The 55,165-nt window shown below is 55.8% G+C and carries 45 protein-coding genes; 4 read left to right on the plus strand and 41 right to left on the minus strand.

Features of this window, described 5'->3' with window-relative positions; all coding sequences use genetic code 11:
• Nucleotides 1–365: 365 nt before the first annotated feature.
• From IDH44_RS11335 to IDH44_RS11345, 3 genes are all read right to left on the minus strand, one after another.
• Nucleotides 366–566, minus strand: coding sequence for a cold-shock protein (locus tag IDH44_RS11335; RefSeq protein WP_190917722.1), 201 nt, complete (start codon nucleotides 564–566; stop codon nucleotides 366–368).
• 597 nt (nucleotides 567–1,163) lie between these two features.
• Entirely contained in the window at nucleotides 1,164–3,002 is a 1,839-nt protein-coding gene (locus IDH44_RS11340; RefSeq protein ID WP_190917723.1) for an ABC transporter ATP-binding protein, read from the minus strand.
• A complete protein-coding gene (locus IDH44_RS11345) occupies nucleotides 2,995–4,740 on the minus strand; it encodes an ABC transporter ATP-binding protein (protein ID WP_223869596.1) in 1,746 nt (581 codons plus the stop codon). Before IDH44_RS11345 ends, IDH44_RS11340 begins: the two co-directional genes overlap by 8 nt.
• A 183-nt stretch (nucleotides 4,741–4,923) precedes the next feature.
• On the opposite strand from IDH44_RS11345, the gene IDH44_RS11350 reads away from it, so the two are divergent.
• Nucleotides 4,924–5,952 (plus strand): copper amine oxidase N-terminal domain-containing protein, encoded by a 1,029-nt coding sequence (locus IDH44_RS11350; RefSeq protein WP_190917725.1) that lies wholly within the window; start codon nucleotides 4,924–4,926, stop codon nucleotides 5,950–5,952.
• Nucleotides 5,953–5,962: 10 nt separating this feature from the next.
• Here the strand turns inward: IDH44_RS11350 and IDH44_RS11355 are convergent, their stop codons facing one another.
• The 9 genes from IDH44_RS11355 to IDH44_RS11395 form a co-directional block, all read right to left on the minus strand.
• Entirely contained in the window at nucleotides 5,963–8,338 is a 2,376-nt protein-coding gene (locus tag IDH44_RS11355) for a glycoside hydrolase family 3 N-terminal domain-containing protein (protein ID WP_190917727.1), read from the minus strand.
• A gap of 31 nt (nucleotides 8,339–8,369) precedes the next feature.
• Nucleotides 8,370–9,947 carry a response regulator gene (locus IDH44_RS11360; RefSeq protein ID WP_223869597.1) on the minus strand — a complete coding sequence of 526 codons (1,578 nt, stop codon included), beginning with the start codon at nucleotides 9,945–9,947 and terminating at the stop codon, nucleotides 8,370–8,372.
• On the minus strand, nucleotides 9,940–11,730 hold the full coding sequence (locus IDH44_RS11365; RefSeq protein ID WP_190917730.1) for a cache domain-containing sensor histidine kinase: 1,791 nt from the start codon (nucleotides 11,728–11,730) through the stop codon (nucleotides 9,940–9,942). Before IDH44_RS11365 ends, IDH44_RS11360 begins: the two co-directional genes overlap by 8 nt.
• A 43-nt stretch (nucleotides 11,731–11,773) precedes the next feature.
• On the minus strand, nucleotides 11,774–12,604 hold the full coding sequence (locus tag IDH44_RS11370; protein WP_190917732.1) for a carbohydrate ABC transporter permease: 831 nt from the start codon (nucleotides 12,602–12,604) through the stop codon (nucleotides 11,774–11,776).
• A 19-nt stretch (nucleotides 12,605–12,623) separates the two neighbouring features.
• Complete coding sequence (locus IDH44_RS11375; protein WP_190917734.1) at nucleotides 12,624–13,499, minus strand: carbohydrate ABC transporter permease; 876 nt, start codon at nucleotides 13,497–13,499, stop codon at nucleotides 12,624–12,626.
• Nucleotides 13,500–13,642: 143 nt separating this feature from the next.
• Entirely contained in the window at nucleotides 13,643–14,962 is a 1,320-nt protein-coding gene (locus IDH44_RS11380) for an extracellular solute-binding protein (protein WP_223869598.1), read from the minus strand.
• Between the two features lie 262 nt (nucleotides 14,963–15,224).
• Complete coding sequence (locus IDH44_RS11385; RefSeq protein WP_190917799.1) at nucleotides 15,225–16,241, minus strand: glycoside hydrolase family 130 protein; 1,017 nt, start codon at nucleotides 16,239–16,241, stop codon at nucleotides 15,225–15,227.
• A 12-nt stretch (nucleotides 16,242–16,253) separates the two neighbouring features.
• Nucleotides 16,254–17,873 carry an N-acyl-D-amino-acid deacylase family protein gene (locus IDH44_RS11390; RefSeq protein WP_190917736.1) on the minus strand — a complete coding sequence of 540 codons (1,620 nt, stop codon included), beginning with the start codon at nucleotides 17,871–17,873 and terminating at the stop codon, nucleotides 16,254–16,256.
• A 22-nt stretch (nucleotides 17,874–17,895) separates the two neighbouring features.
• Nucleotides 17,896–19,005 carry an alanine racemase gene (locus IDH44_RS11395; protein ID WP_190917738.1) on the minus strand — a complete coding sequence of 370 codons (1,110 nt, stop codon included), beginning with the start codon at nucleotides 19,003–19,005 and terminating at the stop codon, nucleotides 17,896–17,898.
• 366 nt (nucleotides 19,006–19,371) lie between these two features.
• Here IDH44_RS11395 and IDH44_RS11400 point away from each other — a divergent pair, with 366 nt between their 5' ends.
• The 3 genes from IDH44_RS11400 (at nucleotide 19,372) to IDH44_RS11410 (ending at nucleotide 24,083) form a co-directional block, all read left to right on the plus strand.
• Nucleotides 19,372–20,568, plus strand: a complete 1,197-nt coding sequence (locus tag IDH44_RS11400; protein WP_190917740.1) for a metallophosphoesterase — start codon at nucleotides 19,372–19,374, stop codon at nucleotides 20,566–20,568.
• A gap of 259 nt (nucleotides 20,569–20,827) precedes the next feature.
• Nucleotides 20,828–23,137 carry an MMPL family transporter gene (locus IDH44_RS11405; protein ID WP_397326764.1) on the plus strand — a complete coding sequence of 770 codons (2,310 nt, stop codon included), beginning with the start codon at nucleotides 20,828–20,830 and terminating at the stop codon, nucleotides 23,135–23,137.
• A gap of 274 nt (nucleotides 23,138–23,411) precedes the next feature.
• Nucleotides 23,412–24,083: a transcriptional regulator gene (locus tag IDH44_RS11410; RefSeq protein ID WP_190917743.1), complete on the plus strand. Its 672-nt coding sequence runs from the start codon at nucleotides 23,412–23,414 to the stop codon at nucleotides 24,081–24,083.
• A 513-nt stretch (nucleotides 24,084–24,596) separates the two neighbouring features.
• On the opposite strand, the gene argH is transcribed toward IDH44_RS11410, so the two are convergent.
• The 29 genes from argH to IDH44_RS11555 all read right to left on the minus strand — a co-directional run bounded on the left by argH (nucleotide 24,597) and on the right by IDH44_RS11555 (nucleotide 55,156).
• Complete coding sequence (gene argH, locus IDH44_RS11415; RefSeq protein WP_190917745.1) at nucleotides 24,597–26,009, minus strand: argininosuccinate lyase; 1,413 nt, start codon at nucleotides 26,007–26,009, stop codon at nucleotides 24,597–24,599.
• 511 nt (nucleotides 26,010–26,520) lie between these two features.
• Nucleotides 26,521–27,762 carry an argininosuccinate synthase gene (locus IDH44_RS11420; protein ID WP_190917747.1) on the minus strand — a complete coding sequence of 414 codons (1,242 nt, stop codon included), beginning with the start codon at nucleotides 27,760–27,762 and terminating at the stop codon, nucleotides 26,521–26,523.
• 75 nt (nucleotides 27,763–27,837) lie between these two features.
• Nucleotides 27,838–28,794: an ornithine carbamoyltransferase gene (gene argF, locus IDH44_RS11425; protein WP_190917749.1), complete on the minus strand. Its 957-nt coding sequence runs from the start codon at nucleotides 28,792–28,794 to the stop codon at nucleotides 27,838–27,840.
• Nucleotides 28,795–28,858: 64 nt separating this feature from the next.
• On the minus strand, nucleotides 28,859–30,064 hold the full coding sequence (locus tag IDH44_RS11430; protein ID WP_190917751.1) for an acetylornithine transaminase: 1,206 nt from the start codon (nucleotides 30,062–30,064) through the stop codon (nucleotides 28,859–28,861).
• A gap of 20 nt (nucleotides 30,065–30,084) precedes the next feature.
• Nucleotides 30,085–30,879, minus strand: a complete 795-nt coding sequence (argB, locus tag IDH44_RS11435; RefSeq protein WP_190917753.1) for an acetylglutamate kinase — start codon at nucleotides 30,877–30,879, stop codon at nucleotides 30,085–30,087.
• Nucleotides 30,880–30,916: 37 nt separating this feature from the next.
• Nucleotides 30,917–32,155, minus strand: a complete 1,239-nt coding sequence (gene argJ, locus IDH44_RS11440; RefSeq protein ID WP_190917755.1) for a bifunctional ornithine acetyltransferase/N-acetylglutamate synthase — start codon at nucleotides 32,153–32,155, stop codon at nucleotides 30,917–30,919.
• Nucleotides 32,156–32,187: 32 nt separating this feature from the next.
• On the minus strand, nucleotides 32,188–33,237 hold the full coding sequence (gene argC, locus IDH44_RS11445) for an N-acetyl-gamma-glutamyl-phosphate reductase (RefSeq protein WP_190917756.1): 1,050 nt from the start codon (nucleotides 33,235–33,237) through the stop codon (nucleotides 32,188–32,190).
• Nucleotides 33,238–33,445: 208 nt separating this feature from the next.
• A complete protein-coding gene (locus tag IDH44_RS11450; protein WP_317890162.1) occupies nucleotides 33,446–34,276 on the minus strand; it encodes a YitT family protein in 831 nt (276 codons plus the stop codon).
• Nucleotides 34,277–34,906: 630 nt separating this feature from the next.
• On the minus strand, nucleotides 34,907–35,278 hold the full coding sequence (locus IDH44_RS11455; protein ID WP_190917758.1) for a hypothetical protein: 372 nt from the start codon (nucleotides 35,276–35,278) through the stop codon (nucleotides 34,907–34,909).
• Nucleotides 35,279–35,503: 225 nt separating this feature from the next.
• Nucleotides 35,504–36,614 (minus strand): peptide chain release factor 2 gene (gene prfB / locus IDH44_RS11460; RefSeq protein WP_190917760.1). Its coding sequence is split into 2 segments (ribosomal slippage): nucleotides 35,504–36,541 and nucleotides 36,543–36,614, totalling 1,110 coding nucleotides; the frame shifts between segments, so codons are not numbered across the junction.
• A gap of 39 nt (nucleotides 36,615–36,653) precedes the next feature.
• The gene (secA, locus tag IDH44_RS11465) at nucleotides 36,654–39,158 is read right to left on the minus strand and encodes a preprotein translocase subunit SecA (protein WP_190917761.1); all 2,505 of its coding nucleotides are present in this window, start codon (nucleotides 39,156–39,158) and stop codon (nucleotides 36,654–36,656) included.
• 189 nt (nucleotides 39,159–39,347) lie between these two features.
• Nucleotides 39,348–39,902, minus strand: a complete 555-nt coding sequence (gene hpf, locus IDH44_RS11470) for a ribosome hibernation-promoting factor, HPF/YfiA family (RefSeq protein ID WP_190917763.1) — start codon at nucleotides 39,900–39,902, stop codon at nucleotides 39,348–39,350.
• A 250-nt stretch (nucleotides 39,903–40,152) separates the two neighbouring features.
• Complete coding sequence (locus IDH44_RS11475; RefSeq protein ID WP_190917765.1) at nucleotides 40,153–40,350, minus strand: cold-shock protein; 198 nt, start codon at nucleotides 40,348–40,350, stop codon at nucleotides 40,153–40,155.
• A 186-nt stretch (nucleotides 40,351–40,536) separates the two neighbouring features.
• Nucleotides 40,537–40,866 carry a DUF2920 family protein gene (locus tag IDH44_RS26515; protein WP_223869599.1) on the minus strand — a complete coding sequence of 110 codons (330 nt, stop codon included), beginning with the start codon at nucleotides 40,864–40,866 and terminating at the stop codon, nucleotides 40,537–40,539.
• 231 nt (nucleotides 40,867–41,097) lie between these two features.
• Nucleotides 41,098–42,285 carry a UDP-4-amino-4,6-dideoxy-N-acetyl-beta-L-altrosamine transaminase gene (gene pseC / locus IDH44_RS11485; RefSeq protein ID WP_190917767.1) on the minus strand — a complete coding sequence of 396 codons (1,188 nt, stop codon included), beginning with the start codon at nucleotides 42,283–42,285 and terminating at the stop codon, nucleotides 41,098–41,100.
• A 36-nt stretch (nucleotides 42,286–42,321) separates the two neighbouring features.
• Nucleotides 42,322–43,269, minus strand: coding sequence for a dTDP-glucose 4,6-dehydratase (locus IDH44_RS11490; RefSeq protein WP_190917769.1), 948 nt, complete (start codon nucleotides 43,267–43,269; stop codon nucleotides 42,322–42,324).
• A 21-nt stretch (nucleotides 43,270–43,290) separates the two neighbouring features.
• The gene (pseI, locus tag IDH44_RS11495) at nucleotides 43,291–44,337 is read right to left on the minus strand and encodes a pseudaminic acid synthase (protein ID WP_190917771.1); all 1,047 of its coding nucleotides are present in this window, start codon (nucleotides 44,335–44,337) and stop codon (nucleotides 43,291–43,293) included.
• 81 nt (nucleotides 44,338–44,418) lie between these two features.
• Nucleotides 44,419–45,372, minus strand: a complete 954-nt coding sequence (locus tag IDH44_RS11500) for a hypothetical protein (RefSeq protein ID WP_190917773.1) — start codon at nucleotides 45,370–45,372, stop codon at nucleotides 44,419–44,421.
• A gap of 62 nt (nucleotides 45,373–45,434) precedes the next feature.
• A complete protein-coding gene (locus tag IDH44_RS11505; RefSeq protein WP_190917775.1) occupies nucleotides 45,435–46,121 on the minus strand; it encodes a class I SAM-dependent methyltransferase in 687 nt (228 codons plus the stop codon).
• Nucleotides 46,084–47,289: an ATP-grasp domain-containing protein gene (locus tag IDH44_RS11510; protein WP_190917776.1), complete on the minus strand. Its 1,206-nt coding sequence runs from the start codon at nucleotides 47,287–47,289 to the stop codon at nucleotides 46,084–46,086. Before IDH44_RS11510 ends, IDH44_RS11505 begins: the two co-directional genes overlap by 38 nt.
• A 12-nt stretch (nucleotides 47,290–47,301) precedes the next feature.
• Nucleotides 47,302–48,015, minus strand: a complete 714-nt coding sequence (locus tag IDH44_RS11515) for a cytidylyltransferase domain-containing protein (RefSeq protein WP_190917778.1) — start codon at nucleotides 48,013–48,015, stop codon at nucleotides 47,302–47,304.
• A gap of 39 nt (nucleotides 48,016–48,054) precedes the next feature.
• On the minus strand, nucleotides 48,055–49,101 hold the full coding sequence (locus IDH44_RS11520; protein WP_190917780.1) for a UDP-N-acetylglucosamine 4,6-dehydratase family protein: 1,047 nt from the start codon (nucleotides 49,099–49,101) through the stop codon (nucleotides 48,055–48,057).
• Between the two features lie 44 nt (nucleotides 49,102–49,145).
• On the minus strand, nucleotides 49,146–51,380 hold the full coding sequence (locus IDH44_RS11525) for a motility associated factor glycosyltransferase family protein (RefSeq protein WP_190917782.1): 2,235 nt from the start codon (nucleotides 51,378–51,380) through the stop codon (nucleotides 49,146–49,148).
• 66 nt (nucleotides 51,381–51,446) lie between these two features.
• Nucleotides 51,447–51,782: a hypothetical protein gene (locus tag IDH44_RS11530; protein ID WP_190917784.1), complete on the minus strand. Its 336-nt coding sequence runs from the start codon at nucleotides 51,780–51,782 to the stop codon at nucleotides 51,447–51,449.
• Nucleotides 51,775–52,170, minus strand: a complete 396-nt coding sequence (fliS, locus tag IDH44_RS11535; RefSeq protein ID WP_190917786.1) for a flagellar export chaperone FliS — start codon at nucleotides 52,168–52,170, stop codon at nucleotides 51,775–51,777. Before fliS ends, IDH44_RS11530 begins: the two co-directional genes overlap by 8 nt.
• 16 nt (nucleotides 52,171–52,186) lie before the next feature.
• Complete coding sequence (gene fliD, locus IDH44_RS11540) at nucleotides 52,187–53,683, minus strand: flagellar filament capping protein FliD (RefSeq protein ID WP_190917788.1); 1,497 nt, start codon at nucleotides 53,681–53,683, stop codon at nucleotides 52,187–52,189.
• Between the two features lie 20 nt (nucleotides 53,684–53,703).
• Nucleotides 53,704–54,078, minus strand: coding sequence for a flagellar protein FlaG (locus IDH44_RS11545; protein WP_190917789.1), 375 nt, complete (start codon nucleotides 54,076–54,078; stop codon nucleotides 53,704–53,706).
• Between the two features lie 130 nt (nucleotides 54,079–54,208).
• Nucleotides 54,209–54,976 (minus strand): flagellin N-terminal helical domain-containing protein, encoded by a 768-nt coding sequence (locus IDH44_RS11550; protein WP_190917791.1) that lies wholly within the window; start codon nucleotides 54,974–54,976, stop codon nucleotides 54,209–54,211.
• A 66-nt stretch (nucleotides 54,977–55,042) separates the two neighbouring features.
• Nucleotides 55,043–55,156, minus strand: coding sequence for a flagellin (locus IDH44_RS11555; protein ID WP_397326765.1), 114 nt, complete (start codon nucleotides 55,154–55,156; stop codon nucleotides 55,043–55,045).
• Between the last annotated feature and the right edge of the window lie 9 nt (nucleotides 55,157–55,165).

The raw sequence follows: 55,165 nt of genomic DNA on the forward strand, positions 1-55,165 counted from the left end.
TCCGCTGAGTAGCCTCACATTTTACGCTTATTTCCGCCGCCGGAGCGGATTCCGCTGAGTAGCCTCACATTTTGCGCTTATTTCCGCCGCCGAAGCGGATTCCGCTGAGTAGCCTCACATTTTGCGCTTATTTCCGCCGCCGGAGCGGATTCCGCTGGGTAGCCTCACATTTTGCGCTTATTTCCGCCGCCGGAGCGGATTCCGCTGAGTAGCCTCACATTTTACGCTTATTTCCGCCGCCGGAGCGGATTCCGCTGAGTAGCCTCACATTTTGCGCTTATTTCTGCCGCCGGAGCGGATTTCTCTTTTACGCATAATTAAAAAACGGCCCGGCCAAATGGCCGAGCCGTTTTCATTGTGTTGTCTTACAGTTTTACGACGTTTTCAGCTTGCGGTCCGCGGTTGCCTTGAACAACGTTGAACTCAACTTGCTGACCTTCGTCAAGCGTTTTGAAGCCTTCGCCAGTGATTGCGGAGTAGTGAACGAATACGTCGCTGCCGCCTTCAACTTCGATGAAGCCAAAGCCTTTTTCCGCATTGAACCACTTAACAGTACCTTGTTGCATGTGTTCTAACCTCCAAATGGGTGTAAATTAACATGTTCATTTTTTGCTTGAGAACAAAAATTCACATATTGAAAAAGGTGTCATTGTAAAATGCTAACCCTTTTCAATATGCGAATTGGTTACCCTTTTGACAACGTGCACTGATCATATCACAGACATTCGCAGAATGCAAACGGTTTTTTTAGGTGCAAAGGAGGCATCTCCTTTGCACCCAGACCGCACTCAGACGGGTATTCAAGCCGTATTGAGGCTGTGTTCAAGACAGTATTCAGACGATAATCAGCGTCCACGACCGACTAGAGATTGTTTTCCTGAAAAAACCATTTGCGGCCGGCTGTCCCCATCTTTTGGGGCAGCCGCTCGGGCATCCATGGCGGTTGCTCGGCTGCACTGGGCCGGTTGCTCGGCTGCACTGGGCCGGTTGCTCGGCTGCACTGGGCCGGTCGCTCAGCTGCACTGGGCCGGCCGCTCAGCTGCACTTGGTCGGCCGCTCGGCTGCACTGGGCAGTTGCTCGGCTGCACTGGGCGGCCGCTCAAGTGCCCTGGCGGTTGCTCGGCTGCACCTGGGCGGCCGCCCACGCCCGGGTCGTTCGCCTGTTATCCGCCGACGCCCTCGTACGCCGACCTGCCGTGGAAGGCATGATGGTACAGATCGGCATAGTAGCCGCCGAGCTCAAGCAAATGCTCGTGCGGGCCTTCTTCCTCGATCCGGCCGTTGCGCATAACGATGATCCGGTCGGCGTGCTTGACCGTGGACAGCCGATGCGCGATGACGAGCGTCGTACGGCCCTCCGCGACCACATTCAAGGCCTGTTGAATCAAGCGCTCGGTATGCGAATCGAGATTGGCGGTCGCCTCGTCGAGGATCAGAATCTTGGGCTGGTAGACGAGGATCCGCGCAAAAGATATGAGCTGCCGCTCCCCCGCCGACAGGCCGCTGCCACGCTCGGACAGCCGGGTCTCATAGCCGTGCGGCAACCGCTCGATCATCGGCTGGGCCCCGACCAGGCGGCAAGCCTCGATCACCGCGTCGCGCGTGACGCTCTCGTCGAACAGCCGCACGTTGTCGATAATCGTGCCCGAGTACAGGTAGGGCTCCTGCTGCACGAGCCCGACAATGCGATGCAGCTCCTTTTGCGGCAAGCGCCGGATATCCATCCCGTCGATCTCCACGCTGCCGCGCTTGACGTCGTAGAAGCGGGTCAGCAGATTGACGAGCGAACTCTTGCCCGCGCCGGTCGTGCCGACGATGCCGATGAATTCCCCCGGCTCGATATGCAGCTCCAGATCCCGCAGCACGTCTGTCTTGTCCGTGTAGGAGAAGCGAATGCGATTGAAGTCGACCTTGCCCTTGACCCGCTTCAACGCGCCGCGCTGCGCCGTCTCGGGATCGGGATCCCGCACATCCGGCTGCTCGGAGAAGATACGCCACAGCCGGTCGACGGAGACGAGCGTCGACTGCAAGGTGTTCCATTGCTGAGTGATCTGGTTGATTGGCTGGAAGAACTGGCGAATATAGCTGATAAAGGCGTATAGTACTCCGAATTCGATCTGCTGGTCGAACACGGCGATGCCGCCGATCCATACGACCACCGCGACGGAGACGTTGCCCAGAATGTCAAACGAACGGTTGAAGATGACCGTCGCTCTCACCTCGCGCAAGCTTTCCTTCAAATAACGTTCGTTGCGCCTGGAGAAGCGGCTGACCTGCTCCTTCTCCTGATGAAACGACTGAATCAGGCTCATGCCCGACAAATTCTCCGCCAAAAACGCAATCAGCCGCGACAGCTGCGTGCGCGCGCGCTGGTAGGCGCTGCGCAGCATCGTCCGAAACGCGATCGCAATGATGGCGATCAGCGGCAGCAAAATCATGCAGTACAAGGCCAATTGTACGTCCAGAAAAAACATGAAGCCGATAATCATAATCAGCGACAAGCCATCGCGTACAAGGCTAAGCAGCACTTGGGTAAAAAATTGGTTGATCGTCTCGGTGTCGCTCGATTCGTTGGTGACGAGACTGCCAATCGGATGGCGGTCGAAAAACGACATCGACTGTCGCGAGATATGATTGAACAGGTCCTTGCGCAAGGCCGCGACGATGCTTTGTCCGGCCTTTTGCAGCAGGTTGGCCTGCAGATAGGTAAAGATCATGCTGACGACAGCCAGTACGAAATAAATGCTGCCCAGCAAAAACAGCTGCCCGATGCCGTGCGCGCCGAATAGCACATTCTCGTCGATGGCGATCTTGACGAGCAACGGCTGCATCAGATCGGCCGAAATGGCGAAGATCGCGCAAAAGAAGACGGCGGCAAAGAGCAACCGGTGCGGCCTCGCATACGCCAACATGGCGCGAAACGCCTGGCGCCGCTGCTCCTTGGTCACCTCATAATTCGGATTAATGTCCGCCTCGCCCGTACTGTCACCGCCCTTAGCCATGCGAGCGTCCCTCCTCTTGAATCTCATGCAGCGAGGCGTAATAGCCCTGCTTGCGCAGCAGCTCCTCGTGCGTGCCGCGCTCGATGATGCGGCCTTCCTCCAGCACGACGATCTCGTCGGCATGCTTGACCGCACTGATGCGGTGCGCGATGATCAGGGTCGTCTTGTCCTGCCGCACCTGACGCAGATTGCGCAAAATATTGGTCTCCGTCACTGCGTCGACCGCGCTGACGCTATCGTCCAAAATGAGAATCGGCGCGTCCTTGATCAGCCCCCGCGCGAGCGAGGTCCGCTGGCGCTGTCCGCCCGAGAGCGTCAGCCCGCGTTCGCCCAGCTTGGTCTCGAAGCGGTCCTCGAAGCCGGCCACATTGTCGTATACCTCCGCCAGCTTGGCTGCCCGCTCGACGTTGGACTGGCCGGCGCTGCGGTCATAGAAGGCGATATTGTCGCGAATCGTCGTGCTGAACAGGAAGCCGTCCTGCGGCACATACGCAATCTGCGTGCGCAGACTCTCCAGCGTCAGCTCGCGGATGTCGGTCCCGCCGATCTGTACGGTGCCCGAGGGCGGATCGTAGATGCGCAGCAGCAGCTTGACGAGCGTCGACTTGCCGCTGCCGGTCCGGCCGACGATGCCCAGGGTCCGGCCTCTGGGGACATGCAGGCTGATCTCCTCCAGCGCCAGACGCGAGGCGTCCGGGTAGGCGAAGGAGAGTCCGCGGAGCGTCAGATCGCCCGCACCGGCGATCATCGGCGTCGCTTGCTCCGATTCGAGGATGTCCGCCTTGACGTCGAGCAGCCGGTTCAGCCGGTCGAGCGAGGCCCGCGCGCGCTGCATCGTATTGATGACGTTGCCGATCTGCTGGAGCGGGTTCATGATCATGCGCAGATAGAGCGTCAGGGCGACGAATTCGCCCAGCGTCAGCGCGTCGTGAATCGTCAGATACCCGCCGTACAGGATCGCGATGACGAGCGAGGCCGCGCCGGTGAACGGAATGATCGCCTGAAACATCGCCGTCATGCGCACCAGCTTGAGCTGATTGTCCTTGATGTGATCGACGGTCTCGCCGAAGCGCCGCTGTGCAATCGACTCGATTGCGAACGTTTTGGTGACGCGGATCCCGCCGAATTGCTCCTCCGCCGACTCGGTCATTTCGCCCAGCGCCTCCTGCACCCGCCGCGAGCGCTCGCGGATGCGCGGCCCGAAGAAGACGACGAGGAACGGAATGCACAGCAGGGGAAGCACGCACACCAAAATAAGCTGCAGCGGGATATCGCCGAGCACCAGCATGACGACGACCGAGACGAGCAGCACGCTCGCGTTGGTCAGCTGATTGGTGCTGTTGGCAATCGATTCCCGGACGACCGTCACATCGTTCATGACGTAGCTCAGCAGCTTGCCGATCCCGTTTTTGGAGTAATACTGCTCGCTCAGACGCGTGAAATGGTTGAACAGCTTTTGCCTGGAATTGAATTCGAATCTTCGCCCCAGCCGGTGATTCAAATATTGCCCGAGTCCGAACAACACCCCGTACCCGACGCCGATGGCCAGCAGGATGAGACTGTACCCGCTAATGGCGTCGCGCGTCAGTCCGTTGCGCTCCAGCTCATCGGTGAATTGCCCGAGCACCTTGGGAAAAAAAGCATAAATGACGTTGGCCGAAGCCATGAGTGAAAAAGCGCATACATAGAACCAAGCGTACCGTTTGAAATGCTGAATAAGTAATCTTGTGCCGCTCAACTGAGCCACCACATCCTCTTCTTAAGATTTTGTAAACCGTTAAACATGAACAACTGTATGGTAATCGAATTGTCTGAAAGTTTCAACGGCGCGGCGGTTCGTATTCGCCGGTTTCAGCGCTATTGCAGGCGGTTTAAATGATATATAGGGTGTTTTTCTACGTTTTTCGAAGGAGGGATTGAATTGCTCAAGCAACGAAGCAGCCGAAGACGCAGCGCAGCGGCCTCGATTCTCGGCCTGACCGTATTGCTGGCGGCGCCGGCCGCAGTCGCGGCCGAGGAGCCGCCCGGCATGCGGCAATCGGTGCGCGAGGTCAAGCTGGCCGTTGACGGGCTGATCTATACATCGGCGTCCGGCGAGCCCGGACCCTATCTGAACGCGGACGGTCGCACTATGGTGCCCGCCTCGCTGCTGGCGCGGGCGATGGGCGTGCCGGAGGGCGGCATCTCCTGGGACAACCAGGCCAAGCAGGCCGTCATCTCGGATGCGGCGCATACCGTCGTCATCAGGCTGAACGAGGCCATGCTCCAGGTGGACGGCGAGACGGTGCAGATGGATACGACAGCGACGCTGCGCAGCGGGCGGATCTTCCTGCCGGCCCGGTACATTGCCGAAGGGCTGGGCGGCAGCGCCGCGTGGGACGCCTACAATGGCATCGTATACATTCATACGGCCGGCAACCGCGACGCGGCGATGGCGCCGGACGAGGCGGAGCATGAGCTCGACGGGCTGGAAGCGAAGGTGCTGGCGGCGCTGGCGGATGAAGAGATGCAGACGCTGGCGAAATATGTGCATCCGGAGAAGGGCGTCCGCTTCACGCCCTACAGCTACATCGACGCGACGGCTGATGTCCGCCTGATGCCTGCGGAGCTGGAGGATGCGCTCGGTGATCCGCAGTCGCGCGTCTGGGGCGCCTTCGACGGCTCGGGCGAGCCGATTGCGATGGACTTCGGGGCATATTATGAGCGCTTCGTCTACCCGCTCGACTACCGCGAAGCCGATCAGACCAGCTACAACAAGCAGTTGTTCAGCGGCAATGCGCTGAACAATGTGCGTACGGTGTATCCCGGGGCGATTGTCGTCGAGTATCACTTCGACGGCCAGAACGCGCAGTATGGCGGTCTGGACTGGCATAGCCTGCGGCTCGTATTCGAGTCGTACGAGGGCGAATGGAAGCTGGTCGGCCTCATCAACGACGAGTGGACGATTTAGAAGCCCTCGCTCAGACGAGTCGCAGCTCGGCCTCGGCGGCCGCGGTCGCCGCGTCGGGGCCGACGATCAGCCGCACGCGGCAAGGCTCGACGGCAAAGGTCATGTCGCGGTTCCAGATCGCCAGCTCTTCCTTGGCCAGCGAAAAACGCACTTGCGTGCGTTCGCCGGGCGCGAGCTCGACCTTGCGGAACGCCTTGAGCTCCAGCCGGCGCCGGGTGATGCCCGATTCGCTGGCCTGGATGTACAGCTGAACCGTCTCCGCACCGGCCGTCTCGCCGGCATTGCTCACCTCGACGGCCACCTCGACCGCTGCGCCGGCCTCAATGTCGGCGGCCGGGCAGACGAGCGCCGACTGGTCCGCTGCGGCGGCACCGCTCTGCGCTCTCGGTCCGGCAGCGGCGTCCTGCTGACGATAAACGGCGGCTGCGCCGTAGGCGAAGCGCGTATAGCTCAGCCCGTAGCCGAACGGATAGAGCGGCGATTCGGGCAGATCGGTATACGGGCGCGGACGGCCGACGTTCTTCTGATTGTAATAGACCGGCAGTTGTCCTGCGCTGCGCGGCAGCGATACCGGCAGCTTGCCGCTCGGATTGACGCGGCCGTACACAATCTCGGCCAGTGCGGTGCCGCCCTCGGGACCGGGGTACCAGCCGACCAGCATCGCCTGGCAATAAGGCGCGATGCCGCTCAGCACGTGCGGGCGACCCTGGATGAGCACGGCGACGATCGGCGTGCCGGTGCGATGAATCGCCTCCACCAGTTGCTCCTGCACGCCCCCCAGCCGCAGCTCGGCCAGATCGACGCCTTCGCCGCAATCCATATCCGGCGGCGCGCCCTCGAAGATGATCGCCTCCCCGTTGCTGTCGAACGTCGCATCGAAGTTGCGCGCGCTGCTGCCGCCCAATACCAGCACGGCGACCTCGGCCTGCTCCGCGGCGGCGACCGCCTCGGGGATGCCGGTCGCATCCATACTGCGCACGCCGCAGCCTGCCGCATAGACAATCTCCGTGCCGGCCGGGGCCTGGCGCCGCATGCCCTCCAGCACAGTCGTGCCGCTGCCCGGCGCCTGCACGCTCGTGTAGTCGCCGAGCTGGTGGTACAGCTTGTCCGCATTCGGCCCGATGACGGCAATTCGCCGCGGCTGCTCCCCGAGCGGCAGCAGCCCCGCTTCGTTGCGCAGCAGGACCGCCGACTCACGGGCCAACTGCAGATTGATCGCCTTGAGCTGCGGCGTGCCGATCTGCTGCATGACGCGCGCCTCGTCGGCATAAGGCCGGTCGAACAAGCCGAGCTCGAACTTGAGCGTCAAGACGCGACGCACGGCCCCGTCCAGCACATGCTCGCTCACCCGGCGCGCCCGGACCGCCTCCTCCAGCGTCGTGAACGCCTTGTCCCACAGGCTGATATCGACGCCCGCGGACAGCGCCAGCGCCGCCGCGCCCGGCTCGTCGCCGGCCAGCGCCAGCAGGCGATCGATGGCCGTGCCGTCGGCCATCACGATGCCGTCGAAGCCCCACTCCCCGCGCAGCACGCCGCGCAGCAGCATGCTGCTCGCGTGGCACGGGACGCCGTCGATCTCATTGTAAGCGGCCATATAGCCGGCCGCGCCGGCCCGGTGCCCGGCCAGGGCGCCCGGCAGATGAATCTCGCGCAGCTCGCGCTCGCCGATCGGCACCGGCCCGGCATTGTGCCCGCCTTGACACGCCCCTTGGGCGGCTAGATGCTTCAGGATGACGGCCGTCTTGTCCGCGTCCGCGAGCTGCCCGGGCTGCGCGCCCTGCATGCCAGTGACGACCGCGGCGGTGAAGCGGGCCGCCAGATGCGGATCCTCGCTGTAGCATTCCTCGGTGCGGCCCCAGCGCGGCTCATGCGCGATATCGAGGGCCGAGACGAGCGCCAGATGCGCGCCGCGCGCGCGGATCTCCGCCGCCGCGCCGGCGTAGGCGCGCCCGGCCAGCTCGGGATTCCAGGTCGCGCCGACGGCCAGATTGACCGGCAGCAGCGTCCCGTCCAGCGCCTGATGGCCATGCGGACATTCCTCCGACAGCAGCACGGGGATGCCGAGCCGCGTATGCTCCATGACGTAGCGCTGCAGCCGGTTGACGAAGCGGGCGCTGTCCGCCGTCGGGATCCCGGTGGCATAGGTGACCCCAGACCACGGATCGGCGCGGAATAGCCCGTACAGCGCCCCCATCCCGCCGCCCCACTCGACATGCCGCTTGAACGCCTCGCTCAGCTCAGGCTCTCCTTCCGAACTCCGCGTATAGGCGTCCCAGCCGTACATATGCTGATTGACTTGACCGACCTTCTCCCGCAGCGTCATACGGCCGATCAGATCCTCGACACGAGCACGGATGGACTGGCCGGCGTCTTGATAGATGGTCATTCGATTCTCCCCTTCTCCCTGCCGCTACGGGTTAGCGCCCCGCCATGCGGGTCCGATATTCCTTTGGCGTCATGCCGGTCACCGACTTGAATACCGAGACGAAATACTTGTATTCCCGATAGCCGACCCGGTCGGCAATTTCGAATACTTTGTCCGGCGTCGTCGCCAGCAGCTCCTTGGCCTGATTGATGCGCAGCTCGTTCATATATTCGGTGAAGCTGCGGCCGGTGCCTTGCTTGAACAAAAAGCTGAAATAGCTCGGCGTGATTTTCAGCCACGCCGCCACCTCCGACGCTTTGAGGTCGCTGGTCGAGCGCTCGCGCATGTATTTGACGGCCTTCTCCACAACCCAATACGACTTGTCCAATCCGCTCGACTCGACGAGCTCCATCAGCTGCAGCGCCTCGCTCACGGCGAGCTCGCGCACGCTGTCGTAGCTATTGTGCAGCAGCAGATCGATGACGGGCCGCTGCGCCCGCTCGACCTCCTCCAGCCCGCTGCGCCGCAAGCGCCGCCGCAGCACGACCATCAGCTCGATATAGACCGACACCGCCTCGTGCAGCAGCAGCCTGCGCCCCTCCAACGAGGCGAACAACCCGTCCAGCTCGGTGCGCACCGCCTCTGCGTCCTGCTGGTACAGAGCGGCCACCATGCGCTGTACCCAATCCTGCTCGTCCAGCGGCTCGCCTTGCTCCTCGCGCTGCGGCGCCGGCTCGGAGGGCAGCAGCACCGGACGTCGCTCGAGCGCATAATACTGCAGCAGCAGCCGCGCGTGATCGGCGGCCGCAGCGGTGTCCTCGAGCCGCTCGAACGCCTCCGAGAGCGCGCAGTAGAGCGGCTCAGCACCCGGCCAGCTGGCCGCGACCGCCTCCAGCAGCTCCTGCCACCAGGCGTCGTCCTGCCTGCGGTCGATGATGATGAGCGTGAACATCAGATTGGGGTGATCGAAGACCGACAGCGCGCGCAGCCCCCGCTCGACCAAGGTCCCCCGCACGGCCGCTTCCCAGCGCTCGTGCAGCGCCTCGTTGTCGTCCGCCGACAGCTTCGCATAGCTGTCGGCGAACGAAGCGAGCTGACTGCCGACGATGCGAAAGGCCGCGCCGTGCCAATGACTCCGTCCGGGCGGCGCGGCCTTGGAGGGCGCGCCGCGGACGATGCCGGCCAACCAGAGCAGATCCTCCTCCCGCACGCCGCCCAGCGCCTCCTTGCGAATGTCCGCGACCACGCGGCGCACGACATCGCTCAGCTCGTCGATATCGACGGGCTTGAGCAGGTAGTCCTCGACCCCGAGCCGCACCGCCTGGCGCGCATACTCGAAGTCCTCGTACCCGCTCAGCATGACGATCCGCGTGTCCGGGCTGACCTGCCGGAGCCGCTCCGCCAGCTGCAGACCGTCGATACCGTCCATGCGAATATCGCTGAGCACCAGCTCCGCCCGCTCGCGCTGCGCGAGCTCAAGGGCGTGCTCGCCGTCGTAGGCTTCGCCGACCACGGCGACGCCCAGGCTGGCCCAATCGATCGTCATCCGCAGCCCCTCGCAGATGACCGGCTCGTCATCGACGATCAACAGCCGGATCGGCCGTTCCTGCTCCGCATACAAGTTACTCAAGTCGCTCTCCCTCCCATTGATTCGAATCGGGAATGGTCAATCGGACCAGCGTGCCGCCCCCCGGCTCGCTGGCGACGAGCTGCAGCCCGCAGCCGCTGCCAAAGTAAATCGACAAGCGCTCGTGTATGTTGCGCAGCGCGCCCGAGCGGCCGCCCGGCTCGTCCTGCTGCGCGAGCGCGGCCCGCAGCCGCTCCAGCTGGTCCGGCGCGATGCCCTGGCCATTGTCCTCGACGTCGATATGAATGGCCGTGCCGGACTTGTAACAGCGCACCGCGATGAAATTATCCTTATCCTTGCGGTTGAGTCCGTGCTTGATGAAGTTCTCCACGAGCGGCTGAATCGTCGTCTTGAGCAGAGCCGCGTCGGCAATCTGGTGCTCGGTATAAAGCGCGTAGCGAAACCGGCTGCCGAGCCGCCGCTGCTGCAGGTACAAATAGGCTTCGACGAATTCCAGCTCTTGACGAATCGTCGTCGTATACTGGCCGTTGCTGAGCGCCGAACGAAAAAAACGGGACAGCGTCTCGATCAGCTGGCTCGTCCGCCCGGCCTTCTCCAGCCGCGCCGTCCAGCGAATCATGTCGAGCGTATTGTACAGGAAATGGGGGTCCATCTGGCTCTGCAGCAGCTTGAGCTCGGACTCCCGCTCGCGGATTTCCAGCTTGTACTTGTGATCGATGAGCTGCTGAATGGTCAGCACCATCTCGTTGAATTTGCGGTTCAGATCGGAGATTTCATCCTTGGACTCGACCGGCACGCGCGCGCTGAAGTCTCCCAGCTTGACCCGGTTCGTCTCGTTCTTGAGCCGCAGGATCGGCCGAATGATCGTATAATGGAAGCCCACCAGCGCCAGCACCGCCAGCAGCAGGATCGCCAGCAGGACGGCGCCCATAATCAAGCGCACATTGACCGACTGCGCGTTGACCGTCGATTCGGGAATCGCGGTCAGGATCGTCCAGCCCGTATTGGGCATCTGCCGCGAGAAGGTCATGTAGGACTGGCCGCCCGCCTCGTAGGTCTGGTAGCGCACACGCCGTTCGTTCAGGCTGGCCAGCGCATCCTGCGGCACGAGATCTTCCTGCAGCTCGCCGCTCGTCGTCACGACCCGCTCCCCGGCGGGTCCGAGCACGTACACCTTGCCCAGCCCTTGATACAGCTGATTCTCCAGCAGGCGGATGATGCTGCTCTCGTCCAATCGAATGGTGAGATTGCCGCGCGGATTGCTCACATTGCGGTATTCATTGAGCACGCGAAACAGCGAGACGACGCGCACCTCGCCGTTCCAGGCACTGCGCGCCGTATAGCCCTCGCTCCAGACGACTCGTCCCTGCCGGGCCGCCGCTTCTTCGAGCCAGCGCGTCTCGTCGCTGGTGACCGGCTCGCCGATCTCGATTCGGCCGCCGTTGTACCCTTCGATGGCCAGCGAGCGGATATAGGTTTTGGACATCAAGTGAAAGGTCAAAAAGCCCTCCACCGTTTCTTTCCACGATTGTCGCTGCTCGTTATAGTCCGACGTGTCGGCGCCAAGATACGCATTGAGGGCCGGATCGAAGATCAGGTAATTGGCAATATCCTCGATCATCGACGTTTGCTCCTCCAACTGATTGGCGACCGCGTCGAGGTTGCGTATCGTCGAGTCGACGAACTGCTCGTGCAGAATCTGACCATACTTGTACTGCACCACGACGCCGACGCCGAGCGTCGGCACGATAACGAGCAGCAGAAAGATCACGAGCGCCTTGCGCTTGAGTCCAAAGCTTTGAAACAGCCGAAATTTGCTTCGCATCCCCTACGCCCTCCCCGGGGCGGGCAGGCGGTCTTCGGGCCGTTTAGCCTTTGACCGCACCCGCCGTCATGCCGTTGACCAGCTGCTTTTGGAGCAGCAGGTAAAAAATCAAAATCGGGATTAGGGCTATTGTAAGGGCAGCCATCTGCAGCGTCAAATTCGCGGTCTCGATGCCGACGAAGCTGGCAATGCCGAGCGGCAGCGTTTTGACGGCTTCCTTGCTGATCAGCACCAGCGCAAACAGGTATTCATTCCAGTTGTAGATGAAGTTGAGAATGACCACTGTCGCCAGCGCCGGCCGGGTAATCGGGAAGATGATCGACCAGAAAATCCGGTATACGCCCGCCCCGTCCATGACCGCCGATTCCTCCAGGTCGCGCGGCAGTCCGCGCATGAAGCCTTCGAGAATAAAAATGGTCAGCGACAGGTGAAAGGCCGTATACGGCAAAATCAGCGAGAAATAGGTGTCGAGCAGGCCGATGTTTTTCATGAGCATGAAAATCGGAATCAAGGTCGCATGGATCGGCACCAGCATGCCGAGCAAAAACAACGCGTACGTAAAGCCGCGCAGCTTGAACTTGAACCGCGACAGGAAAAACGCAGCCAATGCGCCCAGCACGACGGTCACGATCAGCGAGCCGAAGGTGACGATAATGCTGTTCATGAAGTAGGTGCTCATGTTGGCAATCTCCCAGGCGCGCGAGTAATTGGAGAATTGCAGCACCTCGGGCAGGGAAAACGGGCTGTTGGCATACTCGGACTCCGTCTTGAAGGAGCCGACGACCATGTAAAACAACGGGATGATATTAAACGCGGCGAACAAAAGCAAAAAGACGTAAGCCGCAATGCGCATAATCGGGGATGTTCGTTCCATCGGTTACACTCCTCCTTGATCAGACGTCCTTCTCGCGTCCAAAGCGGTTGATCGTGCTGATAATAATCAGACTGAACAGCAATATCAAAATCGACACCGCGCTGCCAAAGCCGAACTCGCGGCTGAGGAAGGCCGAGTTGTACATGTAAATGGTCATAACCTCGGTCTGATGCGCCGGTCCGCCGCCGGTCAGAATCTGCACCAGGTCGAAGACGCGGAACGAATTGCTGATGCTGTATACGACGGAGACGAGAATGGTGGCGCGAATCATCGGAATCGTGATGCTCAGCACGCGTCGCAGGCCGGTCGCGCCGTCGAGCTCGGCCGCCTCGTTGACCTCCTGCGGAATGCTCTGCAGCGCCGCCAGGAAAATGACCATGTACAGGCCGCAGTTCTGCCAAATGTAGGCGACGCTGATCGAAGCCATCGACCAGGCCGGGTCGCCGAGCCAGTTGCGCGTCCACGACTCCAGGCCGATGACGCTGAGGAAGCTGTTGAGAAATCCGTACTCCGTGTTGTAAATCATGCCCCAGATGAGCGATACCATAACGGAGGAGATGACGACCGGCAAAAAACCGGCGGTCCGGAAAAAGCTGGTGCCGCGCAAGCTGCGATTAAGCAGCAGGGCCAGCAGAAGGCCGATCGGGATTTGCCCGACGAGACCGGTCAGCATGATGATAACGTTATTTTTGACCGACAGCCAAAAAATATCGTCCTGAAGCATTTCTGTAAAATTCCCGAGCCCGACGAATTCCTTCGCTGTGATGCCGTCCCAATCAAAAAAGGAGTAATACAAGGACATGGCAATCGGAACGACGGCTATGCCGATATAGATGATCAGCGAGGGCAGCAGCCCGGCAAAAATGGCAAGCTTCGTTCGTTTCAGGGTGTGCACTAGGCTCCCTCCTTCGAAGTGGAGAAATAAAAGGGCCGCCGCGCCCATCGTCATCGCGCTGACTAAAAGCGCGGTCGGCGCATTCCGGGTTCGGCGGCCCATGGTTCACATGGTCTAGCTTGCGCAGCGACAGCCGCGCTTATTTAGTTGCCCAGTTCGTCTTGCGTGCTGGCTGCGACTTCTTCAGGCGTGCTGCGGCCGATTGTAATTGCCTGCAGGCCGTTTTCCAGCTCTTTGGCCGCTGCGGTCGGGACGACCGCGTCGAATACCGGCGTCGAGCCTTTGCTGGTCAGCTCCATCATCTCTTGCAGGTACGGATTGATATCCGAGTTTGGCTCGATGTCCGCCGGCACCAGGATGCCTGCCGCGGTCAAATCCTGATACAGATCCTCGCTTACGAAGAATTCCAGGAACTTCAGTGCCGCTTCTTGCTTGGCTTCGTCAAGCTGGCTGCTAATGGCAATCCCGAACTGCGAGACGCCTGCAGCGATGCCGGCTTCGCCCTTGCCGCCTTCGACCGACGGGAACAGCGCGATGCCGAATTTGTCGCCTTCTTCGTTGTTCGTACGGATCCGCGCGTCGACCGTCGCCGAGGAGATGTGCATCGCCGCTTTGCCTTGAATCAGGTAATCCTGCGCTTGCACCGAATCCATGTTGTTGGCGTCGACGTTAAAGGCTTCCAGCTTGGTCAGCTCGTCGATGACGCCCACGGCGCTCACGAATTCCGGATCCGTGAATTTGGCTTCGCCGGCGACGACCTTCTCCAGGAAGTCCGCGCCGCCGAAGCGTTGGGCCAGCACGGAGATATACGACGATTGCAGCGGCCATTTTTCCTTGTTGCCCAGGGAGATCGGCGTGATGCCCGCTTCTTTCAGTTTTTTCACCATATCAATAAAGTCGGCATACGTTTCAGGAAAAGTGTCATAACCGACTTGCGCAAGCAGTTCTTTGTTGTAATACACGATATCGACATAGTTTTGCTTCGTCGGAATGGCAAATTGGTTGCCGTCGACATTGTAGCCGGTCAGCGAGCCTTCGCGTACGAGGCCGTCCCAATTGTCCATGTAGTCGTTGAGCGGCAGCAGCAGATCGCCGCTTGTGAGCGGATCGAGGTCCGCGCCCGGCCATACGACGTTGATGTCGGCCAGGTTGTTGGCCGTCGCCAGGGTGAACAGCTTGGTTTTGTATTGGGCCGCCGCAACGGCGTCTTGTTCGATCTTAATGTTCGGGTTGGCTTCTTCGAACGCCGCGATCCGCGCCTTGTACACATCGTTATCCGGGTTCGGCGACGTCCACGGATGCGACAGCGTCAAGGTCACTTGCTCCTCGCCGCCTGCTCCGCCGCTGTTGCCGCCATTGGTGCCGCCCCCGTTGTTGTTGCCTCCGCAAGCCGCGACGACGATCATCGTCAGCACGAGCAAGCTCGCCATTAGCGTGGTGCGCGTTGCATGTCTGTTTTTCATTCGAAACCCTCTTTCGTCTGTAATGGTCTATGATAACTTCGCGGGAGAATTACTGCCACCAAATTATCATGCTTGTATTATATCGTGCTGATATCGTTTGCTATATCCCAGGAATCTATGATTATGTCCGACTTTTTTAAGTAAGTTGGCGACAAGTTGCGACGATTTTATGGGAACCCATTTTTGCAATCGTTTGCAATGGCGCAAGAAGGGGGATCCGCCCGTCCAGACGCATTTCCAGACAGGGCGGATCGCGCGCGGATTATTTCGGCTCGTTCAAAACGTAGTCGACGATCTCGTCGAGCGGCACCGTGGCGAGCGCGATGGCCGTGTCGGTGACGCCGTAGTAAATGTAGAGCAGGCCGTCCTTGACGACGTTGCCGGTCGGGAAAATAACGTTCGGCACCTGGAAGCCGAATTTCTCGTAATACGGCTCCGGCTCCATGATGAAGTTGTCCGTGCGCGCAATGATTTTTTCCGGGTTGTCCAGATCGAGCAGCAGCGCGCCGACCCGGTAGATGGAATTGAAATCGACGCCATGGTACAGCACCAGCCAGCCCTTATCGGTCTTGACAGGAGGTGTCGAGCCGCCAATTTTCTTTTGCTCCCACTCGCCTTCTCCGGCCTTGGCCAGCAGCTTGGGCTCGTCCCACGTCATCAGATCGTCGGAATAGGTGATCCACATCGCCGCGCGCTCGGTGCCGTACTGCTCGCCGACGTACTCCTCCGGACGACGCAGCAGCACGTATCTGCCGTTGATCTTCTCGGGGAACAGAATATTGTCGCGGTCGTTGATCTCCAGCGGCGTCGTGTCGCACAGGTACTCCCAGTTCACCAGATCCTTGGAGGTCATGATGCCCGAACGCGTCAGCCAGTGCCCCTCTTGCTCGCCCCAGCCGTCCGGATACGTCGGAATCGAACGCTCGGGCAGGCCGTAGCCGTTGGGGTAATAGTTCATGGCGCACGGGCGCAAGGCGTAATTCAGGTAGAACGTATCGTCGATCTTGACGACGCGCGGATCCTGCACGCTGCCGTACGGGAAGCCGAGCTGATCCGGCGTTACGACCGGCTCGTCCTTGACGTGGGTGAAATTGACGCCGTCGTCGCTGACGAGCAGGCCCAGGTAGTTTTTGCACGGGGTCAGTGATCCGGCCGTGCGCTCGATCATGTAGAATTTGCCGTCCTCGATAATGACGGCCGGATTAAATACGGTGGACTTGCGCCACTCATACTTGCCCGGCACGACGATCGGATTCTGCGGATGTCTGGTGATGTTCAGCATAATAGCCTCCTAAGAATGAGTGTGGGTACAGCCGACATGGTGGCAGGCGGCGATGAAGCGGCCGGCCATCTGACCGGTCGGGCGGTCGCCTTCGAAGGTCGGGCGCCCGCCGACGATCGTGCCGCCGATGCCGTCGGGATAGCGGGCCGGGTCCTGGTAGTCGGCGCGGTCGCGGATCCCCTCCGCATCGAACAGGGTCAGGTCGGCCGCATAGCCCGGCAGCAGCAGCCCGCGCTTGCCGAGCTTGAAGCGCGCCGCCGGGAACGAGGTGACCTTGCGCACCGCCTGCTCCAGGGACAGCGCCTTGTCCTCGCGCACGTACTTCGCGAACAGCCGCGGGAAGGTGCCGTACGAGCGTGGATGCGGCTTGCCGGTGACGCAGCCGAGGCTGTCGGAGGCGATCAGCGCCTTGTCGTAGCGCACGACGCGCCCGACGTCCTGCTCGGCCATATGGAAGTAGACGATCGACAGCGCGCCCCGCTCCTGCACTAGCAGCTCCATCATCGCGTCCTCCGGCTCCAGGCCGAGCCGCGCGCTCACATCGAGCATGTGCATGCCCTCCAGCGCCCGTCCGGCCTCGGTCGAGGCCGAAGAAATATAGACGCTCTGCCAGCCGGTCGACGCGATCAGGTTGTCCCAATCCCGCTGCTCTTCGCGCAGCTCTTGCTTGATGCGCTGCCGCACGGCGCGATCCTGCAGCCGCAGCAGCGTCGCTTCGATGCCGCCCTCCAGCGTCCACGGCGGCAGGATCGTCGTCATCATCGTCGAGCCTGCATTGTACGGGTAGACGTCGCAGGTGACGTCCATGCCGCGGGCGCGCGCCGCCTCGATGCGGTCGATGGCGTGCTCGATCATGCCCCAGTTGGCCGCGCCTGCCGCCTTGAGATGGCTGATGTGAAGCGCGACGCCGCTCTGCTCGGCGATCCAGATGACCTCCTCGACCGAGGGCAGCAGGTTGTTGCCCTCGCCGCGAATATGGGTCGCCAGCAGGCCGTCATGCCGAGCCACGACCTGGCATAGCTCGGCCAGCTCCTCGCGGCCGGTGTAGCTGCCGGGCGCATACAGCAGGCCGATCGAGAGCCCGATCGCGCCGGCCCGCATCCCTTCCTCGAGCAGCTGCTTCATCTGCTCCAGCTCCGGCGCGGTCGCCGGGCGATTGGCGAAGCCCATCACCGAGATGCGCAGCGCGCCGTGCGCGACATAGGTCGCGACATTCTCCGCCGCGCTGGCCCGGTCGAGCTCGGCGATGTACTCCCCGATTGTGGACCAGGGCCACTCCCAGTCGGTAGTGCCGATGACCGGACCGACATATTGCTTGAGCAGCTCGGCGGATTGCTTGAGATAGGGCGCCGGCGCGAGGCCGCAGTTGCCGACGACCTCGGTCGTCACGCCCTGACGCAGCTTGAATGCGCCGAGCGGCTGGTCGAGTACGAGCAGATCGGAGTGGCAGTGGCCGTCGATGAAGCCGGGCGAGACGATCTGTCCGCCTGCGTCGATGACCTGCGCCGCCTCCTGCTCGAAGCGGCCGACCTTGACAATCGTCCCGTCCTTGATGCCGACATTGCCGAGGAACCACGGGTTGCCCGTGCCGTCGACGACTTTCCCATTGGTAATGAGTAGATCCAGCATAGTGGTCTTGTGCCTCCTTCGGTCAGCTCAGCATGCCGCGCGCGGCCACCGCGATCCGGCGGTCGCCGCCCGGCTCGCGCAGCCATACGGCATTGTGCAGATTCACTGTCGAACAGATATGATTCGGCACGATATCCAGCGTATCGCCGACGCTCCAGCCGTGCGGCGCGGCGCTGCGAATCATGCCGTGCTCTTCGTTCATCTTCTCCAGCACCGCATCCGGATGCCCGAGGATGGCCCCGAAGCCTTCCAGATTCAGCGGCGGATTACCGGGCTGTACATCGGTGGCGAACGTCTTGCTGCCGCCGTCGACGACCGCCCGATTCGGGGCCGGCACGCTGACGACGGTCACGCGCACCCGCGCCGCCCAGTCGTCCGCGCTGCATACGCCCATCCGCTCGAGCATGCGGTCGTTGAAAATATACGTGCCCGGACGGACCTCGGTCACGCCGGGCACCGCGGCGGCCGCAGCCGCCGTCGGCGTCGAACCGACGCTGACGTGCCGGATGCCGACGCCTGCGGCGCGCAGCCGCTCGGCGGCCTGCACCATCAACTCGCCTTCTTCCTTGCCGGCCGCGGCGACATCCAGCGTCGCCTGCTGGCGCAGCACCGCGCCCTTGAAGGTGAAGATGCCGCTGAGCTCCAGGCCCGGCATGAGCGCAATGGTGCGGCCCAGCTCGACGGCCTCGTGCAGTTGCGCGCCGGTGCGGCGCAGCCCGGTATCCAGCTCCAGCCGCACCTGCAGCGTCATGCCGGCCGCGGCAGCGCGCTTGGACAGCAGCGCCGCTCCGGCGGCGCTGTCGACGCCGACCGCGAGCTCGATGTTGCGCGCAAGCGCGAGCACCCGGTCGATCTTGGACGGCACGACGACGGGATAGGCGATGAAAATATCGCGAATGCCCGCCTCCGCCATCACCTCGGCCTCCGCCGGCTTGGCGACCGTGATGCCGACTGCGCCCGCCTGCAGCTGCTCCAGCGCAAAGGCCGGAATTTTATGCGTCTTGATGTGCGGCCGCAGCGTCACGCCGCGCGCGCGCGCGAGCTCGGCCATGCGGGCGATGTTGGCGCGCATGACCGTTGCATCTATGGAAATATAAGGCGTTTCATGCGTGATCTCCTGCGCTTCGTTCATGACTATCATCCCTTCGTTTCACGCCGATAAAACCGATACACCGCCATTATAGCGCTGCCCGCCCGGCGGTTGTATCCCACAAACTTTCGATATTATCCGAAGAATGCCGACCAGTTGGCGATTGGTAGCCGGTCGGTGGCCAATCCGTAGCCAGTCGGTGGCAGGCCGGCGTCCATTCAGCAGGCGACCGACGAGCGACAGTTGACCGCTTGAATGCTTAACGGCGCGAACCATTGGCAAGGTTAACCATTAACGCCGCTTGACTTGGCCGCACCCAGTTTGGCTTGCTTGCCTGCCTGCATGCTGTCGTGTACGATACGATTAGCCGATGTCTCGTCATCTCGCCAAAGGAGCTGATCCTGCCATATGTCCCGTCGTGCTCTTATGCTTATTTTGCTGTTTACGCTAGTGTTTGCCGCGCTCCATTTTTATATCGGTCTGCACGGGTGGTGGTTCCTCGAAGCGCTGCAAGCGGGCCTGCCGCAGGGCGTCTATTGGCCGCTGCTGGCACTCGTGGCGCTGGCGTACGTGCTGGCCAGGGTACTCGAGCGGTACCTCCCTTATCCGGTATTCTATATGCTCAAGGTCGTCGGCTCGTATTGGCTCGGTCTGCTGATGTACGCCGTCTTGCTGCTGCCGCTCGCCGATCTGGCTGCGCTCGCGCTCAGGCTGGCCGGAGTGCCCGCATCGACGTCTGTGCCGCTGCTCGGCTGGATTGTGGTCGGCGCGCTGCTCGCCGTTCTGATCCTGGGCTCGCTCGCGGCGTGGCGCCCGGTCGTGCGCCGCTACGAAGCATCGATTGCCAAGCCTGCGGGGAAATTGCGCTCGCTCCGCGTCGTCGTCGCTTCGGACCTGCATCTGGGGACGATCATGCGCAATCGGCAGCTGCGCCGCTTCGTCGAGCGGGTCAATGCGCTGCAGCCGGAGCTGATCCTGCTGCCCGGGGACATCCTCGACGACGATCTGCGCCCATTCGTGGAACAACAAATGGCCGCGACGATGCGCGGCCTGAAGGCGAAGTACGGGGTGTACGCGGTTCTCGGCAATCATGAATATATCGGCGGCCAGCCGGACGAATTTGCCCGGCTCATGCAGGAAGAAGCCGGCGTGGAGATGCTGCTCGATCGCACCGTGCGCGTCGCAGAAGGCGTCTACATCTCCGGGCGCAAGGATCGCAGCGCCGACGCGCCGCGCTTCGGCGGCGGCCGTCTGCCGCTCGAGCGCCTGCTAGCCGACGTCGATCCCCGCGCGCCGATCATCTTGCTCGACCACCAGCCGTACCACCTGGATCAAGCGGCGGCGGCCGGCGTCGATGTGATGCTGTCCGGGCACACGCACCGCGGCCAGCTCGCGCCCAATCATCTCATCACGCGGCGGCTGTTCGAGCTCGACTGGGGTTATCTGCGCAAAGGCTCGCTCCATGCCATCGTCTCCTCCGGCTACGGATTCTGGGGCCCGCCGCTGCGAATCGGCAGCCGTGCCGAGCTAATCGAGCTGACGCTGCGCTTTGCCCATGAGGAGCAGGCGGACGAGGATGCGGACGTGCGCGGTGTTACGGAGTGAGCGAGGCGGTCGCGGCCTAGCACGGATATGGGCCAGCGCTGCCTGGGCGCGGATTTAGACGTGTGCGGGCTGGGCGCACGGTCTAGCACGGACTCCCCAAGCAGACGTTTAAGTCGGTTAAAGGTTCCCTGGATTAACGATTAACAAAACGAACAGTACGTTCATTGCCTGACGCTGCACTTTCGTATACGATAACAGATAAGACCCATCACATGACAGCGCGGCTGCAACTGCACGCTGACATGCGAATTATTGGAGCGTGCTCGTATTGAAAAGCTGGCTGGATGCATTGGGAAAAGGCTGCACTCGCTATTGTAAAACGGTCATCGCCCTCTGGCTGATCCTCGTGCTGGCACTGGCCTACTACGCCGTACAGCTGCCGTCCGTCTTGAAGGGCAACGGCTTCGTCATGGACGGCTCTTATGCGCAGGTCAATGAAATTCTGGAAGCGAAATTCGGCGTATACGCCTCCACGCTGCTGCTCGTCCTGGACGGCGCGCCGCACGGCGACGAAGCGCAGCTGCGCGAGGACGTGGCGAAGACCGCGCAGCGCGTCATGGCGCTCGAACTCGAAGGGCTGCGCGACGCCGCCGGGCCTTATCCCGCGGGAGGGCTGCGCCTCGATCCAACGATGGCCAAAAACGGCGTCGCGTATTTGGCGCTTGGCTTTGCGGTGCCTTCCCGCGATATGGGGCCCGCGATCAGCGCGGTGCGCGGCGCGGTAACCGGGCTGGCGGCAGAAGGCGTGCCGGTGGCGCTGACGGGCGCCCCGGTCATCGAGCAAGATCTCAACACCGCTTCGCAGGAGGATCTGGCGCGAGCGGAAATGATCGGCCTGCCGGTCGCGATGCTCGTCCTGCTGCTGGCCTTCGGCGGACTGGTCGCCGCCGCGCTGCCGCTCTTCGTAGGCGTCGTCAGCGTGGCGGTCACGATGGGGCTGCTGTATTTTCTCGGTATGCAGATCCAATTATCGATCTTTTTGCTCAATGTCGTCGTCATGCTCGGACTGGCGCTGGGAATCGATTTTGCGCTGCTCTTCGTCAATCGCTTTCGCCAGGAATTGGCGCGCGGCAGCACGGAAGCCGCCGTGCGCAAGACCGTTCGGACCGCAGGCGAATCGATTCTGTTCTCGGGACTGTGCGTGTTTGTCGGCCTTGCCGCAATGGCCGTAATTCGAGTGGACATCTTCCAGGTCATCGCCATCGGCGGCATGACGGTCGTATTCCTCTCGATGCTTGCGGCGCTCACGCTGCTGCCGGCCCTGCTTGCCCTCCTCGGCGATCGCGTCAACCGGCTAATGGTGCGTCGGGCGAGACGGCCACAGCGGCTTGACATTGGCTCCGACGACCCGGCAGCTACGATTCACCATGCGTCCGCCGGGCGCGAGAGCGGCTGGATTCGCTTCTCCCGGATGGTCATGCGCCGGCCGCTGCTGATGGCGATCTGCGCCTTCGCTCTGCTGCTCATCTGTCTCGTCCCTGTCCGCAATATGGTCCTGTCGGTGCCGGATACGGACGCCCTGCCGCCGCACTATGACTCCCGCACCGCGTACGAGCGCTACGAGCAGATTTTCTTGGAGCCGGACGCGGCGCATGTGTTGATGCTTGCTCGCTTGGACGGGCAGGGTGGCGCGGACATGCGCCAGAGTAAGCAGTCGCTTACGACGCTGCCGGATCAGGGAGCGTTGTCGCGTCTCTACCGCCTTCACACGCAGCTGACAGAGGACAACCAGGTGGCCAAGGTGCAATCGGTGCTCACCTCGCCCTCCGGCACGCCCTTCACTCCCGAGCAGTGGCTGGCGCTTGCCGGCAGCCCGGAGTCCGCCCATCAGCTCGCGCCTGCGCTCGAGAGACTGATGCGCGACAATCTGGCGCTGCTGCGCATCGAGCTGACGAGCGGGCCTAACGATGCGGAGACGAAGGCGTGGGTGCGCACGCATGACGACAGGATGGCGGACATCCCGGTTCAGATCGGCGGATATCCAAAGTTTAATCAGGAGATTTTCGACGAAATTGCAGCCAAGGTCGGGTACAGCCTGGCGCTCATTTTGGGGGCAACCTATATCATTTTGTTCCTTGCTTTTCGCTCGGTGCTCATTCCGCTCAAGGCGATTTTGATGAACGCGCTTAGTTTGTGCGCTACATTCGGCATACTCGTTTGGCTGTTTCAGGAGGGGCACTTCGGGATGGAGCCCAGCGCAATCGCATTGTTTATTCCGATTTTCATTTTTAGCATCGTCTTCGGACTGAGTACGGACTACGAGGTGTTCCTCATCTCACGCATGCAGGAAATCTATGAGGAGAGCGGCGACAACGACCGGGCAACGTTGGAAGGACTGACGCATACAAGCAAAATCATCACCTCCGCTGCCGCAATTATGATCGTCATTACCGGCGCCTTCGCCTTCACCGGCGTCATGCCGGTCAAGCAACTCGGCGTCGGCATCGCCCTGGCCATCCTGATCGACGCCACGATCGTCCGGATGGTGCTCGTCCCCTCGATGATGCGGCTGCTCGGCAAATGGAATTGGTGGGCGCCGCGCATGCTGCGGCGGCGAAAACGCGGTTGAGTGTGGCAACCCCTTTGCCAAACTGCGGTAAATCCCATACTAAAGTGCCGGTTGAATCCGATACTAAAGTGCAAATGAATCCTGTGCCAGAGTACCCCTGTAGTAGCTCGGTTGAATCCCATAATAGTGCGGTTGAATCCGATGCCAAAGTATGGTACTTTTAAATCAAAATATCGGCGTGAAGCACATGCCGCTTTAACATGAGGCCGCTCCTTGCGAGCTGCTTGTGTTGAAGCGGCTTTTTGTTTGCTAGGCCGCCTGGGAGGTCAACACGATGCGTTCATTTGAAGAGGTTTATGAAGAATGGTTGCGGCGTCAAATTGCTGCTGAAGACGGAGGAAGACGCAGGGAAATGCTTCGCAGCGGACTGGGTCATGGCACGGTCGAGTTTTTGCGTACCATCTGGTTCCCAGCCATAGGGAGCCTCGACCATCTCTATCCGGAATATGAATGTCGCGATTATAATAACGGCTACCGCTATCTCGATCTGGCTTACCTGCCGGGCGACGTCAAAGCGTGCATCGAAATTCACGGGTACCGCTCCCATGCGCGAGATGTCGAAGCAGGCCGCTTCAAGGATCTATGTATGAAACAAGCGCTACTTGTACTGGATAATTGGTACTTCCTTCCGATCGCCTATCTGTCGATTCGAGAAGATCCCGAGTTGTGTAAACAACTGGCGCTCTCCCTCGTCGGGAAATTTTTATCGCTGCAAGCGCCTGAGGGGCTGAGTTGGGCCGAGGCGGAGACACTTCGGTATGCGCGACGAAAAATGATGGCGTTCGAGCCTGGCGAGCTCGCCGCGCATTTGCAACTTTCCGAAAATCGGACTAGGATCGTGTTGCGAGGCTTGGTCGCCAACAACTTGCTCGTCGTGGCCAGCGGCAACCAGCGCTACCGCACCTATCGGCTAGCCCAATCCCCTCGCAGCATGACAATACGATAGCGATATCACATGCAGGATTCCGGCACGCCATGCACGTGTGCAAATTCGTACGAGACCCTCGTCGTAATGGTAAAAGGCCTCGTATCCGCTCGATAAAATTGTAACGGTTGCCACAGTCGCTAAAGGGGCACAAATTGCCTCTTTTAAATCCTAACGGTTGTGACAGCCCCTATTTGCTCAAAAATGCCTAAAAACAAGCGAATTCAGCAAATTAAGCACGATTGCAACCGTTAGAATGATATTCCACCAAATATCAGCTTAATAAGCGCTGTGGCAACCGCTAGCCTGACTTGCACAGACATCCGCAGGAGCCCCGCCAGACCAAATAACCCGGTAGCCAGATGCATTGCATTTGGCTTCCGGGTCATGTTGTGCGGATACACGGCCCGCATCGGACATTGATTTCGCAAATTGCCCAAGAGGCACTCGCTATAGCTGTAGCCTTGTACAACTGGCCTTATGCAGTGGCCCTGTACAAGCGGCCAAGTGCCCGCAGCTCGCCGCGAAAAAAAGCTACTGCCGCTCGGCGTGCGTCTCCACCCAATCGGCGACCAGCGCCAGCTCCGACTCGGCGCGTCCGATGGCGTCGCTGACTTGAACAGTCGCCGTGCCGCCGTAAACGTTGCGGGCATTGACCACCTGCTCAGGCTGCAGCACCTCGTAGATTCGTTCGTCGAACAGCTGCGAGAATTGCTTGAATTCCTCCAGCTTGAGATCGAGCAGGTACTTGCCCTCCTGGATGCAGTAGAGCACCGTCTTGCCGATGATCTCGTGCGCCTGACGGAACGGCAGCCCTTTGCCGACGAGAAAATCGGCGATGTCCGTGGCGTTGGAGAAGTCCTGGTTGACCGCCTGACGCATCCGCTCCTTGCTCACCTTCATCGTGGCGATCATCGGGGCGAACAGCTGCAGCGCGCCCTGCATCGTCTTCACCGTGTCGAACATGCCTTCCTTGTCTTCCTGCATGTCCTTGTTGTAGGCCAGCGGAAGGGACTTGAGCACGGTTAGCAGCCCCATCAGATTGCCGTAGACGCGTCCGGTCTTGCCGCGCACGAGCTCGGGGACGTCCGGGTTCTTCTTCTGCGGCATGATGCTGCTGCCCGTGCAGAAGGCGTCGTCGAGCTCGATGAAGCGGAATTCGGTGCTCGACCAGAGGATCAGCTCCTCGCTCAGCCGCGACAGGTGCATCATAATAATCGACGCGTCCGAGAGGAATTCCAGGATGAAGTCGCGGTCGCTGACGGCGTCCAGGCTATTCTCGTAGACACGATCGAAGTTGAGCTGCTTGGCCACAAAATGACGATCGATCGGGAACGTCGTACCCGCCAGCGCCCCGGCGCCAAGCGGCAGCGTATTGATCCGCTTGTAGCTATCCTGCAGCCGCTCGATATCGCGGCCGAACATGGAGACGTACGCCATCAGATGATGCGCGAACAGGATCGGCTGGGCGCGCTGCAGGTGCGTATAGCCCGGCAGGATCGTGTCGAGATTGGCCTTGGCCTGTCCGACGAGCGCCTCCTGCAGCTTGGCCAGCAGCTGCACGAACTCCACGACCCGCCTCCGCAAGTAAAGGTGCATATCGGTCGCGACCTGGTCGTTGCGGCTGCGGCCGGTATGCAGCTTGCCGCCGACCGAGCCGATATCCTCGATCAGCGTCTTTTCGATGTTCATGTGAATGTCCTCGTCACTCACGGAGAACTCCAGGTCGTTGCGCCGAATGCGCTGCAGCACCCGGTGCAGGCCGTCCTTGATCGTATCCACATCGTCAGCCGACAGGATGCCCTGCTTGCCCAGCATCGTCACATGCGCCAGGCTGCCCTGCACGTCCTCCTCGGCCAGCGCCTGATCGAATGCGATCGAAGCGGTATATTCTTCCACCAGCTGGTCGGTTTTTTTCGTGAACCGGCCGCCCCATAATTTGCTCAACTGCACACACTCCTTCTCTCCAGGCGCCGCGATGGCCGCCCTTAACAGCTCCATGAACAAAATCACCAAACGTATCACAATCACGTGCCGCTAACGGTTGCCACAGACGCTATCCTTGTCCAAATGAACGATTTGCGAACCTAACGGTTACCACAGCGCTTATTTCCTTATAATAGCTCGAAAACGACTAAATCTGGTGAAATAACGCTTCTCACAACCGTTAGCTCAGTAAAACTCCAATATTCGTCCAAATAAGCACGCTGGCAACCGTTAGCCACACCTTACTCCGCATATCCATCTCAGCGAATCCAATTAGCCACACCTCACTCCGCATATCCACCTTAGCGAATCCAATTAGCCGATCTCGCTCAGCGCATCTGGCTTGGCGCAACTGGCTCTCTGCGCAGGAGGAGGCGCCGCTGGCCCGGCGCTGGCTCGGCCACCCGCACTTAGCAGCCAACCGAACCCAGCAGTTCCTTCCATACTTCACTCAGTTGACTTGCTTCATCACTCACTTGCCGTCGCGGCTCTGCTCCACGCCTGCGGATACCTTGAGCCGCAGCGCGTTGAGGCGAATGAAGCCGGTCGCGTCGCCCTGGTCGTACGCCTGCGACGGGTCCGCTTCCATCGTGGCGATGTCCGGGTTGTACAGGCTGACCGGAGATTGCACGCCGGCGCCGATGACGTTGCCCTTGTACAGCCGCAGACGCACGATGCCGGTGACGTTTTTCTGGCTCTCGGCGACGAGCGCCTGCATCGCCAGACGCTCCGGGGCGAACCAGAAGCCGTTGTACACGGTCGCGCTGTATCTGGCGATCAGCGAATCGCGCAAATACATGACCTCGCGGTCCATCGTCAGCGACTCCATCTTGCGGTGCGCGGTGAACAGGATCGTGCCGCCCGGCGTCTCGTAGACGCCGCGGCTCTTCATGCCGACGAAGCGATTCTCCACCATGTCGACGCGGCCGATGCCGTGCTTGCCGCCCAGCTCGTTGAGCGTGTCCATCACGGCCAGCGGAGACATCCGCTCGCCATTGACGGCCGTGCACTCGCCCGCTTCGAAGGTCAGCTCGACATATTCGGCCTCATCCGGCGCCTCCTCCGGGGAGACGCTCAGCACGTACATGCCGCGGTCCGCCTCGGCCGAGGCGTCATACCACGGATCCTCCAGCATGCCGCTCTCGAAGCTGATGTGCAGCAGGTTCCGGTCGGTCGAGTACGGCTTGGCCGCCGAGGCCGTTACCGGGATGCCGTGCTGCTCGGCGTAAGCGATCATCTCCGCCCGGCCGGGGAATTGCTCGCGGAATGCCTCGATCCGCCACGGCGCGATCACGCCGATGTCCGGCGCGAGCGCTGCCGCTCCCAGCTCGAAGCGCACCTGGTCGTTGCCTTTGCCGGTGGCGCCGTGAGCGATCGCAATCGCGCCCTCGGCGCGGGCGATGTCGACCATCCGCTTGGCGATCAAGGGGCGGGCAATCGATGTGCCGAGCAGGTACTGTCCCTCGTACAGCGCCCCCGCCTGGAACATCGGATAGATGAAGTCGCGCGCGAATTCCTCGCGCAGATCGTCGATATAGACTTTGGATGCGCCAGTGGCCAGCGCTTTTTCCTCCAGACCGTCGAGCTCTTCCTTCTGCCCGATGTCGGCGGTGAAGGCGATGATTTCGGCATCGTACGTTTCCTTGAGCCACTTCAGGATGACCGAGGTGTCCAGTCCGCCCGAGTAGGCCAGTACAATTTTATCCTTTGCCATGTTCAGCTAATCGCTCCTTTTTCAAGATAACCGTTCCCATCTTTTATGCTTGCAGTGCAGTCACGTGTCCCGTGCTTACATAATGGCAGCCATGATTGCTTTTTGCGCGTGCAGACGGTTCTCCGCCTGATCAAAAATAATCGAGTGCTCGCCGTCGATGACGCCCTCGGATACTTCCTCGCCGCGGTGCGCCGGCAGGCAGTGCATGAACAGATAGTCTCCCTTGGCATACTGCGCGAGCTCCTCGTTGACCTGATAGTTCGCGAACGCGCGGACGCGCTCCTGCTGCTCCGCTTCGAAGCCCATGCTCGCCCAGACGTCGGTGTAGACGACGTCGGCGTCCTCGATCGCCTCGCGCGGATCGTGACAGACGTGAATGCGCGAGCCCGTCTCGGCGGCGTTCTCCTTCGTGCTGCGCACGATGCCCTCCGACGGCTCGTAGCCCTCCGGCGTCGCCACGGAGAAGTGCATGCCGAGCTTGGCCGCGCCCATCATGAGGGAATGCACCATATTGTTGCCGTCGCCGATGTAGGCGACCTTGAGCCCGGCCAGCCGCCCCTTGTGCTCCAGCACGGTCTGGTAGTCGGCCAGCGCCTGGCACGGATGCGACATGTCGGTGAGCCCGTTGATGACCGGGATCGTCGCCGCGCGCGCCAGCTCGACCACCTTGCGATGCTCGAACGTGCGGATCATAATGCCGTCGAGGTAACGCGACATTACCTGGCCGGTATCCCAGATCGTCTCGCCGCGGCCGATCTGCAGATCGTTGCCGCTGAGGAACAGCGCATGGCCGCCGAGCTGATACATGCCCACCTCGAAGGAAATGCGCGTGCGCGTCGAGGACTTCTCGAAGACCATGCCGAGCGTCTTGCCCTTGAGCGGCTGATGCGGCTCGCCGCCGAGCTGACGGCGCTTGAGGTCGATGGCCAGATCGATCAAGTAACGCACCTCGTCCGGCGCGAAGTCGGCCAATCCGAGGAAGTCCCGTCCTTTCAGGCTGAGCGCCAATTCTTCGTTGATCGTTTGGGTCATATGCGTTCACTCCTTTATGAAAAAATAAAAGTCATATAAGGCGAAATTCTGTTATTGAAGCGAATCAGGCTTGCGTCGCTGCGGTCTGAGCCTGCTCGGCCAGCACGCCGCAAAGCGTGGCGACCGCCTGATCGATCTCCGCGCGCGTGATCAGCAGATTCGGCAGCAGCCGGATGACGTTCGGTCCCGCCGTCACGACGAGCAAGCCGCGCTCGCGCGCCGCTGTCACCCAATCGCCGACGGGCTGCGTGCATTCGATGCCGATCAGCAGTCCCTTGCCGCGGATCGTCTTGACGAGCGGATTGCCCGCCAGCCGCTCGCGCAGCTGCGCGCTCAAGTACGCCCCCGCCTCCGCGGCCTTGGCCGGCACGTCGTCGCCGATGATCGTGCGCGCCGTCGCCAGCACGGCGGTGGCCGCCAGCGGCGTGCCGCCGAAGGTCGAGCCGTGGCTGCCCGGACCGAACGCTTCGCGCAGCTTGGCCTTGGCCAGCATGGCGCCGACCGGGAAGCCGCTGCCGAGCCCTTTGGCGACGGTGAAGATATCCGGCTCGAGTCCGTAATGCTCGTGCGCGAACAGCTTGCCCGTACGGCCCATGCCGGTCTGTACCTCGTCGATGATCAGCAGCAGCCCGTGCTGCTCACACAGCTTGCGCAGCAGGTGCATGAAGGCCGGATCCGCCTCGTGCACGCCGCCCTCGGCCTGCACCATCTCGATCATGACGGCGGCGGTCCGCTCGCCGATCGCCGCTTCGAGCGCGGCGCCGTCGTTGAACGGCACATAGCGGAAGCCCTCCGGCAGCGGCGCGAAGCCTTCCTTCACCTTGTCCTGACCGGTCGCCGTCAGCGTCGCCAGCGTCCGGCCGTGGAAGGAATTGTCGAAGGTGATGATCTCATGCCGCCCGCTCCCCAGCACCTGGCTGTGGTAGCGCCGCGCCAGCTTGATCGCCGCTTCGTTGGCCTCTGCGCCCGAATTGCAGAAGAACACTGCGTCGGCGCAGCTATGCGCCGTCAGCAGACGAGCGGCTTCCTCCTGCTGCGGAATATGAAACAGATTGGACACATGCCACAGCTCGCCGAGCTGCTTCGTCAGCGCATCCCGCACCGGCTTCGGCGCATGCCCGAGATTGGTCACCGCCAGTCCGCACATGAAGTCCAGATACTTGTTGCCCTGATCGTCCCACAACCAGCTGCCCTCGCCCTTCACCATCGCCACCGGATACCTGGCATAGGTGGGAAACAGCGCGCTTTCCTTGTTCACGTCATTGCTCATCCTCAATCCCCGCCTCTCCTCTAAGCTCGCACGATGCGCGTGCCGACGCCGCCTGCGTCCAGCGCCCGCGTCAACACGCCCGGCTCCGTCCCGCTCACGATGACGACCTCCCGCACCTGCCCCTGAATGCACTGCACGGCTGCCCGTACCTTGGGAATCATGCCGCCGTAGATGTCGCCGGAGGCGATCATCTCCTCGATCTGCGCGACGGTCACCGTCTCCAGCACGCGGCGCTCGCCGCCCTCTTCCTTCAGGATGCCGGGCACGTCGGTGACGACGATCATCCGCTCCACCCCGAGGTGGGAGGCGACCGCTCCGGCCGCCGTGTCGGCGTTGATGTTGTAGCGCTGTCCCGCCTGGTCGATGCCCAGCGGCGCGATGACCGGGATGTACTGCATCGCCATGATGCCTTCGATGATCTCGGCGTTGACCGCCGTCACTTCGCCGACATAGCCGATCTCGTCCGCGTTGGCGACCGGACGGGCCGCGATCAATCCGCCGTCCACGCCGGACAGCCCGAGCGCGCGCGCGCCGCTCTGGCCGATCTTGCGCACGATCTCCTTGTTGATGCGTCCGGCCAGCACCATCTCCACGACGTCCAGCACCGCCTCGGTCGTGACGCGCAGACCGCCGACGAAGCCCGACTCGATGCCGAGCCGGGTCAGCGTCTCCGAGATCGCCGGCCCGCCGCCGTGCACGATGACCGGGCGCGTGCCGCGCTCCTGGAGCGCGCGCAGCTCCGCAAAAAACGCCTGCGGCAAGGCAGCCAGCGTGCTGCCGCCGCATTTCATCACAAACCGTTGATTCGTGTCCATGTTCCGTCCGCTCTCCTCTTCTGGCTGCCGCCCGTCATCAGGTCCGGTAAGCGGCATTGATCCGCACATAGTCGTAGGTCAAGTCGCAGCCCCACGCCACAGCCTCGCCCTCGCCGACATGCAGGTCGACGTGAATCTCCACCGTATCGCCCTTGAGATACGCCAGCGCCGCTTCTTCGTCAAAGGCGACCGGCCGCGACTGCTCCAGCGTCACGATCGCGCCGATGCGAATATCGATCGTCTCGGGATCGATCGGCTCGCCCGCCCGGCCGACGGCGGCGATGATGCGCCCCCAGTTGGCATCGGCGCCAAAGACGGCCGACTTCACCAGCGAGGAGCCGATCACGGTCTTGGCAATCGCGCGCGCCGATGCGTCGCTGCGGGCGCCCCGCACCTTGACCTCGACGAGCTTGGTGGCGCCTTCGCCGTCGCGGGCGATCGCCTTGGCCAGCACCTCGCACACATAGATGAGTGCGCTCGCAAACGCCGCATAGTCTGGGTGCGCCTCGCTCAGCGCTTCGTTGCCGGCAAGCCCGCTCGCCATCGCCAGCAGCATGTCGTTGGTGCTCGTGTCGCCGTCTACGGTAATCATATTGAAGGTCACGTCCGTCGCCTGCCGCAGCAGCGCCGCCAGCGGCTCGCTGCCGATGGCCGCGTCGGTCGTGACGAAGCCGAGCATCGTCGCCATATTCGGATGGATCATGCCCGAGCCCTTGGCCGCGCCGGCGATATGCACGGTCTTGCCGCCGATCGGGAGCGCGACGCATACCGACTTCTCCACCAGGTCGGTCGTCAGGATCGCCTGGCAGAAGTCGTCCGCCGCATCCGGCGTCGCCGCCAGTCGGGCCGGCAGCTCCGCCATGCCGCTGCTCACGCGGTCCATCTTGAGCGTCTCGCCGATCACGCCGGTGGACGCCACTGCGACCTGATGCGGCGTCACGCCGAGCTGCGCGGCGAAGTCGTCGCGCATGCGGTAGGCGTCCTCCTCGCCCTGGGCTCCGGTGCAAGCATTGGCATTGCCGCTGTTGACGAGCACGGCCCGCAGCGTGCCGGCTTCGCCGACGCTTTCCTTCGTCACCTTGAGCGGCGCCGCCTGCACTTGATTCAAGGTATAGACGCCAGCGGCGGCGGCAGGCACCTCGCAGACGATGGCGCCCAGGTCGTGGCGCGTCGTTTTTTTGAGGCCGCAGTGCAAGCCGCCGGCTTTGAAGCCTTTGGGGGTCGTGATCGACCCGCCGTCAATTACGGTATAAGCAAGATCAGTGCGAGATGCCATTGTCGCAATCATTCTCCTTTGTCGGATGCGGGTTAGGGATAGGCGGGCACGAAGTCGAGTCCGAGCGTCTCGTCCCAGCCCATCGCCAGATTCAGATTCTGCACCGCCTGGCCGGCCGCGCCCTTCACCAGGTTGTCGATGACCGAGACGATCGTCAAGCGGCCGGTGCGGGCGTCTGCGGCGAAGCCGATGTCGCAGTAATTGGAGCCCCATACTTCCTTGGTCGCCGGCCACTGGCCCGCCTCGCGAATGCGCACGAACCGGCGCCCTTCGTAATAGCGGCGGTACAGCTCGATCAGCTCCTGCTCGGCGCGCGGCTCCGTCAGCCTGGCATACATCGTGCTCATAATGCCGCGCGTCATCGGCACGAGATGGGTCGTGAACGTCGTCACGATCGGACGGCCGGCGAGCTGGGAGAGCGTCTGCTCGATCTCCGGAATATGCTGATGCTTGTTCACCTTGTACGCCTTGAAATTCTCGTTGGTCTCTGCGTAATGCGTGCTCAGGTTCGCGCCGCGGCCCGCTCCGGAGACGCCGGACTTGGCATCGATGATGATCGTATCCGGATCGATCCAGCCCTCTGCCACCGCCGGCGCCAGTCCGAGCAGCGTCGCAGTCGGGTAGCAGCCCGGATTGGAGATCAGCTCGCGTCCGCGCACCTGTTCGCCATACAATTCGCACATGCCGTACACTGCCTGCTCCAGATAGCGCGCTTCGGCGGGTGGCTTGCCGTACCACGTCTCGTACAGCTCGCCTGACTTCAGCCGCAGATCGCCAGACAGGTCGACCACCTTGAGCCCCTCGTCCAGCAGCGCCGGCACGAGCTTGGACGCGACGCCTGCCGGCGTGGCGAGAAAGACGACATCGGCCTTCGCCCTCATCTCGCCCGGATCGACGCCGTCCAGCAGGTCGGTGCGGATCTCCGTCAAGTGCGGGTAGCCCTTGGCAATCGGCTCGCCGCTGCTGGAGGATGAGATCACCGAGGTCACGGCAACGCGCGGATGCGCCGCCAGCAATCGAATCAATTCTACGCCGCCATAGCCGGTGGAACCGACGATGGCCGCTCTAAGTTCGGTATGCATAAAAACTCGCTCCTATCGAAGGTAGTCCCTGAACCTCTATTGTACACGATGGCGAGTATCGAGGAAACCGCCCATCGCGAATGTTTCCTGGCAATACGAGAGAAGGCCCGCCGCTGCGGAGGGCCCGGGGGTCGCAATGCCGAATCGGTACTGCGTTATTGAATTATTATACATATTATTGAATATAAATTCAACCCGCTTTTTCGCTTTATTCGCCCCGCGCGAAGCCTTCGCCCACAACCTCGGCCGTGTTGCTGATGATGACGAAGGCCTGCGGATCGACAGACTTGACAAGCGCCTTCAGCTTCGGCACCTCGCTCTGTCCGACCACCACCATCAGCACTTCCTTGGCCGTATCGGTATAGCCGCCGTGGGCGTCCAGTCGGGTTAGTCCGCGGTCCAGCTCGTGCAGGATGGCTCCGCTCAGCATCGTCGTATGCTGCGAGATAATGAAGGCCACCTTGGACACCGCAAGTCCGGTCTGCATGATGTCGATCGTCTTGCTCGTGACGAACAGCCCGATCAGCGCATAGAGCGCGTTCTCCGGAGAAATAACAACTCCCGCCGCTGCGATGACGAGCCCGTCGAAGCACGCCACCGCCAGCCCGAGTCGCAGGCCAGTGTAGCGATTGAGCATCTGCGCGGCCAGATCGAGCCCGCCGGTCGAGCCGCGGCCGCGGAACACCAGCCCCAGGCCCAGCCCGACGCCGATCCCGCCGTAGAGCGCCGCCAGCAATGGATCGGCGGTCGGTGACCAGTCCGACCATCCTTGCGTGAGCAGCACGAATAACGGCAGCACCGCCGAGCCGAGCAAGGTGCGCAAGGCAAAGCGGCGTCCGAGCAGCAGCCAGCCGGCGATGAATAACGGCAGGTTGACGCCCCACTGCGTATAAGCCGGCGCGAGGCCGGTCAAACGCTCGACCAATATGGATATGCCCGCCACGCCGCCGGATGCGATGCCCGCGGGCAGCAAAAACAGATTAAAGCTCGCCGCAATGGCAAACGCCCCGAGCACCAGCAGGATGCTGTTGCCCGCCACCCCGCCGCGCGCTTGGCGAGCGGCTCGGCGCCGCCTGCGCGATCCGACGCTTTCATGCTGCCCTCGCCTGGCCTCGCGTGAACCCGTTTGCGCTGCTCGTGAGCCCGCTAGCGCTGCTTGACCTGGTTCCCGGGTGCGCTCCATCCTCCCGTCCGCCATCTCGCCGCCGCCTTCCTTGAGAGAGTCACGCTCTTCTCTAGCTTATCTGAGCATCTCCCCCAGTATGAGCCAATTGTGCGGCGTGCATACGGCTCCGGGCGATTGATCGGCTGTATGCGGTGGTCACTCAGCTGCGCAAGGCAAGTCATCTGACGGTCATCTGGCTGCGTCCAACGGTCACCCAACTGCAGCAAGCGGCCATCTGGTGACATCTCGTAGTACCGAACGCGGAGTTAACCTCACATTTTGAGGTTACACGGCCAGTTCCGCGCCAGAGACGATTTTAAGCTCACATTTTGAGGTTACACAGCCACACAACCTCACGCGCCCCCAGCGTATAATGGGCGTCTGGCAGCCGAGATCAGCCCCATGACGCAGCCAACCGCCCTGACCAGGTGGCCGAGGCGGTTGGTATGCCATACTCCTTGGCCGACTCGCCACAATTCGCTGGCGGGCTGACCTTTCCGTATCCTACAGCAAGTGCCGGGTAATCAGCTCCTGCTTTTCCAGGCGCTTGGTCAAAGCTTCGAAGTCCAGCTTCATGACATCCATCCGCCGTGCAGTCCGTTCACTATGTCGGGCGATGACTTCGGTTTGCTTTTCCTCGATCTCATCAAAGCGAGCGTGCATCTCCTTGCGGAGCAACACAACTTTACCATCAAGCTCCTGATAATTGCGATCCGTTTTGGCATCGAGCGCATCGAGGCGACCGCCGAGCTCTGTGTGGACATGGTCGACCTTCGCATCCAGCTTGTCCATGCGCTCGCCGAGATGATTCATGTGTTCGCCCAATCGCTCCATGTGGCGGCTAAGCGACTCAACAGCCTGCAGCACTTCCTGCATCTTGCCTCACTCCTTGGCGTATATGGTGGCATCGGGGACAGGCCCGGTCTTCCTGTATAAAAAGTATAGACCGGGCCCGCCGCCCATCCAAGCAAATTTCAAGGGTCATGAAATGTTGGCGTACTCCTCTTGCAAAGGGTAGGCAAGTATGCTAGCGACAATCTGCTGCATGCGGAGTTGGCAGGCACACCTCGAGCGCGGCGACTCTACTTTTGCACCACGCTTTTAGGAATCATGCCGGATCTGACTGCGCAGATAGCCGTCGATGAACGCGTCCAGGTCGCCGTCCATCACCGCGCCGACATTGCCGGTCTCGACCTGCGTGCGATGATCCTTGACCATGCTGTAGGGATGGAAGACGTAGGAGCGGATCTGGCTGCCCCAGGCGATCTCCGACTGCTCGCCGCGAATCTCGGCCAGATGACGCTGCTGCTCCTCAATCTTGCGTTCGTACAGCTTGGAGCGTAGCATCTTCATCGCGCGATCCCGGTTCTGAATCTGCGAGCGCTCCAACTGGCAGGAGACGACAATACCGGTCGGCAAGTGCGTGATGCGGATCGCCGACTCCGTCTTATTGATGTGCTGCCCGCCGGCCCCGCTCGCGCGGTACGTATCGACCCTCAGATCCTCCGAACGGATCTCGACCTCCACATCGTCGCTGATCTCCGGCATGACATCGCACGATACGAACGACGTGTGCCGTCGTCCCGCCGAGTCGAACGGCGAGATCCGTACGAGCCGATGCACGCCCTTTTCCGCCTTCAGATAACCGTAGGCATTGTAGCCCTTGACCAGGATCGTCGCGCTCTTGATGCCCGCTTCGTCGCCATCCTGGTAATCGAGCAGCTCGTACTTGAAGCCGCGCTTCTCGACCCAGCGCGTATACATCCGATACAGCATCTGCCCCCAATCCTGCGACTCGGTGCCGCCGGCGCCCGGGTGCAGCTCGACGATGGCATTGAGCTTGTCGTACGGCTCGCTGAGCAGCAGCTCCAGCTCGAACGATTCGAGGCGCGCGACGAGATCGGCCGCGCTCTCCGCCAGCTCGGCCGCCATCGCCTCGTCCCCCTCCTCCTCGGCCAGCTCCAGCATCGTCTCGAGGTCCTCGCGATCGGCCTGCAGCTTGCCGTACTTCTCGACGACCGATTTGATGCCGTTCAGCTCCGAGATCACGCTTTGCGCCTGCTCGTTATCGTCCCAGAAGTCGGGAGCGGTCATTTTTTCCTCGTAGTTGGCAATGAGCTCATTTTTGAGGTCTAAGTCAAAGAGACCCCCTAAGATTTTGAAGTTTCACTGCCATTTCGCGCAAATCCTGTTTGACTGATGCGTCGACCATGCTTTCCTTCACCTCATTTAGAAGAATGCAGCTGCCGCGTTATTTGCCGTGGCACTGCTTGTACTTTTTGCCGCTTCCGCACGGGCACAGATCATTGCGTCCGACGCGTTCCTCGCGGCGGGCCGGCTTTTTCGACTGCGGCTCGCTCTTGTTGTCGACCGCCTGTCCTTCGGCGACGGCCTTGCGCTCGAGATTGCTCTCCACGCGCGCCTTCATGATGTACTTGGTGACTTCTTCCTGGATGTTGTCGATCATTTCCTTGAACATCTCGAAGCCCTCGAACTGGTATTCGCGCAGCGGATCGGTACCGCCGTAGGCGCGCAGATGGATGCCTTGGCGCAGCTGATCCATGGCGTCGATATGATCCATCCACTTGCTGTCGACCGCACGCAGCACGACGACCTTCTCGAATTCGCGCATCGTCTCGGGTCCCATCTGCGTCTCGCGCTCGTCGTACAGCTCATTGACTCTGCGCAGCAGGAAGGCCATCATCTCTTCCTTCTCTTTGCCCCACAGCTCGTCCTTCGAGATGCTGCCTTCCGGAAGGAAGGTAGCATGCGCATAGTCGACGACGGCCTGCAGATCCCAGTCCTCCGGCACCTCGGTCTCAGGGCAGTGCGCTTCGACGATCCGCTCGACGACCGGCTTGATCATCTCCGTGACGATCTCGCGAATGTTATCCGAATACAGCACCTCGCGGCGCTGCTTGTAGATGATCTCCCGCTGCTGGTTCATGACATCGTCGTACTGGAGGACGATCTTCCGCGTATCGAAGTTATTGCCCTCGACCCGCTTTTGCGCCGATTCGATCGCACGTGCGACGAGCTTGCTCTCGATCGGCTGATCCTCCTCGAAGCCGAGGCGATTCATCATGCCCATGATATTCTCCGAGCCGAAGCGACGCATCAGCTCATCCTCGAGCGAGAGGTAGAACTGCGTCGAGCCCGGGTCGCCCTGGCGGCCGGCGCGGCCGCGCAGCTGATTGTCGATCCGGCGGCTCTCATGCCGTTCGGTCCCGATGATATGCAGACCGCCGACCTCGGCGACGCCGTCGCCCAGGATGATGTCGGTGCCGCGTCCCGCCATATTGGTCGCGATCGTCACCGCACCCGCCTCGCCCGCGCGCGAGATGATCTCCGCTTCCTCCGCATGGAACTTGGCGTTGAGCACCTTATGCGTGATGCCTTTGCGGCGTAGCATATCCGAGAGACGCTCGGAGTTTTCGATCGAGACCGTGCCGACCAGCACCGGCTGATTTTTCGCATGGCGCTCTACGATCTCCTGCACGACCGATGCGAATTTGCCGTTGACCGATTTGTAGACCACATCCGGGATATCGTCGCGGATCATCGTCCGGTTCGTCGGAATTTGTACGACCTCGAGGTTGTAGATTTTTTTGAACTCTTCTTCCTCGGTTTTGGCCGTCCCGGTCATTCCCGCCAGCTTGCGATACATACGGAAGAAGTTCTGGAACGTGATCGTCGCCAAGGTCATGCTTTCGTTTTGCACCTTCATCTGCTCTTTGGCCTCGATGGCCTGGTGCAAGCCGTCGCTATATCGGCGCCCGGACATGAGCCGGCCGGTGAATTCGTCGACAATGACGACCTCATCGTTTTGCACGACGTAATCCACATCCCGCTTCATGACGGCATGTGCTTTGAGCGACTGCTGAATATGATGGTTGAGCAGCACGTTGGCATGATCGAATAGATTCTCGATGGCAAAGGCGCGCTCCGCCTTCTCCACGCCGGCCTCGGTCAGCGTGACCGAGCGCAGCTTGACGTCAACCGTGTAATCCTCCTCCGCATTCAAGCGGCTGACGAACCGGTCCGCCGAGAAGTACAGCTCCGTCGACTTGGCCGCCTGGCCCGAGATAATGAGCGGCGTGCGCGCTTCGTCGACGAGAATGGAATCGACTTCGTCGATAATCGCAAAGTAGAGCGGCTTTTGCACCATCTGTTCCTTATAAAGGACCATATTGTCCCGCAGATAGTCGAAGCCGAACTCGTTGTTGGTGCCGTAGGTAATGTCGCAGGCGTACGCCTGCTGCTTCTCCTCGTGCGAGAGCGAGTTCAGATTGCAGCCGACCGTCAAGCCGAGGAAGTTGTAAAGCTGGCCCATCGTCTCGCTATCGCGCTGGGCCAAGTAGTCATTGACCGTGACCACATGCACGCCTTTGCCGACCAGCGCATTCAAGTAGACCGGCAGCGTGGCCACGAGCGTTTTGCCCTCGCCGGTTTTCATTTCGGCGATTTTGCCGTCATGCAGCACCATGCCGCCCAGCAATTGCACGTCGAAGTGCCGCATGCCGAGCGTGCGCCGAGAGGCTTCACGTACCGTCGCGAAGGCTTCGGGCAGCAGCTTTTCCGTCGTCTCGCCCTTCTCCAACCGCGCCTTGAATTCGTCGGTTTTGGCACGCAGCGCGTCATCGGACAATTTTTCGTAATCCGGCTCCATCCCGTTGATTTGCTCGACCGTGCGCATCAGCCGCTTGATTTCGCGGTCGTTGGCATCGCCGAATATTTTTTTCACTAGTCCGAGCATTCTGGATCGCTAACCCCTTTCGTATTTGCTCCTCAATCTCTAAATTGTATCAGTTTGCGAGTAGCGCCGCAATGTACGAGCCCCGTCTTTGCACATTTCCTTAACGCTTTTACCGCCCGATTCCGCAGATTGCACGCAACATTCAAAAAAGCAGACTCCGGGTGGAGCCTGCTTTAATACTGGGGTGGTTTATTCCTGTTCAATCAACCCGTACTTGCCGTCGCCACGCCTGTAGACGACGTTTACTTCCTTCGTGTCCACGTTGCTGAATACGAAGAAGGTGTGCCCGACCATGTTCATTTGGAGAATGGCCTCTTCCACATCCATCGGCTTCAACACAAAGCGCTTCGTCCGCACGACTTCGAGTTCGTCCTCGTCCTCCTCATCCTGCAAGACGCGAACCGCACCGCCCTCTTCCTTTAGCAGCGCCTTGATGCTGCCTTCCTGACGGAATTTGCGGTTGATTTTTGTTTTATATTTTCGGATCTGCCGTTCCAGCTTGTCCACGACCAGATCAATTGAGGTATACATGTCGTCGTTTTTGTCCTCCGCGCGCAGCATCGTGCCTTGCAGCGGAATCGTCACTTCCACACTGTGGTTGTTTTTCATTACGGACAACGTAACGTTGACGTCGGAGGTGAGAGGTGCTTCAAAATACCGTTCCAAGCGATTCAATTTCTTTTCCACGTAGTCGCGCAGCGCGTCTGTCAATTCAATGTTTTGTCCTCGGATGTTGTATTTCATAGGGCACTCCTCCTTTTCTACCTTCATCATATCATATCCCGCGACCTGTATTCAAAAGGATTGTTAACATTAGATGAAGGTTTCCGCCTAGCGGCATGTGTCCCTAATTTACCAACGTACAGGCTGAATGAAACAGCGCGGCGGCACATAAAAAAGACCCTCCGCCAAAGGGCGTGGGTCAAAGTGCAACGAACATCTAACCGCATTTCAACATGCGCTATTATTTATGAATGCAGGCCTCTGCCGAGGATTACACTTTTACTACGTTTGCTGCTTGTGGACCGCGCGCGCCTTCGACGATGTCGAACTCAACCGACTGACCTTCTTCCAGGGTTTTGAAGCCGTCGGCCTGGATTGCGGAGAAGTGAACGAATACGTCGCCGCCTTGCTCCGTCTCGATAAATCCATAGCCTTTTTCCGCATTAAACCATTTTACTTTACCTTGCATCCAAAACATTCCCTTCATCATCATATCGCTGTGAGATCGCCGTAGCATGGCCCACATTTCGAATATACAATGACGTCACAGAAATGTCAAACCTTTTTTTGAAAACGGATTCAATAACTTTGGCATAGCAACAATTAAGCATTTAGAGTTGGCACAATTCCATCATAACTAAAAACATATGACGCCTTACTGGTGTTTATAAATAATGCGCCGATTAAGTGTCAAGTATGCTGGAACGATCCAAGCAGAATTATCAATAATTAAAGAAAATAAATTAGGAGCAAAACGATTACATAAGAAAGCTAAATATGCCCCGTGGGACTGCCCGTCGGCAATAATTTTTTTTGCATTAAATTTAAGATTGTTATCCTTGATAAATTCAGAAACGATGATGACAGCTGTAATATTATCAAGTGCTTGCATGATCCCCATATCGTTAAAGTTGCTAACCGTCTCATTCAGTGAGACACTCTGCATAAATTCCCACCCAAAGAAGTCGCACTGTATGGTTACCATGTTATATCGGTCTGCAAATACAGTACGCATTTTATTGTAAACATTTGAATTGGCACGCCCGCCGAAACCAGGGATTAAGAGCAAAAGCCCCGTTTCTTCATTTATTCCCTCCTCCGGTTCTGAGAAGTAAAGTTTTAATTTCCTAAGTGAGAGGTTGTTTAAATGTTGGGGTGTGCATCAATCACCGTTGCATATTCTTTTGACATCACGTATTCCCTTTCTAGGGCCTCTTTATTTAATGCTGAATCTATAGTAGATACGATATATTGCAGCCAGTACATCCTCAACGTCACTATCGCTCATTTTTGGAAAAATCGGGATTGATATCGCGTTTGCATAATACGCTTCGGCATGCCGGCACGTCACCTGATTATACCCAATTTGCTGATAGTAAGGCTGCTTGTAAACCGGGATATAGTGGACATTAACACCGATTTGCTCATCTCGTAATGCTTCAAATATTTGCTTGCGATCAGCCGAAAAGTAATCCTCGGCCCAGCGAAGCACATATAGATGCCAACTTGAGCTTGTATCCGTATGCTGCCAAGGCACGATTAATCCCGGTAGTTGTGAAAAAAATTCATTGTAACGTCTCGCTATTTCCCGTCTTCGCTCTACAAAATCGCTAAGCCTTTCAAGTTGGACAAGACCAAGCGCTGCTTGCAGGTCGGTCATTCGGTAATTAAAGCCCAACGCTTGCATTTCATAGTACCAGGGCCCGTCCGTTTTCATTAATTGTTGAGGATCTCTCGTCATTCCATGATTGCGAAACAATAGCAAGCGACGATAGAAGGCTTCGTTATCTGTTACGATCATGCCGCCTTCGCCGGTCGTAATATGCTTAACTGGATGAAAGCTGAACATCGTCATATCCGCAAGGCTGCCGACAGGCCGTCCCTTATAAAGAGCACCTAAAGCGTGAGCGGCGTCTTCAATGATGACGAGGTTATGTTTTTTCGCTATTTTTTTAATTCGATCCATTTTCGCAGGTTGGCCCGTGAAATCTACGGGAATAATGGCCTTTGTTCGACTTGAAATCTTTTGTTCAATTTCAAGTGGATCTATATTATAAGTATTCGGGTCAACATCTGCAAAAACGGGCCGCCCGCCCATATACAATACACAGTTGCTGCTTGCCAGAAAAGTAAGCGGCGACGTAATGACTTCATCACCCTCACCAATTCCAGCTGCAAAGCAGGCAGCATGCAAAGCAGCCGTTCCGTTGCAAAACGCCACGCCGAAACTAGCGCCCACTTTACGGGCAAGAACACGCTCAAACCGCTCGATTTGCGGCCCCTGTGTAACATAATCACTTTTCAATACTTCCACTACGGCTGCAATGTCTTCCATTTCAATCCACTGTTTCCCGTAAGGCAACAATGTTTTCCGGTGAGGTCTTTTGAGCAGAGCGTCCAGCATCACTAATTCCCTCCGATTGTCTTCAGCCAGCCAATTCTATTCCAGATCTGTTGTCGCAATCCATTGCTCCGTACGTTGAATTCCCTCGCGCAGTGAAACCTCAGGCGCCCAGTTCAGTAGCTTCTTTGCTTTTTCAGAGTTACACAGCAGCTTTTGAATTTCACTCTGCGGGTGAATATGCGGCACATGTCGAATACGCGATTCATCCCCAACTATCAGCTGAGCCAAAGCATGAACTGAAACATCCTCGCCCAGACCGGCGTTTACAATTTCTCCATTCACCGCATCGGAATAGCCTGCCTGGACAACAAAACGCGCACAGTCTTCCACATAAAGCAAATCGCGCGTCTGCGTTCCTTCCCCGTAAATATTCAAGTCTTTTCCGGCGAGCTTATTGCGAATGAAGATGGCGACAACTCCTCCCTCCCCTCCGGTTTTTTGATAAGGACCATATGTATTAAAAGGTCGGATAACAACCGCCGGCAACCCATATGCAAAGTAATAGGATAACACCATATTTTCAGCTGCCACTTTTGATCCGGCGTAAGGCGATGCTGGCTTCGTCGGATGGAATTCTGTAATTCCTGTTGGTTCGATACACTTGTCATATACCATGCAGGTGCTCATGAACACCATTTTGACTTGATGCACACGACACTGCTCTAAAACATAAAAGGTTCCTCGGGTATCGTTGTCAAATGTCGTTCCGGGATCGTCAATCGAATCCTGGACATTGATCGAAGCTCCAAGATGATAGCACACATCGAAGTTATGATTGGCAAACAAGCGTTGCAGCAGTTGCTCGTCCATAATTGTGCCGATGATAAATTCCCGCAAGCCAGGATGCTGTCGAAATTCAGCGATGTTTTCTTCGCGTCCATTCGACAAATCGTCGACAATCCATAGACGATGGCCGTCATCCAGCAGTCGTTTGACTACCCAACGACCAATAAACCCAGCTCCGCCAGTAAGCAGGATATTCATTCCAGCCACCTCCAATAAAATTCACAAACAATCCCAGGTTAACGGAGTACCTTTTGATAAATTCGCTTTTGCTCGTTTACCAAGTATGTGTTCCAAATACTTCGTAGGCAATCCCAGTCCTGGTCTTATTGCTTTAATATTATCTTTGGTGAAAATCTCACCTTCAGAAATGTCCTTTGAAACATATAAAGAGCGACGCCGTCTACGTCCGTTTAATTCAGCCTCAGTAGCACCATAACGAATTGTTCCTACTGATTGCCAAGCATGTTCAATTTCTTCGGAAAGCAATTTGAATTCCTGAGGTTCTAAAGAAAACGCAGCGTCGACCCCTCCTTCTGAACGAGAAAGGGTTAAATGCTTTTCAATTACTGTCGCACCTAAGGCTACACTTGCAATTGCCGTTCCAATTCCAAGCGTATGATCGGAAAGCCCGACCTGGCATCCGAACAATGCCTCCATGTGGGACATAGTAGCGAGATTGCTGTCACTAGGTGAGGCTGGGTAGGTACTAGTACATTTCAACAATACAATATCTTTGGCCCCGGCATCATAAGCGGCACGTACAGATTCATCTAATTCTGCAATTGATGCCATTCCAGTTGAAATAATAAGCGGCTTTCTCGTAGCAGCAACTCTTCGAATTAGTTGAATATCGGTGTTCTCAAAAGAGGAAATCTTGTATGCCGGCACATTAAGTGATTCTAGAAAATCAACTGCCGACTCATCAAACGGCGTGCTAAAAGCTACCATCCCAAGCTCTTCGCTTTTCCTGATTATTTCTTCGTGCCATTCCCAAGGGGTATACGCTTCCCCATACAACTCATATAAAGATTTCCCCTTCCAAATACTTTTCGGGTTATCTATTATAAATTCATCGGTGTTAATATTTAAAGTCATAGTATCAGGGGTATAGGTCTGCATTTTTAATGCATCGGCACCTGAATCGGCGGCGGCTTTCACCAATTCCAATGCGCGATCTAATGATTGATTGTGATTCCCGGACATTTCGGCAATTAGGAATGGTTTGTTTTTTTTTCCAATTCCCTTGTTTCCAATTTTAAACTCCATATCTCGCTCCTAGTACTAAAATAGTGAGTTTCCAGCCTTTTCGTTAATTTCACAATTATCAGCAATAAAAGAAATATACCTTTAAAATTGGTTTATGTACCTTAAAATGGCATTCGCAATATTATTCGCACCAGCCCCATCTATTGCCTTCCATCCGTTTTGAGCAACCTGATTTAATCGAGTGAGATTGGAGATCTCGACCAAAAAACGCTCTACACATACGTTAGGGTCACCCAGATCAACAACTAGATTAGCTCCGGCAAGCCTCTTCACATAGTAATTTAAATAACTCCAACTTACTGCCAATACCGGTTTCCCCAAGTACATTGACTCATAACTGGTGATCCCGCCTAGTGTAACGATAATATCAGCGTTCTTAATTTGGGAATGAATTTTACTTGTATTCTGAATCACAGTAAAGTTCTTCGGAATTAAACCTTCATGAAATTTCTTTGTCCTCTCTTCTCCAAATGCCGCTCCTAATACAAATGTATAGTGGTATTGTGGATGATTTTTAAGTTTTTCAAAAAACACTTCTGTTAAATGGCCAGGATCGGCACCGCCAAAAGTAATTAGAATCTTATTCACTTTTTCTATCAACAACAATTTAGAAGGTCGTAGTAAATTCAAGTCAGGGTTAACAATATTAAATGTTCGACCTTGTAATTGAAGTATTGAATGACAACTTGTGGCACCCTCGAGTAAAAATGCATCTCCGTTCACGACTATATCAGGCTGGTAATCTGGGATTCCCGAGTCATTAAGGTGGATAATACATTTAAACCCTTGTTTTCTTGCTGAATCAGAATCTTCTCGGCGCAAATGAAGAAGATCTGTTATGAGAAGTTTAGACATGGTCTCAGCATAGTTCTCAACTAATTGAGCACGTTCTACATATGACTGTGATCTGTCTGGAGTACAGATTAGTTGTATATTTTTCGGAATAAACATATTGGCCATTTTGCAATTACCCTCAATAATCACACGTATGTGAGCGTTTATTCCTAAAGGATGTTTTAAAAGTACTTTTATCAAACTCGCGACTCTGCTAAGATGACCTATACCAACTTGCTCATTTGCAATAGTATGAAATACGATCAGCATATTTTATTGGTTTTAGAGACCCAAAAAATATACCAACTATGTTTTTCTTTTCCCATATTTTTTGTGAGTTCTAGAATTTCATAATTCTCAATACAAAATCCGGAATCGATTAGCAATTGCTCTGCCTCGTTATAATCCAAAAAGGTATAATTATACCCACTATAAGGTCCAGCAGTCTCGTCCAAAGAATAAAAAAGCCCGTCCAAGGAGCGACCTTTACCATAAAACCAATTTTCTTTACTTCTAAAATTAATCAGCATTTTCCCATTATCCGCCATAAATTGATGTACTTTTTCTAAATCGCGTTTCATGCCCTCTAAATTCTTGAAAAACGCCGACCCATAATATATAACTGCATCGAACAAAAGATCCATAGAATCGAAGTCAGAAACATCGGAAACAAACATATTATCTCTTTTCAGGTGATCTCCAAAAAGTGCACATGCTGTCTCCTTAGCATCAGAACTGTAATCGATCCCGTATGCTTCTATTCCAAAGTCGGAAAATAATTTCATGTTTCTCCCAGAACCAAAGCCAATATCTAATCCTTTTTTTTTCATATTCTCTGATAAATCCTTGAAATATTTATTCAAAAAGACGACAATTCGTTCCTCGGGATATAGAAGCTGGTTCTTTTTAATCTCATTGCTTGATTTTTGAATATTCGGATCGATCTTCATTATAATCTCCACCTTGCTTTATTATAGTGTCACCAATACTCTGAGCTTCTGCTAAATTTAAACCAGTAGTTATGATATATCCCGCACCCGAAAGATCAGTACCATTTGTAATTTGAATCACATCGCTTGAATCATGCTCTGTCTGTTTAAACTTTAATATTTCCCCGTTCTTTTCATACTTTTCAATAATCTTCGGATGAATTGAATGAGTAAAATAGGTGAGTGCCACGGGTCTGGAATCATTTATTGTGAAATCAGCATTTATCCCCAAACTTATTTTTATTCCTTCTTGAATCACATTTAGTCCTGTGGCCAATGGAATAATATTGCTTGATATCATTTGCCCGGAAGGACGTCCTGCCATTTCAATAATACAGACACCTTCCTGTAAAAGTAATACATCCGCATGAAGGATACAATTATTCATTTCAAGTACTTGGGCTGCCCTCTCCAAGCATTCGGCAATACTTTTAATCTGTAGTTCTGTTAAATTGGCAGGACCCGAGACTTGTATTGCTTGACGGTAAGGTAAATTACTCAATGTTTTTTCGCGTATCATTAATAATTGGAATTTTCCATCTATGACAACAGCATCGACCCCATATTCTGTCCCTTCTATAAAGGACTCAATTAGCCAATCTTGGACTTCTTCTAGTTTTGACAAGTCCATTAAAGCTTGTTCTAACTCTTCTTCACTCTGGACAACAATTACTCCTTTGCTTCCAGAGCCATTACATGGCTTTATAATCAAGGGATAGTCATTAAACTTTAACTCCAACGGAATTTGTGTCATTTGAAAAACTTCTGATTGACTCGGTCTCAAGAAATGATTGCGAGATAACAAATCATGAAATATTTTTTTATTCGTGCATCTTTCGGCTGCTGCTGCCGAGATACCTGGAAAAGATAACTCATCATTAATCAGTCCTATGGTTGTTAAACATTTTCCAATTGGGCTGGGTATGATTCCCGAAACATTACACTTCCTTACTTCCGTCAGCACTTCAACTTTATCTGAGATATCAATGTTTAAAGATCGATCCGCTATGTTTAAGCCGGGAGCATTTGCGTTTCCGTCCATCGCTACAACTTTATACCCCATAGCTTGGGCAATTTTAATCGGTTCAACTTGTTCAACTCCCGCCCCAATCGATAGTAGCCATTTCACAGAATCAACTCCTTAGAGGCTCTTTTGTTTTATATGTGAATTTATGTCCTTTAAAAGTGGATTCTCGTAAAGGAGTTTTAAAACCGCTTGCCAGTCAAAATGTTTGTCCTCGTTATAGAGACGAGCATAAATTTCCTTTATCAATGTTAAATCCTCAACCGTATCTACTGTCCAGCGATGGTTTGAAAGATCCACCTCACAGTTTTGTGTTTCCACTTTATATAGAGAGTTATTGTCATAAAAAAATAGAGTCACATGCTCTTTATATCTAGGCTCTAAATTTTTTGAAACAAAAGACTGCAAAGACTTAAATTGAAATACTTCTGTATCAAGTCCCCTAGGATAACCAGCCATATGTGCAATATCAGCCCCAGTTGATGCAGCCATTTCAATAATTTTGTTTGACAGCATGGGGTCAATCAAAGGACAATCTGCGGTAACTCTAACAATTGAATCAATATTAAATTTCCGAGCTGCCTCATAGTATCTTAATAAGACATTTTCCTCGTCGCCGCGATATAAATTCACGTTATATTTTTTAGCTTCACGCTCTATTACATGATCTTCTTCATTTCTTGTCGTGCATACAACGATTTCATCCACCTTCATTTTTTTGCATCGTTCTATCACGTGGCCTAACATCGACTTATTTTCGATTGAAGTCATTACTTTCCCAGGAAGACGAGTCGACCCCATTCTTGCTTGAATAACTGCTGCTGTTACCATTACTTCTTCCTCTTTTCTCTAAAACATAGCAATTTCCTATTAATAAATAACATTTTGATAGTAATTAAATTGGGTTTCAAAAGAAATGGTTTCTTTTAATAACTCTCGAACACGTTCTTTATTAATTGGTTTACTATACTTAGAGTTGTAATGATTTGATGTTATTTTGCTCGCCCCAACATAGCGGTCTGTATTCCCTCTGACGAAAGCATTTGGAATAATGTACATATTCGGAAGCTCTTGAGCATCAAACGCTTCATCTTCTGTCATTAATTCCTCAAAACGTTTTTCTCCTGGTCGCAAACCCATTTCCTTAATTCGAATATCATGCACGTTAATATTTAAGCGCTTGGCCATCTCTTCAATTACACAATCAACCAAATCCATTAATCGAATGACAGGCATTTTAAGTACAAACACTTCTCCGCCCTTTGCGTACTTTAAAGCCTCAAGCGTCAAATCAACCGCTTGGCGGCTTGTCATCATGAACCGACTCATGTCCTTTTCAGTTATCGTAATTTCCCGGTGGTGAAGAATTTGTTCTTGAAATAGCGGGATTACTGAACCTCGAGAGCCTAGCACATTCCCAAAACGTACAGCTGAAAATATTGTCTTTGAACCACCCCCATAATATTGGGCAGCAGATATAAGTCTCTCGGCCATGAGTTTCGATGCACCGTAGGTGTTTGTTGGTGCAATTGCTTTATCGGAGCTGGTGAACAAGACCCGTTCTACACCACATTCCATAGCTGCTTGGATGACGTTTTGTGTACCAATGACATTTGTCTGGACTGCCTCAAACGGATTATACTCACAAGCTGGTACATGCTTCATTGCCGCTACGTGGAAAACGTAGTGAATATCCTGCATCGCTCTTTTTAAACGCTCGTAGTCACGCACATCTCCTATAAGAAACCTAATGTTTTTATTTGACATCCATTTTTGCTGCATTTCATACTGCTTATGCTCATCTCTGCTGAAAACCCGGATCACCTCCGGCTGTTCGGACATAAGGCGGTTCACGAGCATTTGCCCGATTGTCCCGGTGCCGCCGATGATCAATATCTTTTTATTTTTAAAATACAATAGTAATCCTCCTTATAATCCGGCATATACGCTGCAGCTCCAGTTTAGCGCAATCTCGCACGAGCTTCTGAAAGCAGCGCCTCCAACTCAGGTATTACATTCAAAAGATCAGCCGTCAAGGGACCTAACAGAGAATGCGTCTCTTTCGCTCTCTTCAAAACGTTTTTATCTTTTGATGATCGGTTTAATTGACGATTCACCATAGCAAATCTTTCTCGATACATTTGACTAAACATACATTTGAAAATATCATTAGATTGAAATTTTGCCCAATCTTTTACTACTTCAATTATGTTTTTTTCCACTTGTTTAATATTCAATCGTTCTAGACGCCCTAATTTTTCCGTTTCTATTTTAACATTGAGCAGAGTGGATTTGGTACGCTCCAATTCAAGAGGCAGGCTATTAAATCTCATCAGAACATTTTTTGTCCGTTTGTCGTCATATGCCGATTGTAACCCATGCAAATTGGCAAACAGAGAACCTATATCTTCCTTGTTCTGTTGCAAATCTCCGAGAACATCACTGAATGTTCGCCAAATCGTATGCTTCATTTTAGCTCCGAGCTGCGAAGCATTGACAAATGTGACGTCGGGATAGGTTGCAATTAAATCTTCAATACTAGCCAGCGTGATTTTCATGCCTTCAGTCGTTCGATTATATCCACCACGTACATTTTCAACGTGCGCTGCTGCGTTCCGAAGAGTCTCTTTTCCATTATCTTCAGCATGCCGAGCCCCTTTAGCATACACATTATCATCTATGGGGTACGATAAATCCTGCCCGGTAAATACAATTGTCGTACACCCCATATGAACAGCCGCTTGAATTGCCGTTCCCGTGACTGAAGGCGTTGGAAGAAATTGAAGATCCCGATCCGATAATTGATATAGGTAGTTGCTCATATAATCAGTTGTAAAACTTACATGCATTAAATCTTTACTTTCATTAGATACAATCCGATATTCAATACTATTCGCATATAAAAAAGGAATTCCTTCGATATCTAGGCCTTTAAAAGCTCTATAATTGGCATCACCGCCATCCATGGATACGATCAAATGAGGTTTGACCCCATAATGAAGGAGCGATTGTATCGTTGATCCTGCCGCAATGATCAGCGCACGATTACCAACTTCTTTTAAATATTCAATATCGGCATCAAGGGAGGGGCCTGCTCCTACTACGATAGCCGTTTTGTTTTTTAATGCCCCTTTAAATTGATCAAAAGATGGCGTATTTAAGGTGATTGGCAAGTTAAACAGTACATTTTTAATCCACTGCTTTGCAAATCGATGCAACGTATTGTGCGTACCTTGATAACTCATAATCGCTAGTTGCGCATCTAGGAAAAACTCTTTTTTCTCTTCTTCTTTAAACCTGTCATAAAAAGGAAGGGAGAGTATAGACACGTCAAACTCTAATACTTTCAGAAAATCATACATCATTCTTTTACGCGTCTTGTTATCTCCCCCTGCAACAAGGTTAACTAAGTGCCCCGAGGCAATAAAATCAACCAAATCAACCGCATGTAATGCGGCAATAAGTATCTGCAAATCCGGTTCATATATGTATAAATGCGTGTTCGGAAATTGCTTGGCATATTCGACTACATGATAAGCAAAGCCAAATCCAAATACGATCGCTTTATCCTTTGGAGCATCACTTGAAATATTGTCAATCCACTTTCCCACTTCATAGCCTGGATTGTAATTGCTATACATGTATTGAATAGTATCATCTATAATACAGAGGTTTGGTTCCTGGTTCTTGGCATAGGTGATTTGATAAGCTGATGAATTGAAAGGCTCATTTTGAATTTGCTGAAACAATTTTGGGAATTTTTTTTGAATCGCGATCAGATTGCGCATATATCGTTCTCGTTGTATTGCTTTAGATTCGCCAAAGACGACGATAAGTTGACTGAAAATTTTCTTGAGCTCGTAGCGGATATAATCACTGGCTCCTACTAGATCATCGCTGTCAGAACAGGCGTTCATTTCCTGGAACCTCTCAGAAAATCTATTGGTTAATTGAATCAAATAATTACGTACGATAAAATAAGATGAATTTTTTTCCATATCTTCTGAAACGACTTGTAACGCCCGATAGAGATTATCCATACCCGCTACCAAATCTCCGTATTGCTGCCATGTCTTATCGTCTAATGGTACTAGCAACTGGTCTGCCACTGAATCACAAGCCAATACAAGTTCAGGCAAAAAAGATCTTAGTTTCTCCAAATCCTCTTCAATTTGCGCTTCTAACAATGTGCCCACCTGACTACCTCCGGAAATCGTAATGACGAAAAATAAAGAACAACCTCACCACTATTAGGCTGTTCTTTATTTTCGACGGTCGAACAAAAAGCTATCGTTGGGACCTGAGAACTCATAGGCGTCTTTTTGGCGTTTCGCTTGCGTAATTCCCCCCAATTGCCTGGCTGCTTCTTGTTTCAATTGATTCATTTTCAAAAAAACCAAATCGTCGTAACCCAAAATCTCTTGAAGCATTTCTTTTTGTTTCACGGTCAATGGATTGGATGATTGCAATTGAAGCCATTCAATCAACTCACTGCGAAGCTGGCTTACCTCTTCCAACTGTTCAAAACTGGCCATCTCAAAATTCGATATAATGGTTGTCGTTTTGTTGTAAAGTCCCTCAAGCAGTGTACTAAGCATGCGTCATATTTGACCTTTCGCCAACAGATTGTTTATTCGCCTGAACCCACGTTTCGCGTAGGTCAATCATATGATTCAGTACTTCTTGAATGGGTTCCATGCTTTTGGTTAAATTCGCTTGAATTAATTGGTGCAGCATATATTCATAAATATTAGCGAGGTCTTTCGCCACAGGGTAAGTGAAATCCAACAGCGCAACAAATTCATGAATGATCGCCTGAGCTTTTTGAATATTTGCATTGGCGCTCTCAATGTTTCGCGTCTCCACTGCTTCCAACGCGCTCCTCAAAAAGCGAATTGCGCCATCGTAGAGCATAATCAATTGCTGCGCCGGAGAAGCCGTCTGTACAGCCGATTGCTGATATTTCAAATATGGATTATTAATCACAACAATTCACCCCTTATTATGCCATGAAGCTTGCCAACGCACCTGCCTGGGAGTTGAATTTATTGATTGCACTCTCCATTGCTGCAAATTGTTTATAATATTGATTTTCCATTCGGAGGAGCTGTGAGTTTACAGTATCCATACGACGCTCAAGCTGCAAAAGCTGCTCGCCCATCAAACTGTTTTCCATGAATTTCGTTGTTAGTTCCGCGCTATATCGAGAAGTGCCCGCCTTTTCCGCAAGATCCTTTAATGATGCGGATACAGAATTGGTAAGTCTCGTAAACAGCCCTGCATCTTCAGCTGCAGGCGTTTTATCCGTACTTTTTTGGGTGAAAAAAGCCATTACTTGCTCAGGATTATCCTCAATGGCATCCCGCAATGCGGCTTCGTCTTTAATCACTAGTTTTCCGCGCTCTTCCCACGCTCCGGTAGTGATCCCCAATGAAGTCAGATTAATTTCGACACCGTCAACATTAACATTTGAAATCGAACCAAGTCTCATATTCGAAACCAAGCTTGTTAAAATTGAATCACGTTGCAGCAACCCGCTTTTCGCTCTTTCTTCCCACAGCTCGATTTCACTGTCTTTCATTTCCGCTTTTTGTTCCGTGGTCAGGGGTTGATAAGTACGATATCGCTCCTCATTGACTTTCCCGTTCAACAAATTAAGCACTTCGTTATAATCATTGATAAATGATTTGATCGTATCCATAATTTTTTCAGTGTCCGTACCTACTGAAATTGTAGCTTCGCTTCCGTCTGTTACTTCCAAAAAAGTCAGTTCAACCCCGTTAATGGAAATCTTGTTACTTGCACTTGTTATTTGCAATCCGTTAACTGTTGCAACCGCATCTTCGCCAGCTACATTCCACTCTAAATCAAAGACATCCAGCACGTCACCCACAATTGCAACATCAGCTGCGGCGCCAGTCTCTTTCGTCGTCAATGATAACTTGCCGCTACCACTGTCAAAGACCGCATTAACATCGGTTTTGGAATTAATCTTGGATATCAATGTGGCCATCGTATCTTCATTTTCGTTTAGTGTAATTTCTGTTCCATTGATTTCGAGGGTAATAGTGGAATCAACTGCAGTATAGGTAAGGCCATGGCTATCCTTCAATTCTTGCAGTGTACTCGATAGATCAATTGGCCCCCCTGTCAATCCTCCACTAGCAGAAGATGTATATCTTGTAGCCGTTGCTAACTGGGCTATCGAAACCGTCATAGTTCCAGTCGCTGCGCCAGATGTTGCCGTAGAGCTCACTGCAGTAGTGCTTCCGGTAACTTGAGCTTTTTTCGCCGAGATTGCAGACGACAGACTATAGGAAGATAGTTTATTTAGACTAAAGTCCACAAGCTTCGCACTAACTTCCCGATACTGCTCTCGCTGCCATTGCATAGTCGTTTTTTTCTGAAAAAGGTTGTCGTACGGTTTTCGTCTGGCTGCCATGAGTTCTTGTACCATTGAGTCGATATCTAAGCCTGAAGCTAGACCCGTTAAACGCATTTAAATTCCTCCAATCGCAATTAAACCCGCTCGTCAAATAAAATGCCGGCAAACTCCATCATCTTCGCAACCAAATCTAGCGTCTTTTCCGGTGGCACCTCACGAATAAGTTCGCCCGTTTCTTTATTCAGTACCTTAACGCTAATAATATTCGTTTTTTCATGCACACTGAATTCAAAGGTTGTCGTAGCGCCTTGGAGAGCCTTTACAGCCCTGTCGATTGCCCGGATCATCTGTTCCTCGCCCATTGTCACCTTGACTCCGCTACGTTCAGCTATCTCCAGCTGTTTCCCGGTACGCAGCTGCGAAATCATTGCATTGGTTTTCGTCGATTCTCCAATAGAGTGTGACGTCGATGCCGGTACAACAGACGCTCCCTGTGAAACATTGTTCATATGACACCACCCGTTCTTTCAAGTTTCGTTATTATATATATCGGCAAAGTGACCTGTATACTTTAGCTTTACATAAACAAAAGGAGACCGGCATAGTTGTCGGTCTCCTTTTGTTTAGAAACTAGTATTTTTAACGAAGCAGTGTCAGAACGCCTTGCGGCGCTTGGTTCGCTTGTGCCAGCATCGCCTGCGATGCCTGCAGCAAAATATTGTTCTTCGTAAGCTCCACCATTTCCTTGGCCATATCTGTATCCCGAATTCGCGATTCGGACGCCGTCAGGTTTTCCACGGTGGTACCGAGGTTGTTGGACGTGTACTCCAGACGATTCTGCGTAGCACCAAGGCTCGCCCGCTCGGTAGAAACGGCCTCAATTGCCTCTTCGATCTGAGTCAAAGTAGTTGTACTGGCCAACCCGGTAAAGTCCGAAGTGTCCACTCCAGTGATCGTAATCGTTTGAGCATCATCATTGGCTTGGATATCAACATCATCTGTAATATTAATTCCATTGAATGTAGTGTCATCCATAATGCTGTCAATCTGGCTCCCGAGCTCGTTCAACTCAACATTGATATTCGAAATATCCGTCGTGCTGTAGGTGCCGTTCAATTTCTGTACGTTCAGCTCTTTCATCCGTGTCAGCATGGCACTGACTTCATTCATTGCACCCTCAGCTGTTTGTACGAACGAAATACCGTCTTGAACGTTGCGCTGCGCTTGCTCCAGACCGCGGATTTGACCACGCATTTTTTCAGATACGGCAAGACCGGCCGCATCGTCAGCTGCACGGTTGATACGCAGACCCGACGACAGCTTTTCCATGCTTTTACCAGCTGCTACATTGTTCAGGCCCATGTTGCGGTGGTTGTTCAACGCTGTAATGTTATGATTAATACGCATGTTGATTTCCTCCCTGAATTAAAATGCCACGTCCATGTGGAATAGTTTAAATATAAGTTCTATTGATTAACGAAGCAGCGTCAGCACGCCTTGCGGCGCCTGGTTCGCTTGCGCCAGCATGGCTTGCGACGCTTGCAGCAAAATATTGTTTTTGGTGAGCTCAACCATTTCCTTCGCCATATCCGTATC

Origin of the sequence: Paenibacillus sabuli (assembly GCF_014705605.1) — a bacterium.
Lineage (GTDB): Bacteria > Bacillota > Bacilli > Paenibacillales > Paenibacillaceae > Paenibacillus_D > Paenibacillus_D sabuli.

Excerpts from the sequence above, each read along its gene's own strand:
- IDH44_RS11390 (WP_190917736.1), bottom strand. The coding sequence starts at position 17,873 with ATGCTGGATCTACTCATTACCAATGGGAAAGTCGTCGACGGCACGGGC.
- argJ (WP_190917755.1), bottom strand. The coding sequence starts at position 32,155 with ATGGCATCTCGCACTGATCTTGCTTATACCGTAATTGACGGCGGGTCG.
- IDH44_RS11490 (WP_190917769.1), bottom strand. The coding sequence starts at position 43,269 with ATGAATATCCTGCTTACTGGCGGAGCTGGGTTTATTGGTCGTTGGGTA.
- IDH44_RS11515 (WP_190917778.1), bottom strand. The coding sequence starts at position 48,015 with ATGGTAACAGCAGCAGTTATTCAAGCAAGAATGGGGTCGACTCGTCTT.
- IDH44_RS11530 (WP_190917784.1), bottom strand. The coding sequence starts at position 51,782 with ATGCTTAGTACACTGCTTGAGGGACTTTACAACAAAACGACAACCATT.
- pseC (WP_190917767.1), bottom strand. The coding sequence starts at position 42,285 with ATGCTGGACGCTCTGCTCAAAAGACCTCACCGGAAAACATTGTTGCCT.
- IDH44_RS26515 (WP_223869599.1), bottom strand. The coding sequence starts at position 40,866 with ATGGTAACCATACAGTGCGACTTCTTTGGGTGGGAATTTATGCAGAGT.
- IDH44_RS11555 (WP_397326765.1), bottom strand. The coding sequence starts at position 55,156 with ATGGCGAAGGAAATGGTTGAGCTCACCAAAAACAATATTTTGCTGCAA.
- IDH44_RS11430 (WP_190917751.1), bottom strand. The coding sequence starts at position 30,064 with ATGAGCAATGACGTGAACAAGGAAAGCGCGCTGTTTCCCACCTATGCC.
- IDH44_RS11355 (WP_190917727.1), bottom strand. The coding sequence starts at position 8,338 with ATGACCATCTATCAAGACGCCGGCCAGTCCATCCGTGCTCGTGTCGAG.
- IDH44_RS11395 (WP_190917738.1), bottom strand. The coding sequence starts at position 19,005 with ATGAACGAAGCGCAGGAGATCACGCATGAAACGCCTTATATTTCCATA.
- IDH44_RS11550 (WP_190917791.1), bottom strand. The coding sequence starts at position 54,976 with ATGCGTATTAATCATAACATTACAGCGTTGAACAACCACCGCAACATG.
- IDH44_RS11505 (WP_190917775.1), bottom strand. The coding sequence starts at position 46,121 with ATGAAGATCGATCCGAATATTCAAAAATCAAGCAATGAGATTAAAAAG.
- IDH44_RS11380 (WP_223869598.1), bottom strand. The coding sequence starts at position 14,962 with ATGAAAAACAGACATGCAACGCGCACCACGCTAATGGCGAGCTTGCTC.
- argC (WP_190917756.1), bottom strand. The coding sequence starts at position 33,237 with ATGCATACCGAACTTAGAGCGGCCATCGTCGGTTCCACCGGCTATGGC.
- argB (WP_190917753.1), bottom strand. The coding sequence starts at position 30,879 with ATGGACACGAATCAACGGTTTGTGATGAAATGCGGCGGCAGCACGCTG.
- argF (WP_190917749.1), bottom strand. The coding sequence starts at position 28,794 with ATGACCCAAACGATCAACGAAGAATTGGCGCTCAGCCTGAAAGGACGG.
- hpf (WP_190917763.1), bottom strand. The coding sequence starts at position 39,902 with ATGAAATACAACATCCGAGGACAAAACATTGAATTGACAGACGCGCTG.
- IDH44_RS11455 (WP_190917758.1), bottom strand. The coding sequence starts at position 35,278 with ATGCAGGAAGTGCTGCAGGCTGTTGAGTCGCTTAGCCGCCACATGGAG.
- IDH44_RS11545 (WP_190917789.1), bottom strand. The coding sequence starts at position 54,078 with ATGAACAATGTTTCACAGGGAGCGTCTGTTGTACCGGCATCGACGTCA.
- IDH44_RS11365 (WP_190917730.1), bottom strand. The coding sequence starts at position 11,730 with ATGCGAAGCAAATTTCGGCTGTTTCAAAGCTTTGGACTCAAGCGCAAG.
- IDH44_RS11410 (WP_190917743.1), top strand. The coding sequence starts at position 23,412 with ATGCGTTCATTTGAAGAGGTTTATGAAGAATGGTTGCGGCGTCAAATT.
- IDH44_RS11420 (WP_190917747.1), bottom strand. The coding sequence starts at position 27,762 with ATGGCAAAGGATAAAATTGTACTGGCCTACTCGGGCGGACTGGACACC.
- fliD (WP_190917788.1), bottom strand. The coding sequence starts at position 53,683 with ATGCGTTTAACGGGTCTAGCTTCAGGCTTAGATATCGACTCAATGGTA.
- pseI (WP_190917771.1), bottom strand. The coding sequence starts at position 44,337 with ATGGAGTTTAAAATTGGAAACAAGGGAATTGGAAAAAAAAACAAACCA.
- IDH44_RS11475 (WP_190917765.1), bottom strand. The coding sequence starts at position 40,350 with ATGCAAGGTAAAGTAAAATGGTTTAATGCGGAAAAAGGCTATGGATTT.
- secA (WP_190917761.1), bottom strand. The coding sequence starts at position 39,158 with ATGCTCGGACTAGTGAAAAAAATATTCGGCGATGCCAACGACCGCGAA.
- IDH44_RS11335 (WP_190917722.1), bottom strand. The coding sequence starts at position 566 with ATGCAACAAGGTACTGTTAAGTGGTTCAATGCGGAAAAAGGCTTTGGC.
- IDH44_RS11400 (WP_190917740.1), top strand. The coding sequence starts at position 19,372 with ATGTCCCGTCGTGCTCTTATGCTTATTTTGCTGTTTACGCTAGTGTTT.
- IDH44_RS11370 (WP_190917732.1), bottom strand. The coding sequence starts at position 12,604 with ATGGAACGAACATCCCCGATTATGCGCATTGCGGCTTACGTCTTTTTG.
- IDH44_RS11340 (WP_190917723.1), bottom strand. The coding sequence starts at position 3,002 with ATGGCTAAGGGCGGTGACAGTACGGGCGAGGCGGACATTAATCCGAAT.